This is a genomic window from Actinoplanes sp. NPDC049668, assembly GCF_044465445.1.
In the GTDB taxonomy this organism is placed as follows: Bacteria; Actinomycetota; Actinomycetes; order Mycobacteriales; family Micromonosporaceae; genus Actinoplanes.
Window position 1 is genome coordinate 1164538 of record NZ_JBITLR010000001.1, and the last position, 56973, is coordinate 1221510.

48 protein-coding genes, 1 tRNA gene, 1 pseudogene and 1 riboswitch (2 of these 51 cut by a window edge) are annotated in these 56973 nt (G+C 73.3%); of the genes and pseudogenes, 25 read left to right on the forward strand and 25 right to left on the reverse strand.

Annotation, left to right across the window (positions count from 1 at the left end; translation table 11 throughout):
• Both ACIBSW_RS05470 and ACIBSW_RS05475 read right to left on the reverse strand, forming a co-directional pair.
• Positions 1-375: pseudogene (locus ACIBSW_RS05470) on the reverse strand (PrsW family intramembrane metalloprotease) (its annotated part extends 1269 nt beyond the left edge of the window); the annotation flags it as partial.
• Between the two features lie 56 nt (positions 376-431).
• Entirely contained in the window at positions 432-1628 is a 1197-nt protein-coding gene (locus tag ACIBSW_RS05475; protein ID WP_354729391.1) for an FUSC family protein, read from the reverse strand.
• 38 nt (positions 1629-1666) lie between these two features.
• Between ACIBSW_RS05475 and ACIBSW_RS05480 the strand changes: the two genes are divergently transcribed.
• Positions 1667-2305, forward strand: a complete 639-nt coding sequence (locus tag ACIBSW_RS05480) for a metal-dependent phosphohydrolase (RefSeq protein ID WP_354729389.1) — start codon at positions 1667-1669, stop codon at positions 2303-2305.
• On the opposite strand, the gene ACIBSW_RS05485 is transcribed toward ACIBSW_RS05480, so the two are convergent.
• The 3 genes from ACIBSW_RS05485 to ACIBSW_RS05495 form a co-directional block, all read right to left on the reverse strand.
• A complete protein-coding gene (locus ACIBSW_RS05485) occupies positions 2289-2573 on the reverse strand; it encodes a DUF4031 domain-containing protein (RefSeq protein WP_354729387.1) in 285 nt (94 codons plus the stop codon). The genes ACIBSW_RS05480 and ACIBSW_RS05485 overlap by 17 nt on opposite strands.
• On the reverse strand, positions 2570-4369 hold the full coding sequence (locus ACIBSW_RS05490) for a glycerol-3-phosphate dehydrogenase/oxidase (RefSeq protein WP_354729385.1): 1800 nt from the start codon (positions 4367-4369) through the stop codon (positions 2570-2572). Before ACIBSW_RS05490 ends, ACIBSW_RS05485 begins: the two co-directional genes overlap by 4 nt.
• A gap of 69 nt (positions 4370-4438) precedes the next feature.
• Positions 4439-5275 (reverse strand): winged helix-turn-helix transcriptional regulator, encoded by an 837-nt coding sequence (locus ACIBSW_RS05495; RefSeq protein ID WP_354729383.1) that lies wholly within the window; start codon positions 5273-5275, stop codon positions 4439-4441.
• A 56-nt stretch (positions 5276-5331) separates the two neighbouring features.
• On the opposite strand from ACIBSW_RS05495, the gene ACIBSW_RS05500 reads away from it, so the two are divergent.
• Positions 5332-6564, forward strand: coding sequence for an MFS transporter (locus tag ACIBSW_RS05500; RefSeq protein ID WP_354729381.1), 1233 nt, complete (start codon positions 5332-5334; stop codon positions 6562-6564).
• 11 nt (positions 6565-6575) lie between these two features.
• A complete protein-coding gene (locus ACIBSW_RS05505) occupies positions 6576-7571 on the forward strand; it encodes a GNAT family N-acetyltransferase (RefSeq protein ID WP_354729379.1) in 996 nt (331 codons plus the stop codon).
• 57 nt (positions 7572-7628) lie between these two features.
• Here ACIBSW_RS05505 and groL read toward each other — a convergent pair whose 3' ends face one another.
• Complete coding sequence (groL, locus tag ACIBSW_RS05510; protein WP_404799226.1) at positions 7629-9254, reverse strand: chaperonin GroEL; 1626 nt, start codon at positions 9252-9254, stop codon at positions 7629-7631.
• Positions 9255-9606: 352 nt separating this feature from the next.
• On the opposite strand from groL, the gene ACIBSW_RS05515 reads away from it, so the two are divergent.
• Both ACIBSW_RS05515 and ACIBSW_RS05520 read left to right on the forward strand, forming a co-directional pair.
• Entirely contained in the window at positions 9607-10125 is a 519-nt protein-coding gene (locus ACIBSW_RS05515) for a GNAT family N-acetyltransferase (RefSeq protein WP_354718427.1), read from the forward strand.
• A gap of 13 nt (positions 10126-10138) precedes the next feature.
• Positions 10139-10573 (forward strand): hypothetical protein, encoded by a 435-nt coding sequence (locus tag ACIBSW_RS05520; protein ID WP_354718425.1) that lies wholly within the window; start codon positions 10139-10141, stop codon positions 10571-10573.
• Between the two features lie 208 nt (positions 10574-10781).
• Here ACIBSW_RS05520 and thrC read toward each other — a convergent pair whose 3' ends face one another.
• Positions 10782-12062 carry a threonine synthase gene (gene thrC, locus ACIBSW_RS05525; RefSeq protein WP_354718423.1) on the reverse strand — a complete coding sequence of 427 codons (1281 nt, stop codon included), beginning with the start codon at positions 12060-12062 and terminating at the stop codon, positions 10782-10784.
• Between the two features lie 12 nt (positions 12063-12074).
• Positions 12075-12212: riboswitch (SAM riboswitch) on the reverse strand.
• Positions 12213-12440: 228 nt separating this feature from the next.
• On the opposite strand from thrC, the gene ACIBSW_RS05530 reads away from it, so the two are divergent.
• The 6 genes from ACIBSW_RS05530 (at position 12441) to ACIBSW_RS05555 (ending at position 18102) form a co-directional block, all read left to right on the forward strand.
• The gene (locus ACIBSW_RS05530; RefSeq protein WP_354718422.1) at positions 12441-13043 is read left to right on the forward strand and encodes a DUF4956 domain-containing protein; all 603 of its coding nucleotides are present in this window, start codon (positions 12441-12443) and stop codon (positions 13041-13043) included.
• The gene (locus ACIBSW_RS05535) at positions 13040-13861 is read left to right on the forward strand and encodes a VTC domain-containing protein (protein ID WP_354718420.1); all 822 of its coding nucleotides are present in this window, start codon (positions 13040-13042) and stop codon (positions 13859-13861) included. Before ACIBSW_RS05530 ends, ACIBSW_RS05535 begins: the two co-directional genes overlap by 4 nt.
• 1 nt (position 13862) lies before the next feature.
• Positions 13863-15569, forward strand: a complete 1707-nt coding sequence (locus tag ACIBSW_RS05540; RefSeq protein ID WP_354718418.1) for a carbohydrate-binding domain-containing protein — start codon at positions 13863-13865, stop codon at positions 15567-15569.
• 126 nt (positions 15570-15695) lie between these two features.
• Positions 15696-16688: an ATP-binding cassette domain-containing protein gene (locus tag ACIBSW_RS05545; RefSeq protein ID WP_354718417.1), complete on the forward strand. Its 993-nt coding sequence runs from the start codon at positions 15696-15698 to the stop codon at positions 16686-16688.
• Positions 16685-17692 carry an ABC transporter permease subunit gene (locus ACIBSW_RS05550; protein WP_354718415.1) on the forward strand — a complete coding sequence of 336 codons (1008 nt, stop codon included), beginning with the start codon at positions 16685-16687 and terminating at the stop codon, positions 17690-17692. The genes ACIBSW_RS05545 and ACIBSW_RS05550 overlap by 4 nt, the downstream gene beginning before the upstream one ends.
• 41 nt (positions 17693-17733) lie before the next feature.
• Complete coding sequence (locus tag ACIBSW_RS05555) at positions 17734-18102, forward strand: DUF3263 domain-containing protein (RefSeq protein ID WP_354718444.1); 369 nt, start codon at positions 17734-17736, stop codon at positions 18100-18102.
• On the opposite strand, the gene ACIBSW_RS05560 is transcribed toward ACIBSW_RS05555, so the two are convergent.
• Positions 18099-20306, reverse strand: a complete 2208-nt coding sequence (locus tag ACIBSW_RS05560; protein WP_354718413.1) for an AAA family ATPase — start codon at positions 20304-20306, stop codon at positions 18099-18101. The two genes, ACIBSW_RS05555 and ACIBSW_RS05560, sit on opposite strands and share 4 nt — an antisense overlap.
• Before the next feature lie 78 nt (positions 20307-20384).
• Here ACIBSW_RS05560 and ACIBSW_RS05565 point away from each other — a divergent pair, with 78 nt between their 5' ends.
• The 3 genes from ACIBSW_RS05565 to ACIBSW_RS05575 are packed head-to-tail and all read left to right on the forward strand — an operon-like array spanning position 20385 to position 24680.
• Positions 20385-20993, forward strand: a complete 609-nt coding sequence (locus tag ACIBSW_RS05565) for a hypothetical protein (protein WP_404799227.1) — start codon at positions 20385-20387, stop codon at positions 20991-20993.
• A 55-nt stretch (positions 20994-21048) separates the two neighbouring features.
• Positions 21049-23829, forward strand: coding sequence for an alpha/beta fold hydrolase (locus ACIBSW_RS05570; protein WP_354718409.1), 2781 nt, complete (start codon positions 21049-21051; stop codon positions 23827-23829).
• A complete protein-coding gene (locus ACIBSW_RS05575; RefSeq protein ID WP_354718408.1) occupies positions 23826-24680 on the forward strand; it encodes an ABC transporter permease subunit in 855 nt (284 codons plus the stop codon). The genes ACIBSW_RS05570 and ACIBSW_RS05575 overlap by 4 nt, the downstream gene beginning before the upstream one ends.
• A gap of 39 nt (positions 24681-24719) precedes the next feature.
• On the opposite strand, the gene ACIBSW_RS05580 is transcribed toward ACIBSW_RS05575, so the two are convergent.
• The 4 genes from ACIBSW_RS05580 to ACIBSW_RS05595 form a co-directional block, all read right to left on the reverse strand.
• Positions 24720-25262, reverse strand: coding sequence for a DUF305 domain-containing protein (locus tag ACIBSW_RS05580; protein ID WP_354718442.1), 543 nt, complete (start codon positions 25260-25262; stop codon positions 24720-24722).
• A gap of 41 nt (positions 25263-25303) precedes the next feature.
• Entirely contained in the window at positions 25304-26095 is a 792-nt protein-coding gene (locus tag ACIBSW_RS05585) for a lytic polysaccharide monooxygenase (protein WP_354718406.1), read from the reverse strand.
• A gap of 85 nt (positions 26096-26180) precedes the next feature.
• Entirely contained in the window at positions 26181-27509 is a 1329-nt protein-coding gene (locus ACIBSW_RS05590) for a HAMP domain-containing sensor histidine kinase (protein WP_354718404.1), read from the reverse strand.
• Entirely contained in the window at positions 27506-28192 is a 687-nt protein-coding gene (locus tag ACIBSW_RS05595) for a response regulator transcription factor (protein ID WP_354718403.1), read from the reverse strand. The genes ACIBSW_RS05590 and ACIBSW_RS05595 overlap by 4 nt, the downstream gene beginning before the upstream one ends.
• A 36-nt stretch (positions 28193-28228) precedes the next feature.
• Between ACIBSW_RS05595 and ACIBSW_RS05600 the strand changes: the two genes are divergently transcribed.
• The 3 genes from ACIBSW_RS05600 (at position 28229) to ACIBSW_RS05610 (ending at position 31030) form a co-directional block, all read left to right on the forward strand.
• A complete protein-coding gene (locus ACIBSW_RS05600; RefSeq protein ID WP_354718401.1) occupies positions 28229-28834 on the forward strand; it encodes a DNA mismatch repair protein MutL in 606 nt (201 codons plus the stop codon).
• 77 nt (positions 28835-28911) lie between these two features.
• Entirely contained in the window at positions 28912-29871 is a 960-nt protein-coding gene (locus ACIBSW_RS05605) for a glycosyltransferase (RefSeq protein ID WP_354718399.1), read from the forward strand.
• A 28-nt stretch (positions 29872-29899) separates the two neighbouring features.
• A complete protein-coding gene (locus ACIBSW_RS05610) occupies positions 29900-31030 on the forward strand; it encodes a glycosyltransferase (protein WP_354718397.1) in 1131 nt (376 codons plus the stop codon).
• Here ACIBSW_RS05610 and ACIBSW_RS05615 read toward each other — a convergent pair.
• The 3 genes from ACIBSW_RS05615 to ACIBSW_RS05625 all read right to left on the reverse strand — a co-directional run bounded on the left by ACIBSW_RS05615 (position 30972) and on the right by ACIBSW_RS05625 (position 34015).
• A complete protein-coding gene (locus ACIBSW_RS05615; RefSeq protein WP_354718395.1) occupies positions 30972-32333 on the reverse strand; it encodes a hypothetical protein in 1362 nt (453 codons plus the stop codon). The two genes, ACIBSW_RS05610 and ACIBSW_RS05615, sit on opposite strands and share 59 nt — an antisense overlap.
• Complete coding sequence (locus tag ACIBSW_RS05620; protein ID WP_354718393.1) at positions 32330-33160, reverse strand: hypothetical protein; 831 nt, start codon at positions 33158-33160, stop codon at positions 32330-32332. The genes ACIBSW_RS05615 and ACIBSW_RS05620 overlap by 4 nt, the downstream gene beginning before the upstream one ends.
• Before the next feature lie 69 nt (positions 33161-33229).
• Positions 33230-34015 carry a DeoR/GlpR family DNA-binding transcription regulator gene (locus ACIBSW_RS05625; protein ID WP_354718392.1) on the reverse strand — a complete coding sequence of 262 codons (786 nt, stop codon included), beginning with the start codon at positions 34013-34015 and terminating at the stop codon, positions 33230-33232.
• A 187-nt stretch (positions 34016-34202) separates the two neighbouring features.
• Between ACIBSW_RS05625 and ACIBSW_RS05630 the strand changes: the two genes are divergently transcribed.
• Genes ACIBSW_RS05630 through nagA form a run of 3 tightly spaced genes read left to right on the forward strand, consistent with a single transcriptional unit; the run spans position 34203 to position 37160 of the window.
• Entirely contained in the window at positions 34203-35126 is a 924-nt protein-coding gene (locus ACIBSW_RS05630) for a sugar isomerase (protein ID WP_354718391.1), read from the forward strand.
• 10 nt (positions 35127-35136) lie between these two features.
• Positions 35137-36063 (forward strand): ROK family protein, encoded by a 927-nt coding sequence (locus ACIBSW_RS05635; RefSeq protein ID WP_354718389.1) that lies wholly within the window; start codon positions 35137-35139, stop codon positions 36061-36063.
• A gap of 59 nt (positions 36064-36122) precedes the next feature.
• Complete coding sequence (gene nagA, locus ACIBSW_RS05640; protein WP_404799256.1) at positions 36123-37160, forward strand: N-acetylglucosamine-6-phosphate deacetylase; 1038 nt, start codon at positions 36123-36125, stop codon at positions 37158-37160.
• On the opposite strand, the gene ACIBSW_RS05645 is transcribed toward nagA, so the two are convergent.
• Together ACIBSW_RS05645 and ACIBSW_RS05650 are read right to left on the reverse strand one after the other, a co-directional pair.
• Entirely contained in the window at positions 37126-37902 is a 777-nt protein-coding gene (locus ACIBSW_RS05645; protein ID WP_404799228.1) for a phosphatase PAP2 family protein, read from the reverse strand. The two genes, nagA and ACIBSW_RS05645, sit on opposite strands and share 35 nt — an antisense overlap.
• Before the next feature lie 15 nt (positions 37903-37917).
• Positions 37918-39303 (reverse strand): serine protease, encoded by a 1386-nt coding sequence (locus ACIBSW_RS05650; RefSeq protein WP_354718385.1) that lies wholly within the window; start codon positions 39301-39303, stop codon positions 37918-37920.
• Between the two features lie 104 nt (positions 39304-39407).
• Between ACIBSW_RS05650 and ACIBSW_RS05655 the strand changes: the two genes are divergently transcribed.
• Positions 39408-40613, forward strand: coding sequence for a DUF4032 domain-containing protein (locus ACIBSW_RS05655; protein ID WP_354718383.1), 1206 nt, complete (start codon positions 39408-39410; stop codon positions 40611-40613).
• Here ACIBSW_RS05655 and ACIBSW_RS05660 read toward each other — a convergent pair.
• Positions 40610-42391: an NAD-binding protein gene (locus ACIBSW_RS05660; protein WP_354718381.1), complete on the reverse strand. Its 1782-nt coding sequence runs from the start codon at positions 42389-42391 to the stop codon at positions 40610-40612. The genes ACIBSW_RS05655 and ACIBSW_RS05660 overlap by 4 nt on opposite strands.
• 123 nt (positions 42392-42514) lie before the next feature.
• On the opposite strand from ACIBSW_RS05660, the gene ACIBSW_RS05665 reads away from it, so the two are divergent.
• Entirely contained in the window at positions 42515-43453 is a 939-nt protein-coding gene (locus tag ACIBSW_RS05665) for a hypothetical protein (RefSeq protein ID WP_354718379.1), read from the forward strand.
• Positions 43454-43457: 4 nt separating this feature from the next.
• On the opposite strand, the gene ACIBSW_RS05670 is transcribed toward ACIBSW_RS05665, so the two are convergent.
• Positions 43458-43919: a GNAT family N-acetyltransferase gene (locus tag ACIBSW_RS05670; protein WP_354718377.1), complete on the reverse strand. Its 462-nt coding sequence runs from the start codon at positions 43917-43919 to the stop codon at positions 43458-43460.
• A 110-nt stretch (positions 43920-44029) separates the two neighbouring features.
• On the opposite strand from ACIBSW_RS05670, the gene ACIBSW_RS05675 reads away from it, so the two are divergent.
• Together ACIBSW_RS05675 and ACIBSW_RS05680 are read left to right on the forward strand one after the other, a co-directional pair.
• Positions 44030-45115: a calcium-binding protein gene (locus tag ACIBSW_RS05675; RefSeq protein ID WP_354718375.1), complete on the forward strand. Its 1086-nt coding sequence runs from the start codon at positions 44030-44032 to the stop codon at positions 45113-45115.
• A gap of 231 nt (positions 45116-45346) precedes the next feature.
• Entirely contained in the window at positions 45347-47224 is a 1878-nt protein-coding gene (locus ACIBSW_RS05680; RefSeq protein WP_354718374.1) for a PAS domain S-box protein, read from the forward strand.
• 20 nt (positions 47225-47244) lie between these two features.
• Here ACIBSW_RS05680 and ACIBSW_RS05685 read toward each other — a convergent pair.
• Positions 47245-47318: transfer RNA gene (locus ACIBSW_RS05685), tRNA-Thr, on the reverse strand.
• A 173-nt stretch (positions 47319-47491) separates the two neighbouring features.
• On the opposite strand from ACIBSW_RS05685, the gene ACIBSW_RS05690 reads away from it, so the two are divergent.
• Positions 47492-48577 carry a sn-glycerol-3-phosphate ABC transporter ATP-binding protein UgpC gene (locus ACIBSW_RS05690; RefSeq protein ID WP_354718372.1) on the forward strand — a complete coding sequence of 362 codons (1086 nt, stop codon included), beginning with the start codon at positions 47492-47494 and terminating at the stop codon, positions 48575-48577.
• A 65-nt stretch (positions 48578-48642) separates the two neighbouring features.
• On the opposite strand, the gene ACIBSW_RS05695 is transcribed toward ACIBSW_RS05690, so the two are convergent.
• From ACIBSW_RS05695 to ACIBSW_RS05715, 5 genes are all read right to left on the reverse strand, one after another.
• Positions 48643-51582, reverse strand: a complete 2940-nt coding sequence (locus ACIBSW_RS05695) for an Hsp70 family protein (protein WP_354718370.1) — start codon at positions 51580-51582, stop codon at positions 48643-48645.
• A gap of 58 nt (positions 51583-51640) precedes the next feature.
• Positions 51641-52759 carry a 23S rRNA (guanosine(2251)-2'-O)-methyltransferase RlmB gene (gene rlmB, locus ACIBSW_RS05700; RefSeq protein WP_354718368.1) on the reverse strand — a complete coding sequence of 373 codons (1119 nt, stop codon included), beginning with the start codon at positions 52757-52759 and terminating at the stop codon, positions 51641-51643.
• A complete protein-coding gene (gene cysS / locus ACIBSW_RS05705) occupies positions 52759-54174 on the reverse strand; it encodes a cysteine--tRNA ligase (protein WP_354718366.1) in 1416 nt (471 codons plus the stop codon). Before cysS ends, rlmB begins: the two co-directional genes overlap by 1 nt.
• Positions 54175-54264: 90 nt before the next feature.
• Positions 54265-55620, reverse strand: a complete 1356-nt coding sequence (locus ACIBSW_RS05710) for a class II fumarate hydratase (RefSeq protein WP_404799258.1) — start codon at positions 55618-55620, stop codon at positions 54265-54267.
• Positions 55621-55661: 41 nt separating this feature from the next.
• Positions 55662-56973, reverse strand: partial view of a BTAD domain-containing putative transcriptional regulator gene (locus tag ACIBSW_RS05715; RefSeq protein WP_354718362.1) — the final stretch only. Its footprint extends 1706 nt past the window's final position; only the last 1312 of its 3018 coding nucleotides appear in the window; its start codon lies off the right edge, out of view; its stop codon occupies positions 55662-55664.

Genomic DNA, 56973 nt, shown 5'->3' on the forward strand with positions numbered 1-56973 from the left:
CGCCTTGCCGACCACCGCGTAGTCGGGCACGCCGTCCGGTGCGACAGCGGGCTCGGCGTCCGAGGCCGGGATCAGGCCGACCGTCGGCGCGGCGCCGGCGAGCGACCCCGGCCCAGCGAGCGACTCCGGCACAGCGTCCGAGGCCGGGAACAGGCCGACCGTCGGCGCGGCACCGGCGGCGTCGGTGTCCGCGGGCGCGGGCGCGGGCGCGGGCGGCAGCATCGACGGGCCCGGCTCCGGAGCGAAGGCCGAGGGTGACGGCGCGGCGGGATCCGGCGCCGGCCAGGGCGGCGCGGCGGGATCCGGCGCCGGCGAGGCCGGAGCCGCGGGGACGGGTGCCGGGTCGGGCGACCCGCCGGGAGCTACGTCGGCCATCCCGTCAGCGTAGCCACCCCGCCGCGCCCCGGCGGTCCCGCGGCGGCGCAATCGGATCAAGGACGCGAAATCCAGCCCGGGCCGGGGAGCCCGGGGTGCTTCCGGGCGGCATGCGCCCGCCCGTGCCGCCCGAACGCCCGCCGTACCAGGCGCGGTGCCTCCTCGTACTCGACGCCGGTCGCCCGGAGCAGGTCGGAGACCGTGGTGCGGATCTGCGCGACGACGACCCCGCCGGAGAAGCCGACCCCCTCGTCGTACGCCCGGCCGGACTCGGCCACCGCCCGCAGCGCGCGCTCCCGGGTCGCGACCGGCTCGACGCCCTTTCTCCACTCCGCGCGGAGCAGGTCGACGGCGTCGGCGAGCAGCAGCATCGACGCGGCCAGCGACTCCGGCGTCGGCTCCTCGTCGTCCAGCCCGGTCAGCACGCGACGGGCCAGCACCCGGACGTTGCGCAGCGCGTACGTCACCTCGTCGGCGCCCTCCAGGTACCGGTTCAACCGGCTGCGGGAGCGCCACCGGGCCGGCGCGAAGGCCACGTTCTCGCTGGCGGCGGAGGCCGCCTGATCGAAGGCGGTGAAGTCGCGCTCCGCGGCCCGTAGCCGGTCGAGCGCCTCGCGCACCGGATCGGTCTGCCCGACCCGCAGCCCCTCGGCGATCGCCCGCAGGCCCTCGGCGAGCTCCTCCAGCGCGGGCTCGGCGGCGCGGCGCACCACCTTCACCGGGTTGAGCGGCAGCAGCGTCATGACGGTCAGGCCGACCGCGCCGCCGATGAGCGCGTCGAAGAACCGGCTGAACGGCTGGCCGGGGAGCGTGGCCAGCGTCACGACCAGCACCGCCGACGAGGCGGACTGCACGACCAGGGGCGCGGCGGCGCCGACCGCCGTCGGCACCACGATGGCCAGCACGACGACCAGGGCGATCTGCCACCCGCCGCTGCCGATCAGCAGGATGAGCGCGTCGCCGACGCCGATGCCGACGGCGACGCCGACCACCAGCTCACCCATGCGCCGCGCCCGTTTGCCGGCCGAGGAGGCGAGCGTGACGACGGCGGCGGTCGGCGCGAAGAACGGGCTCTGCCGGTCGAGGACGTCGTACGCGATGAACCAGGCGAGCCCGGCCGCCACCCCGGCCTGCAGGGCGAGCGGGAAGACCGCCCGTACCCGGGAATAGCCGAGACCGGCACCGGAGCGGGACCGGCCGGGCAGTCCGGCGAGTGCGGCCGCGAGCCGAGCGCGTGCGCCGGCGACCGTCATGTCTGCGACCCTAACCGCGCGCATGCCAGGATTGCGCCGTGACGACGCATGTTGACCGTTGGGTGCTGGCGGCGCGCGGTGCCGGCGCCAGCGCCGGCGACCCGGACCTGGCCGCGGCCGGCGAGTACCTGCTGACCCGCTGGTCAGAGCCGCAACGGCAGTACCACACCGTGGCGCACCTGACCGCCGTGCTCGATGTGATCGACCGGCACGCCGACCTGGCGACGGCCCCGGACCGGGTCCGGCTCGCCGCCTGGCTGCACGACGCGGTCTACGACCCGCGTGCGCTCGGCGACGCCAACGAGCGCGACAGCGCGGAGTTCGCCGAGGGGCTGCTCGCGACGCTCGGGGTGCCGGCCGAGACGGCGGCGGAGGTGGCCCGGCTGGTCGGCCTGACGGCGGGGCACGCGACGGGCGAGGACGACCGCGACGGCGAGCTGCTCTGCGACGCCGACCTGGCGATCCTGGCGAGCGACCCGGACGGCTACGCGGCGTACACGGCCGCGATCCGCCGGGAGTACGCGCACGTGCCGGACGACGCCTTCCGCGGCGGCCGGGCGCAGGTGCTGAAGGCGCTGCTGGAGCTGCCCTCGATCTACCGGCACCCGCCGCTGCGGGCGGCCTGGGAGGACTTGGCGCGGGCGAATCTCGAGGCCGAGCTCAAGACGCTGAGCTGAACGACTTCGGGCTGAGGTGCTTCGGGCGGCGCAGGCCGGCGGCGCGCAGGCGGGCGGAGAGATCGCGGGACCGGACCAGCGTGGCGCCGAGCCAGAGCGCCGCCTGGAAGCGGGCGGCCGGGATGTCGTAGTGGTCCCGGTCGAACGCGCGCCGGGGCACGCCCAGCATCTCGGCGAAGACGTGCAGCTCGGCGTAGGAGAGGTCGCTGACCAGGTGGGACCAGAGCCGCCCCCGGCCCGGCCAGCGCGGCTCGTCGACGAGTATCAAAGATCGACTTCGAGCAGCTCCGTGCCCCGGTCGGCCGCGTAGCCCCGCACGTCGGGCACCCCGAGGCGGGCCGCGTCGGCGGTGAGGTCGTCCGGCATCTTCTGCGACTGCCGCTCGGCCTCGACCCGGGCCAGGTAGTGCTCGATCTCCCGGTCCTGGACCGCCTTGTCCCAGCCGAGCGCCTCGCCCATCACCGCGGCCGCGTGCGCGGCGGTCTCGGCGCCGCGGTGCGGCGTCTCGATCGAGATCCTGGTGCGCCGGGTCAGCACGTCGTCGAGGTGCAGGGCGCCCTCGGCCTGCGCCGCGTAGGCGACCTCGGCCGCCAGGTACTCGGGTGCGCCGGCGAGCGGCGTGGCCAGCTCCGGCTTCGCGGCGATCATGGCGAGCAGGTGCACGGTGAGGGTGCCGTACCGCTCGAGGAGGTGCTCGACGACGCCGGCGGTGACGCCGTGCCGGCGGGCGATGTCCTGCCGGTCGCGCCAGGCGGCGGCGAAGCCGTCGGCGCCGAGCAGCGGGAGCTGATCGGTGCGCGAGGGCCGCGCGGGCCCGCCGAGCCGGCGCACGGCCCGGTCGATGACGTCGGCGGCCATGACCCGGTAGGTCGTGTACTTGCCGCCGGCGACGAGCAGCAGCCCGAGCATCGGCTCGACGACCGCGTGCTCGCGCGACAGCTTCGAGGTGGAGTCGGCCTCGCCGGAGAGCAGCGGCCGCAGCCCGGCGTAGACGCCCTCGATGTCGTCGGTGGTGAGCGGCCGGTCGAGCACGGTGTTGACCTGGTCGAGCAGGTAGCTGATGTCGCGCGCGGAGGCGGCCGGGTGCGACCGGTCCAGCTGCCAGTCGGTGTCGGTGGTCCCGATGATCCAGTGCCCGCCCCACGGAATGACGAACAGCACCGAGGTCGGCGTGCGCAGGATCAGCCCGGCCTCGCCGGTGATAGCCGAGCGGGGCACGACGAGGTGCACGCCCTTGGAGGCCCGGACCCGCAGGCCCGGCCGCACGCCGACGTCGCTGAGCATGCGCGACAGGTCGTCGCTCCACACGCCGGTCGCGGCGACGACAGTGCGCGCCCGCACCTCGATCTCGGGCGAGTCGGGCGCCTCGAGATCGCGGACCCGGACCCCGACGACCTCCCGCGCCTCGCGGACGAAGCCGGTGACTCGGGCGCTGGTGACGACGGCGGCGCCGAGGCTGGCGGCGGTCCGGGCCAGGTTGACCACGAGCCGGGCGTCGTCGACCTGGCCGTCGTAGTAGCGGATGGCCCCGACGATCTTGTCGGCCTGCAGGCTGGGGAAGAGGTGCCGGGCGCCGTCGCGGGTCAGGTGGCGGTGCAGCGGCATGCCGCGCCCGCTGCCGAACACCCCGGCGAACGCGTCGTACGCGGCGACGCCGAGCCCGTAGTACGCCCGCTGCCAGACCCGCGCGGGCGGCGAGGCCGGGGGCAGCGGAACGAGGATCGGCACCGGCCGTACGAGATGCGGCGCGAGGCGGCTGGTGAGCAGGCCGCGCTCGGTCAGCGCCTCGTGCACGAGGTGCAGCTCGAGCTGCTCGAGGTAGCGCAGGCCGCCGTGGATCAGCTTGCTGGATCGGCTGGACGTGCCGGCGGCCAGGTCGCGGGCCTCGACCAGGGCGACGCTCAGGCCGCGCGAGGCGGCATCCAGCGCGGCGCCGGCGCCGGTGACCCCGCCGCCGATGACGAGGACGTCGAACTGTTCGTCGCGCAGCCGTCGCAGATCGGTGACGCGGCGGATCGGAGAGAGCCGGCCGGCGGCGTATCGGGAGACCGAGGGTGAGCGCACAACCCCCACGTTAGCGCCGACTTGTATCACCCCGGCGGATGAATATCACGGGTGATCCCGCCGTATACATCAAGTGACCAGGGCGCGAACCTGATCGAGCATCTCCGTCACCGATGCCGCGGGGTCCGTCACCGGGAACTGGACCGCGCGGATCGTCGCGGTCGGGTCGGCCAGCAGGGTCACCCGCTTGAAGCGATCGACGCCCGCCACCCGGAACGTCGGCAGCCGCAGGCCGGCGGCCAGCCTGCCTCCTGCGTCGCAGACCAGCGGGAACGGCAGCCGAGCGTGCGCCGCGAACGCCGCCAGCTGGTCCGGCCGCTGGGTGCTGACGCCCCTGATCTCGGCGCCGGCCGCGGCGAAGTCGGCGGCCCGGGCCGCGTACGTCATCGACTCCAGGGTGCAGCCGGGCGCGCCCGGGATGTCGGCCCAGCCCGGCGGGTAGTCCGTTGCGCCCGGCGCGAACGCGCCCGGGAAGAAATACAGGACCGTCCAGCCCGAGATCTCCGCCGGCACCTGGCGGCCGACCAGGGCGTGCACGCGATGGTGCTCCGCGGACTCCGGCCGCGCCGACGCCGTCAGCGAGCCGTCGCCGAGCACGTGGCGGGTGCCCCAGTCCTGCAGCGCGACCAGGACCGGGAGCAGCCCCTCGCCCTTCGGGGTCAGCAGGTAGTCGTAGCGGGGCGGGTGCTCCGAGTACGCGACCCGCCGCAGCACGCCGTGCTCGACCAGCGCCGACAGGCGTTCGGTCAGCGCCCGGCGGCTCACGCCCAGGGTGCGCTGCAGCGCCTCGAACCTGGTCACCCCGCCGGCCACGTCCCGGATCACCAGGAAGGTCCACCAGTCGGTGAGCACGCCGAGGGCCTGCTCGATGCCGCAGTCGGCATCAATGAACTCGACCCTTCGCACGCCCTCAACTATAGTCCGTTCCAAAATGAAACTGACTGGAACGGGGGTCGAGGACCGTGAGCGTCTTCTGGCGGTGGTGGGCGGCCGGGACAACCAGCGATCTCGGCTCGGCGGTCGGCGGCGTCGCGCTGCCCCTGACCGCGCTCACGGTCCTCGATGCGACGCCGTTCGAGATGGGGATGATCGCCGCGTCCGGCTATCTCGCCTGGATCGTCATCGGCCTGCCGGCCGGGGTCATCGTGCAGCGGCTGCCGCTGCGCGGCACCCAGGTCGGCGCCGACCTGATCCGCGCCGTCGCCGTCGCCTCGATCCCGGTGGCGTGGTGGTTCGGCCTGCTGACGATCGCCCAGCTGGTCCTCGTCGCGCTCGTGCTCAGCTTCGCGCACGTCGTCTTCTTCGTCGCCAACACCACGTTCCTGCCGGAGATCGTCGGCCGCGACCAGCTGCAGTCCCGCAACAGCCTGACCTCCGGCACGCACGCGACCACCCAGCTCGCCGGGCCCTCGCTCGGCGGCCTCGCGGTCCAGCTCCTCGGCGCGGTGCCGACCCTGCTCGTCGACGCCTTCAGCTATCTCGTCTCCGCCGCCCTGCTCCGGACCCTGCCGGCCCGGCGCGGCCGCGGACCCGACGAGCCGACGCCGATGAGCGCGATGATCCGCGAGGGCTGGGCGTTCGTGACCCGGCACCCGATGATGGGGCCGGCGATGTGGTCCGCGACCGCGTCGAACTTCGTCAACGGGGCCTACCTGGCGCTCTTCCCGCTCTACCTGGTGCGGGACCTGCACGCACCCGCCGCCGTGGTCGGCATTCTGCTGGCGGTCGACGGCGTCGGCACCCTGATCGGTGCGGCGCTGACGACCCGGGTCACCAACGCGCTCGGCACGGCCCGCGGGCTGATCATCCTGGGCTTCGTCGAGGCGGCCGGCGCGTTCGTCATTCCTGCGGCCACCGGCTGGGCGGCGTACGTGACGTTCACCGTCGGGGTGCTGATCTTCGCGGGCACCGGCGTGGTCTTCAGCGTCACCACCCGCACCTACCGGCAGATCGCCAGCCCGCCGGAGCTGCTGTCCCGGGTGATGGCGACGGTCCGCTTCGTCTCCTGGGGCGCCATACCCCTCGGCGGCCTGGCGGCGGGCGCCCTCGCCGGGCCGCTCGGCGCCCGGGCCACCCTGCTGGTCTTCGCGGCGGCCGCGGTCCTCGCGCCGCTGGCGCTCTACTTCTCACCCGTACGGGGCCGGCGGGACCTGCTCGATCCGGCCGTTACCGAACCGGCGGTGCCGGCCCGGTAGGTTCGGCGGTTGTGGACAGCGAGTTCTGGATCTCCGAACTGACCGACGACGACGTGCCCGCCGTGGTGGCCCTCTGCCGGACCGCGCTGGACCTGCCCGAGGACGCCGCCGACGCCGCCGAGATCGTGCTGCGTCTGCGCGAGACCACCGGCACCGACGGCTGGTCCGACGCACCACGCCGGCTCGCGGGCTTCATCGCGGTCCGGTCGGCCGGCCCGGGTCCGGCCGCGGCCGGCGCCGCGCTGTCGGGCGAGCCGGTCTCCGTCGCCGGCGGCCGGGTCATCGGGGTGGTGCTCGGTTCGGTGTCGCACCGGGACCCCTCGATCGGGCACGTCGACCTGGTCGCCGTCGACCCGCAGGACCGCCGCCGGGGCGTGGCCCGGGCGCTGATGGCCCGGATCGAGGGCGCGCTGGCCGGCCTCGGCGCCGGCGACGTGGTCATCGCCGGCAACGCGCCGTACTACGCCTGGCCCGGCATCGACGTGCGGTACACCCCGGCGATCTGCGCCGCCATGGCGTTCGGCTTCGAGCAGGACCAGCCGGCCTGGAACATGACGGTGGACACCGCCGCCGCCGAGCCGACCGCCGACCACGAGGCGCGGCTGGCCGGCGAGGGCATCGTCGTGCGGCGGGCCGGCGCCGAGGACGTGGCGGCGCTGGTCGGCTTCGCGCTGGCGAACTTCGGCCAGGGCTGGGCCGGCGAGATCACCCACTCGGTCGGGCGAGACCGGGCGGGCTGCCACCTCGCCCTGGCCAAGGACGGATCCATCCTGGGCTTCGCCGCGTACGGGTCGTCGCGGCCGGGCTGGTTCGGGCCGATGGGCACCGCCACCGCCGCCCGCGGCCTGGGCATCGGCGCCCTGCTGCTGCGCCGGTGCCTCGCCGACCAGCGGGCGGCCGGGCACGACCGGGTGCAGATCGGCTGGGTCGGGCCGCTGCCGTTCTACTCCAAGGCCGTCGGCGCCCGCGTCGAGCGCGTCTTCCTGCTGTACCGCAAGCAGCTCTGACCGGGTACGCGAAAAGGGCGGGCCGCCGAAGCGACCCGCCCTCTCTACGAGCTGGACTCAGAAGTCCATGTCCCCGCCGCCACCGGGGCCACCGGCCGGGGCCGGGTTCTTCTCCGGCTTGTCCGCCACGACCGCCTCGGTCGTGAGGAACAGAGCGGCGATCGACGCGGCGTTCTGCAGCGCCGAGCGGGTGACCTTGGCCGGGTCGATGATGCCCGCGGCCAGCAGGTCGACGTACTCGCCGCTCGCGGCGTTCAGGCCCCAACCCGCTTCGAGGTTGCGGACCTTCTCCACCACGACGCCGCCCTCGAGGCCGGCGTTGACGGCGATCTGGCGCAGCGGGGAGTCCAGCGCGACCTTGACGATGTTCGCGCCGGTGGCCTCGTCGCCCACCAGGTCGAGCTTGTCGAACGCGGACTTGCCGGCCTGCACGAGCGCGACGCCACCACCGGGGACGATGCCCTCCTCGACGGCCGCCTTCGCGTTGCGAACGGCGTCCTCGATGCGGTGCTTGCGCTCCTTGAGCTCGACCTCGGTCGCCGCGCCGACCTTGATGACCGCAACGCCGCCGGCCAGCTTGGCCAGGCGCTCCTGCAGCTTCTCGCGGTCGTAGTCGGAGTCCGACTTCTCGATCTCGGCGCGGATCTGGTTGACCCGGCCCTGGATCTGCTCGGCGTTGCCGGCACCGTCGACGATGGTCGTCTCGTCCTTGGTGATGACCACCTTGCGGGCCTGGCCCAGCAGGCTCAGGTCGGCGGCGTCGAGCTTGAGGCCGACCTCCTCGCTGATGACCGTGCCACCGGTGAGGATGGCGATGTCGTCCAGCATGGCCTTGCGGCGGTCGCCGAAGCCCGGCGCCTTGACGGCGACGGACTTGAAGGTGCCGCGCACCTTGTTGACGACGAGCGTGGCCAGGGCCTCGCCCTCGACGTCCTCGGCGATGATGATCAGCGGCTTGCCGCCCTGCATGACCTTCTCGAGGACGGGGAGCAGGTCCTTGACCGCGGAGATCTTGCTGTTCGCGATGAGGATGTACGGGTCGTCGAAGACGGCCTCCATACGCTCCGCGTCGGTCATGAAGTAGGCCGAGATGTAGCCCTTGTCGAAGCGCATGCCCTCGGTGAGCTCGAGCTCGAGCCCGAAGGTGTTGCTCTCCTCGACGGTGATGACGCCTTCCTTGCCGACCTTGTCCATGGCCTCGGCGATGATCTCGCCGACCGTGGAGTCACCGGCGGAGATGGAGGCGGTGGAGGCGATCTGCTCCTTGGTCTCCACGTCCTTGGCGAGCTGCGAGAGGGCCTCGGAGACGGCCGAGACGGCAGCCTCGATGCCCCGCTTGAGCGCCATCGGGTTCGCGCCGGCCGCGACGTTGCGCAGGCCCTCACGGACCAGGGCCTGGGCCAGGACGGTCGCCGTCGTCGTGCCGTCGCCGGCTACGTCGTCGGTCTTCTTGGCGACCTCCTTGACCAGCTCGGCGCCGATCTTCTCGAAGGTGCCCTCGAGCTCGATCTCCTTGGCGATCGACACACCATCGTTGGTGATGGTGGGAGCGCCCCACTTCTTCTCGAGCACGACGTTGCGGCCCTTGGGGCCGAGCGTCACCTTGACGGCGTCGGCGAGCTGGTTCATGCCACTCTCGAGGCCGCGACGAGCTTCCTCGTCAAATGCGATGATCTTGGCCATTCGGCTGTGTCCTCCTGGACATTCGCGGCGCCGGGCCGGTCCGGCCCGTGTTCCGCACGTTGAGAACGCTGCGGACGTCACCACCTGGCGATGTGACGTCCTCAGGTCGAGCCGGAAAGCCCGCGACGACCGGTCCCGTGCCCCGGCACCGATGGCGGTGCCGCTGCCGTGACCCCACCGTCCCGACCTGCTGGCACTCACGTGGCGCGAGTGCCAATCACTTGTTTAGCACTCTGATGGGGCGAGTGCAAGCAGAACGATCGGGGCCCGGGGCGCCCGGTTCGTGCGCGCACGAGGTCGTTTATCCGCGTCCTACTTGCCCCGTGCCGAGTGACCGGGTAGCAAGGCAACCATGACCAGCACCCTGGCACCGCCCGTCACCGTGCACCGGGTCACGCCCGGCGACGCGGCCCGGATGCGGGCGCTGCGGCTGGAGATGCTGGCCGACAGCCCGCTCGCGTTCCTGGAGACGGTGGCGCAGGCGGCGGCCCGGCCGCACGCCGACTTCCGGCGGCGCATCGTCCAGGCCTCCTCCGGCAGCCAGCTGGCCCAGTTCGTCGCGGACCCGGGCGGGCGGCTGATCGGCCACGCCGGCGGCACGGTGCTGCCCGAGGAGCCGGACGCGACGGTGATCTTCGCGGTCTACGTCACACCGGCGCACCGCGGCAGCGGCATGCTCGCCGAGTTGATCGAGGCGGTCGCGCAGTGGTCGGCCTCGATCGGGCGGAACGAGCTGATGCTCGAGGTGGTGGTCGGCAACGACCGGGCCGTCCGGGCGTACGAGCGGCTCGGTTTCGTGGACGGCGGGAAGCGGGTGCCGCACCCGGTCATCCCGGCCCTGACCGAGCTGCAGATGCGCCGCCGGGCCTGAGGCCGGTGACGAGGTGGGCTGGGCAACGGTCCGGACCGCGCTCACCGCGGTGAACGGCACCACGCTGGTCGGCCTCGGGCTCGCCGTACTCTGCGGCACCAGGATCCGCCGCGGGCCGGGCGGGATCCTGATCGCGGAGGGCTACCGCCGAAAGATGCCGCCCGCGACCTGCTTCACGGTCGGCTCGGTGATCATCACCCGGCGCACGGCCGACTGGCTGCTGCACGAGAGCCGGGCCGGCCTGCTCGCGCACGAGACCCGGCACGCCGGGCAGTACGCCGTGTTCGGCCCGCTGTTCTGGCCCGCGTACTGGGCCTGCTGCGGCTACTCCTGGGCGATGACCGGAACGGCCGGCACGCGCAACGCGTTCGAGCGGCATGCCGGGCTGGCACTGGGCGGTTACCGCGAGGCGCCGCTGCGGCCGGGCCTACGGCGACTGAGGCGCTGAGGCGGGAGAATTTGGTCGGGAGGACGGACGCACAGCGCCTCCGGCACTGGGTCGTTGGGCCCCTAGGAGATTGTCGCCAAGCTCAAAGGTGGGGCCACGTACGGCGTCACGTCCTCCCGCGTAGAGCATCCTGCCGACCCTGGGATCCTTCCGCAAGTCCTCAGGGGAAGGAATTCTCAACGTTGGGCAGATGTTTGACTACTCTGAGTTATCCGAGGAGGCCGGCGTCGCGGGCGCCGCGCAGCGACGGCTTGATCCGGTGAGTGGGTCCGACCTGCCCGGCGACGGCGTCCAGAGTCTTCAGTCCCTCGCCGGTGTTGAAGACGACGGTCTCCTTGTCGGGGTCCAGCCGGCCGCTCGCGACGAGCTTGCGGAGCACCGCGACGGTGACCCCGCCGGCGGTCTCGGCGAAGACGCCGGTGGTGCGGGCGAGCAGCTGGATGGCGTCGCGGATCTCGTCGTCGCCGGCGTAGTCCATCCAGCCGCCGGTGCGGGTCACGGCCTCGATCGCGTACGCGCCGGCGGCCGGGTCGCCGATGTTGAGCGACTTCGCGATGCCGGTCGGCTTGACCGGGATGATCTGGTCGGTGCCGTTGTGCAGGGCCGTGGCGATGGGGTTGCAGCCGGCCGACTGTGCACCGAAGACGGTCCAGCCGCCCTCGGGCGCCTCGACCAGGCCGATCTCCACGAGCTCGGTGAAGGCCTTGTCAATCTTGGTGAGCAGCTCGCCGCTGGCCATCGGCACGACCACCTGTGCGGGGATGCGCCAGCCGAGCTGCTCGGCGACCTCGTAACCCAGAGTCTTCGAACCCTCGGCGTAGAACGGCCGCACGTTCACGTTGACGAAGGCGGTGTCCTCGAACTCGTCGGTCTCGACGAGCTCGCCGCAGAGCCGGTTGACGTCGTCATAGGAGCCGTCGATCGCGACCAGGTCGCCGCCGTAGACGGCGGTGGTGATGACCTTGCCCTGCTCGAGGTCGCCGGGGATGAAGACGATGGAGGGCACCCCGGCGCGGGCGGCGTGCGCGGCGACGGAGTTGGCCAGGTTGCCGGTCGAGGCGCAGGCGAACCGGGTGAAGCCCAGCTCGCGGGCGGCGGTGAGCGCGACGGAGACGACCCGGTCCTTGAAGGAGTGCGTCGGGTTGGCGGAGTCGTCCTTGACCCAGAGCGGCGCGCGCAGGCCGACCTCGGCGGCCAGGGCGGCGGCGGCGACCAGCGGGGTCAGGCCGGGGTCGAGGGTGACCCGGCCGGCGGGATCCTGCCCGGTGGGAAGCAGGGCGGCGTAGCGCCAGATGTTCTGCGGGCCGGCCTCGATCTGCTCGCGGGTGACCTTGGCGAGGGCGGCGGGGTCGTAGGCGACCTCGAGGGGGCCGAAACACTCGTAACAGGCGTGCTGCGCGACGAGCGGGAATTCGGCGCCGCAGCCGCGGCAGACGAGGGCGCGGGCGGGGCTGAGGGACTTGCTGGGGGCGTCGACGGCCGACGTCATAATGAGGCCTTCCTCTCATCTTTCCCCGGGCGTCGTGCGACGCACATGGGGACGGAATTAGCACCTGCCGCACGCGGCCTCGTCATCGAGACATGCGCGGTGGTTGCCGGGGCGTCATCGGGCCGTTCCCTCAGCCCCTCTGGATGAGGTATTCAGTTGTGTTTCCAACACCTTACGACGCGGGCGGCGAAATCGGAGCCGACCGTCCCGAGGTGTGAGCGACGTCCTTCCCTCGCGATAGATGCCGGTCGATTGATTCACAGCATTCTCTGAGGTTGGTTCCCGGGCCGGGACCCTAGTCTCCATTGAAAGTCATGGATCTGTTGCCGACCGTTCACCTGGTCGCCACTCGGAAAGCCTTGAGGGAAGGGCCCCGTCATGCCTCGGCTAGCTCTGTTCGCGATCGACCTCGTTGCGGTCTGTCTGCTCGTCTTCGGGCTCTACTTCCCACGGCACCGCCGCCGCGATCTCGTCGTCGCGTACCTCGGTGTCAACGTCGGGGTGCTGGCCGTCGCCGGCTCGCTCAGCTCGAGCACCGTCGGGGCCGGGCTCGGGCTCGGGCTCTTCGGCGTGCTCTCGATCATCCGGCTGCGCTCGACCGAGCTGGACCAGCACGAGGTCGCCTACTACTTCTCCGCGCTGGCCCTGGGCATCCTCGGCCCGCTCGGCGGAGGCTCGGCCTGGCTCGCGCCCGGGATGATGGCGCTGATCCTCGCCGTCATGTACCTCGGGGACCACCCGCGGCTGTTCCGCGGCTACCGGCGCCAGGTCCTCGTCCTCGACTCGGCGATCACCGACGAGGTGGCCCTGGTCGCGAAGCTCGAGCAGCTGCTCGGCGCGCGGGTGCACGCCGTCTCGGTCGAGCGGGTGGACCTGGTCAACGAGACCACGGCGGTCGAGGTCCGCTACTCCCGCACGCCCGGCGCGGCGCCCGCCGGCGCCACCGGCCGCGAGGCCGCGACGGCGGGAACGCACAGGTGACCACGACACCCGCCCGGACCGTCGGCGACCGGCTGGACGGGCTGGCGGGGCTGGGGCCGATCGGGCTCGACGAGCTCACCGCGCAGGCCGAGTTGCAGGTCAGGCGGGACCGCAAGTACGTGCTCGCGCTCGACGACCTGGCCCGGCTGCTGCCGGCCATCGGCCGAGACGCCCGGATCCTCGACATCGACGGCATCCGGCTCTTTCGCTACGGCTCCGTCTATTTCGACACCGCCGACCTGCTCTGCTTCCGGCTCACCGCGCTGCGCCGGCGCCGCCGGTTCAAGATCCGGACGCGGACCTACCTCGACTCCGGAGGGTGTTGGCTCGAGGTCAAGACCGAGGGCGTGCGCGGCGGCACGGTCAAGACCCGGCTGGCGTACGAGCAGCGGCAGCAGGGCGACCTCGCACCCGGCCGCTGGTTCGTCGAGGCCGTCCTCGCGGAGCTCGGCGGCATCGCCGGGCTGTCCTTCGGGCCGGTGCTGACCACCCACTACCTGCGCAGCACCCTCTATCTCCCGGCCTCGCAGAGCCGGGTGACCATCGACGTCGACCTGTCCTGGGCCGATGTCGGCCGGGCCGGGCTGAGCCTGCCCGCGCTGGCCGTCGTCGAGACCAAGACGCGGGCCGCGGCCTGCGAGGTCGACCGCCTGCTCTGGGCCCGGGGTCACCGCCCGGCGTCCATCTCCAAGTACGCGACCGGCCTCGCCGCCCTGCGACCCGGCCTGCCGTCCGCGCCGTGGCGCCGCCTGCTGCGCCGCCACTTCCATCCCGCAGCACCGGCCGGCTCCGCGCCGGCCGCCGACCGAAGGACGTGAGATGCACCGATCCCCCCTCCTGATCGCCGCCGTGGCCGGCACCCTGGCCGTCGCGCCGGCACCGTGCCGGGCCGCGCCCGCTGCGGCACAGGCCCTGGCCGCGGGCCCCGCTGCGGCGCAGGCGCTGGCCGCCAACGCGGTCGACCACGACGAGCCCGCCGACCACACCTGGAGCGAGCAGAGCGTCGCCGCGGTGACGCTGACCGGCTCCGGCGCCACGTCCAGCGCGAGCGGCGTCTCGATCAGCGGAAGCACCGTCACGGTCACCGCCGCGGGCACGTACCGGTTCACCGGGTCGCTCACCAACGGCAGGATCGTCGTGAACAGCGCCGGCACCGGGATCGTGCGCCTGATCCTCAACGGCGTGACCATCGCCAACACGACCACCGCGCCGCTGTCGGTGACCGCCGCCGACGAGGTGATGGTGGTGCTGGCCGACGGGACGACCAACCGGCTCACCGATCCGGCGACCTACACGACCGCGGTGAACCCGGCCGCGGCGCTGTCCAGCGCCGCCGACCTGACCATCACCGGCAACGGCTCGCTGGCCGTGACGGGCAACGCCGCGGACGGCATCGCCAGCGACGACGGGCTGGTCATCGACGCGGGCACGATCACGGTCACGGCCAAGGACGACGGCGTACGCGGCCAGGACTACATCCTGCACACCGGCGGGACCCTGGGCGTCACGGCCGGCGGCGACGCCCTGAAGTCCGACGAGGACGCCGTCGCCACCGAGGGCTACATCTATCTGGCCGGCGGCGCCCGTACGCTCACGGCGCCCGGCGGCGACGGGGTCAGCGCGACCACCGACGTGATCGTCGCGGGCGGCAGCCTGACCGCGACCACCGGCGGCGGCAGCACGACGACGCCGGGCACGACCTCGACCAAAGGGCTCAAGGCCGACGTCAGCGTGGTGATCAGCGACGGTCAGGTCAGCCTCAACGCGTCCGACGACGGGATCAACTCCAACAACCTGGTCACCGTCGACGGCGGCACGCTGACGGCGGCCAGCGGCGACGACGCGGTGCACGCCGACACCGCCCTGACGATCTCCGCCGGCACGGTGACCGTGACCAGGTCGTACGAGGGTCTTGAGGCCATGCGGACCACCCTGGCCGGCGGCACGATCAACGTGACGGCGACCGACGACGCGGTGAACGCCGCGGAGGAAGGCGTCGACGAGAGGCAGGTCGCGCCGAACGCCTTTATCAAGGTCACCGGCGGGACGGTCACCGTCAACGGCGGCACCGACGGGCTGGACTCCAACGGCACCCTGGCCGTCTCCGGCGGCACGGTGATCGCCAACGGCTCGCCGACCCGCGGCGGCGGCGAGGGCGGTCTGGACTCCAACGGCGCGCTCACGATGACCGGCGGCTCGATCCTGGCGACCGGCATCACGGCGTCGACGAGCACGCTGCCGACCAGCGGCCAGGCCTGGGTCGCGTACTCGTTCAGCGCGAACCAGCCGGCCGGCACGGTCGTGCACCTGGCGACCGCGTCGGGCACGCAGCTGGCGTCGTTCCAGAGCACCCGGGTGCTCAAGGGCGTGATCTTCGATCTGAGCTCGCTGACCCGGGGCACCTCGTACCGGATCTACACGGGCGGCTCGGTGTCGGGCACGGCGGCCGGCGGCGGGCTCTACACCGGGGGAACCCTCTCCGGCAGTCAGGTCGGCACGGTGACGGCCGGTAGCGGCCGCGCCTGACCCCCGGATCGGCCGTGACCCCGCTTCCGCCGGGGTCACGGCCCCCGACGGTGGAACGACCTGGACTTGTGGCGGCGTGTGCGTAGGGTGACCGAGTTCAGTTCACCCAACGCGGGGAGGCTCGGCTTGAGCGCCGTCCTGGAGATTCAGGGTCTGGAGAAGACCTATCGCAGTCGGAAGGGGGTGCGGAAGGCCCTCGACGGCTTCGACATGGTCGTCGAGGCGGGGCAGGTGCACGGCTTCCTCGGGCCCAACGGCTCGGGCAAGACCACTACGCTGCGTACCCTGCTCGGGCTGATCAAGCCGAACGGTGGCCGGATGTCGATCCTCGGTCGCGAGGTGCCGCAGGCCCTGCCCGAGGTGATCGGCGCGATCGGCGCGATCGTGGAGAGCCCGCAGTTCTTCGCCAACTTCACCGCGCAGGACACCCTCTCCCTGCTGGCCGACGCGGGCGGCGTCAACCAGGCCCGGGTCACCGAGGTGTTCGAGCTGGTCGGGCTGCGGGACCGGGCGACGGACCGCGTCAAGACCTTCTCGCTGGGCATGAAGCAGCGCCTGGCCGTGGCGTCCGCCCTGCTCAAGAGCCCGACGCTGCTGATTCTCGACGAGCCGGCCAACGGCCTCGACCCGGGCGGCATCAGGGAGATGCGCACGCTGATGCGCAATCTCGCCGACAGCGGCATGACGGTGGTGGTCTCCAGCCACATCCTCGGCGAGATCCAGCTCATCTGCGACTCGGTCACGATCATCTCGGCCGGGCGCCGGGTGGCCGCCGGCACCGTCGCCGACGTGCTCGCCCAGCACCAGGCCGCAGCGGTACGCGTACGGGTCGAGTCGCCCGGCGACCTCGCCTCCTCCGCGGACGCGTTGCGGGAGATCGGCGCCCAGGTCGTCGTCGAGGCCGATCACCTCATGGTCAGCGGCGTCGCCCAGCCGGGCGCGATCACCCGTGCGCTCGCCGCCGGCGGCGTCTTCGTCAGCGAGCTGGCACCGGTCACCGTCGACCTGGAGAGCGTCTTCCTCGAGCTCACCGGCACCACGCCGGTCGAGGGCGTGTACCGCCAGATCGACGAGTCCGCGACGGCCCCGGCAACACAGAACGGCGGGTGGGGACAGTGAACCTCTTTCTGGCGGAGACGCGGCGGCTCGCCAAGCGCCGCTTCGCCCGGTTCCTGGTCATCGGCACGCTGCTCGTGCTGGCCGCGATCCTGGCCGGCACGTTCGTCACCAATCACTCGACCTCGGCCGAGGCACTCGCGGCAGCCCAGGCCGAGGCCGACCGGGACTACCGGCTCGCGCTGACGTCGGCCGCCGACGAGCTGCGGAACTGCCTGGCCGCCCGGGGTACGGCGGCCGCGGCGAACCACCCGCCCAGCTGCGACATCTACCAGCCGTCGCGGCGGGACTATCTCACCGAGTACTACCTGGAGGAGACGTTCAACTTCCGGGGCGAGTTCGGCGACATGATCATCACGCTGGCGGCCATGCTGGCGGTGATGGCCTTCCTGGTCGGCGCGACCTTCGTCGGTGCCGAGTGGAGCAGCGGCGGCATGATGAATCTGCTGCTCTGGCGCCCGCAGCGGCTCCAGGTACTCGGCACCAAGCTCGGCGCCCTGCTGGTGTGCCTGACCGCGCTGACCGTGCCGATATCGGCCGCCTGGACCGGGCTCTTCGTGGGGCTCGCGACCCTGCGCGGGACGATGTACTCGATGACGGCCGGTGCGTGGCAGTCGTTCGTGCTCATGGAGTTGCGCGGGCTGGTACTGGTGCTGGTCGCGGGCGCGATCGGCTTCGCTCTCGCCTCGATCGGCCGGCAGACGGCGATGGCGCTCGGCGCGGCGATCGGCGCCGTCATCGTGCTCCAGGTCGGCCTCTACGCCTTGCTGAGCCTGTCAGGTGCGCCGTTCGCCGATGCGTACCTCGCGCCGGTCTGGATCGGGGCCTGGATGGACAAGACCATCGAGTTGACCGACTGGGAGACCTGCGTCTACTCGAGCACGACAGGCTGCGTGAACGACACGTTCACGATCACCTGGCCGATGGCGGGCGGGGCGCTGGCGGCCCTGGCCGTTCTCGTTGTAGGGGCGGCCATGTGGACTATGCGTAGCAGGGATATTACGTAAGGTAGTTTCGGCTGGGTCAGGCACACACTCGGACGGCGGGGATCGGCGGCTGCCACTATGCTGGCGATCCCCTTCGTACATCTGTGCGTGCTCTCCCACCGCCCAGGAGCGCCATGCAGCCCGACGCCGAACTCAACCAGCAGGTCCCGGTGCCCCGCGAGGCCGAGGCCGCGCCGTCGCCCGCGCTCACCGACCGCGAGGTGGAGATCCTCGCGTTCGAGAGCAAGTGGTGGAAGCACGCCGGCGCCAAGGAGCAGGCGATCCGCGACGCGTTCGGCCTGTCCTCCACGCGCTACTACCAGCTGCTCAACGCCCTGCTGGACAACCCGGCGGCGCTGGAGCACGACCCGGTCCTCATCGGCCGGCTGCGCCGCCTGCGCTCGACCCGGGCACGCACCCGGCGGCGCTAGCCGGGCACGTGCGTCGAGGCGTACGCCTCCAGCCAGGCGACCTGCACCGGGTCCAGCGAGGCACGCACCCGGCCGCGGGCGACGCCGACGTGCGCCGCGGTCACCGTCGAGGCGTCCAGCGACTCGCGCATCGCGGCGAGCGCGGCCTCGCGGATCAGCGCGGCGCAGTCCGCGGCCGAGTAGCCCTCCAGCGCGGCGCCGAGCTCGTCGAGGTCCACCGCGCCGTCGAGCGGCACCGACCGGGCCGACGCCCGCAGGATCGCGGCGCGCGCAGCGGCGTCCGGCGGCGGCACGAAGACCAGGCGCTCCAGCCGGCCCGGGCGCAGCAACGCCGGGTCGATCAGGTCGGGCCGGTTCGTCGCGCCGATCACCACCACGTTGCGCAGCGACTCGACGCCGTCCAGCTCGGTCAGCAGCGCGGCGACCACCCGGTCGGTGGTGCCGCCGTCGGTGGCCTGGCCGCGGGTCGGCGCGAGCGCGTCGACCTCGTCCAGGAAGACCAGCGTCGGCGCGGCCTCCCGGGCCCGCCGGAACAGCTCCCGGACGGCCCGCTCGCTGTCGCCGACCCACTTGCTGAGCAGCTCGGCGCCCTTGACCGAGAGCACGTTCGCCTTACCGGTCCCGGCGATGGCCTTGACCAGGTACGTCTTGCCGCAGCCGGGCGGGCCGTACAGCAGGACGCCGCGCGGCGGCTGCACGCCGAGCCGGGCGAAGGTGTCCGGATAGGTCAGCGGCCACAGCACCGACTCGGTGAGGGTCTGCTTCACCTCGGCCATGTCGCCGACGTCGTCCAGGGTCACCTGCGCCACCTCGAGGGTCGACTCGGCCATCGAGGTCGGCCGGACCACGTCGAGCGCGGCCTCGAAGTCGGCCATCGCCACGGTCGGCGACTCGGCGTCCTTCTGGCGCAGGGCCGCGCGGACCCCGGCCTCGCGGGCCAGGGCACCCAGGTCGGCGGCGACGAACCCGGGCGTACGCCCGGAGACGTCGTCCAGCCGCACGTCCTCCGCGAGCGGCATGCCGCGGGTCAGCACCCGCAGCTGCTCGAGCCGCATCGCCGCGTCCGGCAGCGGCACCGCCAGCTGGACCGCGAGCAGGTCCGGCGCGCGCAGCCCGGGATCGACCGCCTCGGGCCGGCTCGTCGTGCACACCACCGCGCCGCCGGACTTCAGCAGCTCCGCGAGGATCTGCCGGAAGACGGTCGCCAGCGGGCCCGGGTCGTCACGGGGCGCGAGCGCCTCGACGTCGGCGACCAGCAGCACGGCCGGGCCGGCCGAGCGCACGTCGCGAGCCAGGCCGCGCAGCCGGGTCGCCGCGGAGTCGTTGGTCAGCGCGGCCAGCTCCGGCCCCCAGACCGACCGCACGCTCGCGCCGACCTCGGCGGCGACCGCGCGGACCAGCGCCGACTTGCCCGAGCCGGCCGGCCCGCTGACCAGCACGCCGAGCGAGACGGTGGTGCCGAGCCGGCCGAGCACCTCGCGGTGATGGAAGCCGAGGTCGAGCAGCTCGACGAGCTCCTGCGCCTGGGCCCGCAGGCCGGGCAGGTCGCCCAGGCTGGGCGGGGGCGTGTCCGGGTCGGTGGACGCCGGCCGGCCCGCCGCCGCGGGCGCGGCCTGATCGCGTACGGAGGAGAACTGCCCGTCCTGCCAGCCGACCACCGTGTCCATCGTGACCAGCGCGGACTCGCCGCCCTCGAGCGCGACCACGGTGAGCAGCGTGCTGGTCCAGGCGTAGCCGACCCGGTTCGCGAGGCTGCGCCGGGCGGCCTCGACCAGCGGCCGGTGGCCGGCGTCGGGCAGCACGTCCTGCGGCAGCAGCGAGACGTCGTCGCCCGCGGTGACCACCTTGCCGAGCAGGGCCAGGCGCAGCATCTCCGGCGAGACCACCGCGACGATCTCGGCCGGCCCGGCGAGGGTGACCCGCCGCGCCTCGACCACCGGAACGGGCGTGACCGTCACCTGGCCGCCGTCACGCAGGCCCAGGTTGCCGAGCACCAGGTCGTCGGCGTAGAGCAGGGCCCGGCTCGCCGTCGGCTCGGCCCGCGCGGCGATGCCGGCGGTGGTCCGGCGGCCGGCCAGCCGCAGCGGGTCGCCCGGGTTGACCGCGAGCGCCGCCATCACCTCGGGGTGCAGCCGGACGATGCCGCGGCGCGCGTCGAGCGCCGCGGGCCGCTGGGTGACGGTCAGCGTGAGGTCGTCTGGCACCGCTGGGGCCTCCGTATTGACGAGGGGACTAAGTTGACACGCTAGCCGCCGTTCGCTCCCCGGAAAGGCATCACCACGATGAGGTTCCGCCACGCCACTTTGGCCGTTGCCATGCTGACCGTGCTCGGCGTCGCCGGGTGCGGCGACGACTCGGACGACCGCGCCCTCGGCGCGTTCACCGACGGCGCGCCGGGCGGGCCGAGCGCGGCGGCGGATCCCGGCGCGCAGGTGGAGAGCACGTCCCAGGCGAAGCCCCTCGGCCCGCCGGACGTGCTGACGGCCGCCGGCATCGGGCCGTACGCGATCGGGTCGGCGCAGGGCGACCTGAAGAAGGCCGGCCTGTTCGGCAAGGTCAACACGAAGGCGACCTGCGCCACCACCAAGGGCCTCGGCAAGTACAACACCCCCGCGTTGGCGTTCACCGGCGGCAAGTTGGAGCGGCTGACGGTGACCAGCACGAAGGTCGCCACCCCGACGGGCGCGAAGGTCGGCACGAGCTACGCCGACCTCAAGGGCATGTACCCGAGCGGCAAGCAGCTCGACGACTGGGTCGGCGCGAGCGCCTGGTACGCCCTCGACGGCGGCAACGCCCTGCTCTTCCGGATCAAGAACGACAAGGTGGCCTCCATCGACGCCGGCGCGGGCCAGTCGGTGCGGTTCTTCTACACCGACAAGCAGGGCTGCTAGCGCCCGCGGCCACCTTCACAGCTCCTGCTCAGCAGGCCGCGGCTAGCGTGGGCGCATGCCTGCCCTGCCTGCCCGGCTACGCCGCGTCCTGCCCATAGCGACACGGCGCCGGGTGGTGTCCGGTTCGGTGGTCCTCGTCCTGGTCGCCGCCCTGGTCGGCTGGGCCGCCCTGCCCGAGCGCAAGTCCTGGACCGCCGTCGACCAGCGCCTGACCGTGCTCTCCGGGCCGACGGGCACCGAGCCGGTCGAGCTCGACACCCGCTTCTACCTGCCGTCCGGCGGCGACGCGAAGGTGCCGGCGGTGCTCCTGGCGCACGGCTTCGGCGGCACCAAGAACTCCGTGCGCGACGACGCGGAGTCGCTGGCCGACCGCGGCTACGCGGTGCTGACCTGGACCGCGCGGGGCTTCGGCACCAGCGGCGGGGAGATCCACCTGGACAGCCCCGACTACGAGGTCAAGGACGCCGCTCGGCTGCTGGACTGGCTGGCCGCGCAGCCGCGAGTGCTGACCGACGCGGCCGGCGACCCCCGGGTCGGCGTGGTCGGCGGCTCGTACGGCGGCGCGCTGGCGCTGCTGCTCGCCGCGCAGGACCAGCGGGTCGACGCGATCGTGCCGTTGATCACCTGGAACGACCTGGGCCGGGCGTTCTTCCCGCAGTCGGCCGCCGCGGTGCCCACGCCGGGCGTGTTCAAGAAGAGCTGGGCCGGCCTGTTCTTCGGCAGCGGCTCGTCGCCGGCCGGCGAATTCACCGGCGGTCCCGCCGCGGCGGCGCCGCCGCCGGCCGGCGCGGATCCCGCCTGCGGGCGCTTCGCCGCCGACGTCTGCGCCGCCTACCTGAAGATGGCCACGACCGGCACGCCGGACGACGCGACGAACGCGCTGCTGCGGCGCTCCAGCCCGGCCTCGGTCATCGACCGGATCAAGGCGCCGGCGCTGCTCATCCAGGGCGCGGTCGACACGCTGTTCCCGCTGTCGGAGGCGGACGCCAACGCCCGCGGCATCGCGGCGAACGGCACCCCGGTCCGGGTCGCCTGGTTCACCGGCGGCCACGACGGCGGCAGCGGACCGCAGACCGACCAGGACCGCACCAAGTTCCTGACCGTGCAGTGGCTCGACCACTACGTGCGCAAGAGCGGCGAGGCGCCGGCCAACAGCTTCACCTACTCGCGGGTGGCCGGCTTCAGCGCGCTGGACCGGGGCCTGGTCACCAACGGCTACTCCGACCCGACGTACCCCGGGCTGACCGGGACGGGCCGCGCGGACGTCGCCGTCGGCGGCCAAGCGCAGCGGATCGCCAACCCACCGAACGGCAACCCGGGCGCGCTCTCCTCGCTGCCCGGCATCGGCGGCCAGGTCAGCTCGCTGCTCGGCAGCGTGGCCGGCGACCTGCCCGGCCAGCACGCCGAGTTCGACTCGGCGCCGGTGCCGAGCGCGATCGAGGTGGTCGGCGCGCCGACCGTCCGGCTCCGGGTCGCCTCCCCGACCGGCTCGGCGACGGTGTTCGTGAAGCTCTTCGACGTCGACCCGAACGGCACGGCGACGCTCAGCGGCGGGCTCATCGCCCCGGTCCGGCTGACCGGCCTGCCCGCCGACGTCGCGACCGCGCCCGCGGTCACGGTGACGCTGCCGGCGATCGTGCGCCGGATCGACGCGGGCCACCTGGTCCGGGTCACGGTGGCGACCTCGGACCAGGCGTTCCTGACCCCGGCGGACCCGGTGACGTACACCGTCGCGGTCGAGCCGGCGGTCACCCTGCCGACGGTGGTGGGCACGCCGATCGCGAACCCGCAGGTGATCTGGCGGTACGTGCTGGCCGGCCTGATCGCGGTCATCGTGGCCGGGCTCGTCGTGGTCCTTGCGGTGCGCCGCCGCCGGCTGCGCCGCCAGGAGGCACCCACGATCGACGAGTACGCGGAGACGCCGCTGGTCGTCCGGGGGCTGCGCAAGGCGTACGGCGACGGGTTCGTCGCGGTGGAACGGGTGGACTTCACGGTCGAGCGTGGCCAGGTCGTCGGCCTGCTCGGCCCGAACGGCGCCGGCAAGACGACGACGCTGCGGGTGCTGATGGGCCTGACGATGCCGACCGAGGGCGACGCGCTGGTCTTCGGGCACCGCCTCGAGCCGGGCTCGCCGGTGCTGTCCCGGGTCGGCGCGCTGGTCGAGGGCCCCGGCTTCCTGCCGCACCTGACCGGCATGGAGAACCTGCGGGCGTACTGGCAGGCGACCGGGCGGCCGGACGAGGACGCCCGCTTCGACGAGGCCCTGGAGATCGCCGGGCTCGGCGACTCGGTGAACCGGCGTACCAAGAACTACAGCCACGGCATGCGGCAGCGGCTGGCGATCGCGCAGGCGATGCTCGGCCTGCCGGAGCTGCTGGTGCTCGACGAGCCGACGGACGGGCTCGACCCGCCGCAGATCGCGGAGATGCGGCAGGTGCTGCGCCGCTACGCGACGGACGGCCGGGCGGTGCTGGTCTCCAGCCACCTGCTCGCGGAGGTCGAGCAGACCTGCACGCACGCGGTGGTGGTCAACAAGGGCCGGATCGTGGCGTCCGGCCCGGTCGACGACATCGTCGGCGACTCGCCGTCGGTGCAGCTCGAGGTCTCCGATGTGGACGCCGCCGCGGCGGTGCTAGCCGGCCTCAACGTCCGCTCGGTGACGCCGGACGGCTCGTCCGGCCTGATCATCGACATGAACGGCACGCCGCGCGCGGAGGTGGTGGCCTCGCTGGTGCACGCCGGAGTGGGGGTGGACCGGGTGGTGCCACGCCGTCGGCTGGAGGACGCGTTCCTGGCCCTGGTCGGCGACAACTCACGAGGAAGTGGAGACCGATGAGCGCGGCCGCTACCGGCTACCGAGCGACGAAGACCCTGCCCCTGATGGCCGAGGTGCGCCGGCAGGCCTCACGCCGGCGTACCCAGCTGGCCCTGGGCTTCATGGTGCTGTTGCCGATCATCATCCTGCTGGCGTTCGAGTTCGGCGGGGACGGCGACGACGACAACGGCCGCGGCGCGTTCTCCAGCCTGGTCGAGCTGGCCACCTCCGGCGGCCTGAACTTCACCCTGTTCTGCATCGCCGTCTCGGCGGGCTTCCTGCTCGTCGTGGTGGTGGCCCTGTTCTGCGGCGACACGGTGGCGAGCGAGGCGAGCTGGGGCAGCCTGCGCTACCTGCTGGCGATCCCGGTGCCCCGGGCCCGGCTGCTCGGCGTGAAGCTGATCGTGGCGCTGGGCTACTCCCTGGTGGCGCTGCTCACGCTGGCCGGCACCGCCCTGCTGATCGGCACGCTGCGGTACGGCTGGCACCCGCTGGGCAGCACGGTCGCCGCGGAGATCCCGTCCGGCGAGGGTGTGCTGCGCCTGCTGGCCATCCTTGGGTACCTGGCGGTGGTGCTGCTGGTGGTCGCCGGCCTGGCCTTCCTGCTGTCGGTGCTGACCGACGCGGCGCTCGGCGCGGTGGGCGGCGCGGTCCTGCTGTGGATCCTGTCGAGCATCCTGGACCAGATCACCGCGCTCGGCTCGATCAGGAACTTCCTGCCGACGCACTTCAGCGACGCGTGGCTGGGCATGCTGTCGACGCCGATGCAGACGGACGACGTGGTGAAGGGCGCGATCTCGGCGATCTGTTACGCGACCGTCTTCTGGTCGCTGGCGTTCTACCGCTTCACCCGCAAGGACATCACCTCGTAGCCGCCGTGCGGCCCGCCGGTCGGCGGGCCGCACGCGCGGTCAGCTGTTCATGAGCGTGAGCATCTGCTGGATCTGGTCCGTGCGCGACAGCCGGACCCGCTCCGCGAGCGCCTTCGCCTCGGCGTTGCTGCCCTGGGTGGTCTCCAGCTTCGCCATCTCGACCGCGTTGTGCTGATGCGCGACGAACAGGCTCAGGAACGTCGTCTCGAACTTCGCACCCTTCGCCTTGCGCAGCGCCGCGATCTCCTCCGGCCCGGTGGCCGGCAGGCCGCCGTGGTCGGCGTGCGCGCTCGGCGCGTGGTCGACGGTGGTCGGCTTGGACCACTCGCCCAGCCAGCCGGTCATCAGCTTGAGCTCGTCGGACTGGGTCACGTCGATCGCCTTGGCCAGGGTGCGGAGCTCGGCGCGCGAGGCGCCCTTCTCGGCCAGGCGCACCATCTCCAGGCCCTGCTCGTGGTGCGCCACCATCATCTGGAGGTACATCACGTCGGTGTCGTTGTGCGCCCCGCCGGCCTGGAGCGCGGCCTCGGTGGCGACGGCCGTCGCCGGCGCGGTCGCGGGCGCCGTGCCGCAGCCCCCCAGCAGCAGGGCGGCGGCGATCGCGACCGCCGCGTGGCGCGGCCTCACAGCGGGAGCCAGAGGGCGAGGGTGAAGATCGACGGCTCCCAGCTGCGGATCGACGAGTGTCCCTGGCGGCACTTGTACCGCACGCCCTCGTAGGTGACCTCGTCGCCGGTGCGGTACGCGACGCCGGGCGCCCACGCCTTGCCGTCCCCGGCCGGCGCGGGCGCGTCCGTGATGGGCGCGGAGGTCGGTGCGGTGGTGGCCGGGGCGGTGGTCGCGGGCGCGGTCGGCGCGGGCGCGGTGGTGGGCGGCGTGGTGGCGCCGGAACCCGCGCCGCCGCCGACGTTGAGGTCGACGCAGCTGTAGAACGCGTTCGCGGTGTCACCGATGTTCCAGACCGCCAGGACCTTCTGCCGGCCGGGGAACGCGCCCAGGTCGATGTCGTGCGTGACCACCGCGTCCGGCTGGGCGTTGCCGCCGTCGACCGTGGCGACCTTCTTGCCGCCGATGAAGTACTCCCAGTTGCTGGTGCGATGGCGCGCCGTCATCACCCAGGTGAACGTCACCGTCCGGCCGACCGCCTTGGCCGGCCAGTTGCGGCCCTCGTCGGCGAGCACGGAGAAGCCGGCCACGCCGCCGTCGCAGGACTTGAGGCCCTTGGGGCCCTCGACGCTCTGCGGCTCGAACTGGATCTGGCCGCAGTTCGCCACCGCGCCCGACGCGCAGAGCGCCTGGCGGCTCGGCGGCGAGGAGACGTAGCCGTGCGCGAGGGCGGGCGCGGCGACGAACAGCGTCGAGCCGACCGCCCCGAGCGCCACCAGTGGATATGCGATCGACCTGCGCATCGTCATGGCTCCCAACGTGTCGTAAAGACTGTTTACGACGGGGACCGTAACGACGCGTTCCATAAAGCAGCCTTAACGGCTCCAGAAGGGATCATGAAGGTCCGCGGCGCCGCCGGCCGGCCACCCGCGGGCCCTGCTGCGCGGGACCCGTCTGCGGTACGCCGAGCAGCATCGCGATCCGCGCGCCGCCGAGCGGGCTGCGCTCGATGGTCAGCCTGCCGCCCGCCGCCTCGGCCACCCGGCGCACGATGTCGAGCCCGAGGCCGGAGGAGCCGGCCCCGCTGACCCCGCGCTGCACCGCGTTCGCCGGATCGCTGATGCCCGGGCCGGCGTCGTCGACGAGCAGGCCGGCCTCGGAGACGGTCACCCGGAACGCGACGCCCTCCGGCGTGTGCGCGAAGACGTTGCCGAGCAGGGCGTCGACGGCCAGGATCAGCTCGGTGCGCGGCAGCGGCACGGCCACCGGCCGGTCGCCGCCGACCACCTTCCACGGCCGCGCCTGGTCCTCGGCCAGCGCCGACCAGAACGCGAGCCGCTCGGCCAGCACCTCCACCAGGTCGGAGCGCTGCGCGCCGCGGGCCTCCACGCCGAGCCGGGCGCCCGCGATGATCGCCTCGAGCTCCTCGTCGAGCATGTCGCAGGCCTGCCGCATCCGGTCCGCGATCAGGCCCGGCGGCATGGTGTCCGCGTCGAGCCGCAGGGCGGTCAGCGGCGTGCGGAGCCGGTGCGACAGGTCCGCCGCCAACTCTCGCTCGGCGTCGAGCAGCCGGCGCAGGTCGCCGGCCATCGCGTTGAAGGCCAGCGCGGCGTCGCGCAGCTCCGGCGGCCCGGACGGCTGCACCCGGACGGCGAGCTCGCCGGCGCCGAGCCGGCGGCTGGAGGCGGCCAGCTCCCGGGTCGCGCGGACCAGGCGGGCGCCGAGCCGGTCCGCCACCAGCACCGACCCGCCGACCAGCACGACGGCGAGGCCGCCCAGCGCGAGCCAGGCCGGCCAGACCCCGCGGGTCATCTCGTCGTCGGGGACGAAGACCTCGATGACCACCGCGCGCCCGTCGCTGAGCACGCTCGGCTGCAGGTAGGCGATCCCGCCGGCCGCCGTGGCGGTCACCGGCCTGCGGTAGCGGTTGGCCGACGCGACGTCGGCGTCGGTGACGTGCGTCGCGCCGACCGGCGCGATGCCCGGCAGGTGCACGGCGAGCCGGCCCGCGCCGCCGGCGACGGTGCTGGCGACCGCGCTGGTCAGCAGCTGCGGGTCGGCGTCGACGGCGAGGGCCGCGACCATGGCCGCGGCCTGCTGGCGTGCGTCGCCGATGGCCCGGTCATGCGCGATCTGCCGGGTCGCGAACGTCAGCGGCACCAGGAAGGCCAGCGCGACCATCGACGTGATGGCCAGCGCCAGCCGGTTCAGCTCCCATCTCACTTCGGTTCGGCCATCATCACGCCGACACCGCGCACGGTGTGCAGGTAGCGCGGCGCCGCCGCCGTCTCGCCGAGCTTGCGGCGCAGCCAGGAGATGTGCACGTCGATCGTCTGCTCCTCGCCGATCCGCGCCTGGTTCCACACCTCGGCCAGCAGTTCGCGGCGGCTGATCACCTGCCCGGCCCGCTCGGCCAGGTAGGTCAGCACGTCGAACTCCCGCCGGGTCAGCTGCAGCGGCCGCCCGCCCAGCGCGGCCCGCCGCTGCCGGGGCTGGATGACCAGCTCACCCACCGTGATGGTGTTCGGCGCCATGTCGGCCGTCACCCGGGTGCGGCGCAGCACCGCCGCGATCCGGGCCAGGATGTGCCCCGCGGAGAACGGCTTGGTCACGTAGTCGTCGGCACCGGCGCTGAGCAGGGTGATGATGTCGGCCTCGGCGCGCCGCGCGGTCGCGACGATGACCGGCACCTCGGAGACCGAGCGCATCATCCGCAGGGCGTCGGCGCCGTCGATGTCGGGCAGGCCCAGGTCGAGGATGACCAGGTCCGGCCGCTCCTCGGTGAGGATCCTGAGCGCCTCGGCCGCCTGCGCGACCGGGCGCACGACGTGGCCGGCGTCGGTCAGCGCCCGGGTCAGGGCGGCCGAGATGTTCCGGTCGTCCTCGACAAGCAGAATCAGCGCCATGGGACAACAGTAGGGGGAAGTGCGATCATGGCCCACGTGCGATCTCCCCGAAGCCTGGTCCCGGTGCTCGGCTGGTGCGCCGCGACCCTGACCAGCGTCGCGCTGGCCTGGGTGGCGATGCTGCCGGTGCTGCGCGCCGCCACGCCGGACGAGAGCGCCGTGGTCTCCGTCGATCAGCTGCGCGATGCCGGCGTGGTGGAGCCGTCACCGCTGCCGGTCAGCCCGCCGCCGCCGGCGGAGGCGACCAGGCCGGACCCGACCACCGCCCCGCCGCGGACCGGCAGCGCCAAGCCCGGCGCCACCCCGGCCCGCACCTCGGCGAAGCCGACGGCGCGGGCCACGACCCCGGCCGCGCAGACCACGACCACCACCCAGGACGGCTGGACGGTGACCACGGACGGCGCGGGCGAGAAGACCTTTGTCCGCTCGTTCCGGGTCGAGGGCGGCACGGCGGTGATCCGGGTGACCGAGGGCGACGTGCGGGTGGTCACCGCGACGCCAAGCGACGGCTACTCGGTGGCGACCGTGCAGAACAGCCCGGACAACCTCGCGGTCTACTTCAACGAGGTCAACCACAGCTTCGTGATCCACGTGGTGTGGAACGTCGACCGGCCCTTCGCGGAGGTCAGCGAGATCGGGTGACAGCCGTCGGCGGGCCGTCGCCTCGATGACCGGCGGGATTCACCTGGGCGCCGCCTCGCCTGTCTAGCGTCCGGCCGATGACCTACGCGCCAGAGGTGAGCGTCGTCATCCCCACCCGCTCACGACCCGACCTGGTAACCCGCGCCGTCTCCGGCGTGCTGGCACAGACCATGGACGACCTGGAGGTCATCGTCGTCGTCGACGGTCCCGACGAGGGCACCGTCACCGCCCTCGCGGCGATACCCGACCGCCGCCTGCGGGTGCTGGTCCAGCCGTCGAAGGGCGGGGCGCCGCACGCCCGCAACACCGGCGCCCGGGCCGCGCGCGGGCGCTGGACGGCGATGCTGGACGACGACGACGAGTGGCTGCCCGCCAAGCTCGAGGTGCAGCTCAAGCTCGCGTACTCGGCCCGGGCGGCGACGCCGATCGTCGCGAGCCGGCTGCTCAACCGCACCCCGCGGGCCGAGTCGGTGATGCCGCGCCGGCTGCCCGGCCCGGACGAGCCGGTCAGCGAGTACCTGACCGTGCGCCGCGGCCTGTTCTACGGCGACGGCTTCATCCAGACCTCCACGATCCTGGCGCCGGCCGAGCTGTTCCACCGGGTCCCGTTCACCGTCGGGCTGCGCCGCCAGCAGGAGCTCGACTGGACCCTGCGGGCGGTACGCCACGACGACGTCGAGCTGATCGTCGCGCCGGACCCGCTGGTGATCTGGCACCAGGACGAGGACCGGGACCGCATCAGCCTCGAGATGCCGTGGCGGCAGCAGCTCGAGTGGCTGCGGCATAGCCGCGACCTGTTCACCCCGCGGGCGTACGCGGCGTTCACGATGAGCGTGCTGAGCTCGATGGCGGCGCCGACCCGCAGCCCGAAGGTCTTCGGCGAGCTGCTCCGCGAGGCCCGTACGCACGGCCGGCCCGGCGCGATCGACTACCTGACGTTCCTGCAGATCTGGGGCCTCCCGCCGGAGGTCCGGCACCGGCTGCGCGACAGGGTTCTCGGCCGCGGCCGGGCCACCCGGGCCGATGCCGCACGCTAGGGGTTATCCGCCGCCGCCAGGTCGGGTCGTGATCTGGCGCAGCGCCATGCTCTCCGGTTCCGAGACGTTCGTCCGCAACCACGGCCAGGCCCTGACCCGGTGGCGATCGGTGTATCTCGGCGCCACCAAGCAGGAATCGGCGCTGTCCGAGGAGTCGGACCTGGTCGTCTACCCGGACAGCGCGGCCGGGCGGCGCGCCTTCCTGCGGCTGCGGTTGACCGGCTCCTCGCCGCGGCTGACGCGGCTGCTCGGCCGGCTGCGGCCGGACCTGGTGCACGCGCACTTCGGCGGCGACGGCTGGCTGGTGAGCCACGCCGCGGCGCAGGCCGGCGCGCCGCTGCTCGTCACCGTGCACGGCCACGACGTGACCCGGCAGCCGGATTCCTCCGGTGTCCTCGGTGGACGGTACCGCCGCAACCTGCGCACGATGTTCGACCGGGCCGCCGTCGTGCTGGCCGTCTCGGAGCACATCCGCGGCAAGGCGATCGCGCTCGGCGCGGACCCGGAGAAGGTCCTGGTGCACCACACCGGCGTGCCGATCACCCCGGCGTGGGCGATGCCGAAGAGGTGGGACGTCGTCTTCGTCGGCCGGTTCGTCGAGAAGAAGGGCGTCGACGACCTCATCGACGCCCTCGGCGCGCTGCCGACGCCGCGACCGCGGGCGCTGCTGATCGGCGACGGGCCGCTGCGGGACAGGATGCGGGCGCGCGCGGCCGGGCTCGGGCTGGACGCCACCTTCCTCGGCGCGCAGACACCCGCGCAGGTGACCCGCCACCTGGCCGAGTCCCGCCTGCTCGCCGCGCCGTCCAAGACCGCCGCGGACGGCGACTCGGAGGGGCTGCCGACCACGATCCTGGAGGCGGCCGTGCAGGGCGTGCCCACCGTGTCGACCCGGCACAGCGGCATTCCCGAGGCGGTGGCGCACGGCGAGACGGGCCTGCTCGGCGCCGAGGGCGACAGCACGGCGATCGCGCACCACATCCAGAAGCTGCTCGGCAACCCGGGCCTGCGGGAGAGGCTCGGCCGCCAGGCCCGCGAGCGCGTCGAGACCCGGTTCGACCTGCTGCGGCAGTCCGACCGGCTCGAGCGGCTCTACGACGCTATCCGCGCGGACGCAGCACCCGGCGAGCGGTCCGCCGCGCCGCCCGGGCGCCGCTGAGCAGCGCCCGCGCGGGTGCCGTCGCGCCGAGCACCAGGTTGATCCGCTGCACGCGTTTCAGCTCCGCCTCGCGGTCGACGAGCATCCGCTCGTACCAGAGCTGCTTGGCCCTGGCCTGCGCCAGCTGGTCCGCCAGCCGGGACCGGGCGACCAGCAGCTCCCGGACGTCCGGGGCGGGCCGGCCCGGCGGCTCGGGCGGGTCGATCTCCCTGCCGGTCATCGCGGCCAGCGTGACGGCCAGCTCGGCCGGGCCCTCCGGCGCCGGCCACGGGTGCGGGTAGCCGCCGTCGATCAGGTCCGCGGCGAGACGCGCCAGCGCCGCGGCGGGGTCCTGCGCCGGGGCGAGCGCGGTGAACTCCCCGGCGGGGCCGACGACGACCTGGTCGGCCGGCACCCCGGCGGCCGGGCCGTCCAGCCAGGCGCCGAGCAGCTCACGCACGGCGGGCAGGTCCCGCTCGAGCGCGGCCCGCAACAAAAGATCATGGAGGGTACGCCCGGACGGCAGCTCCCGGCGCAGGTCGACGCCGGCACCGGCGGCCAGGATCCAGGCCGGCGCCAGTGCCGCCGCGGCGCCGTGCCGCAGCGCGCTGACCGCCAGCCGGCGCGGATCCGTCAACACCTGGTCGAGGGGCTCGACGGCCCGGGCCAGCAGCGCCGACAGCGCACCGCCGACCTCCTCGCGGTCCAGCTCGGCGGCCTCGAGTACCAGGGTCGGCGCGAGCGGGTCCGGGTAGGCCGCGTAGGCGACCGCCGCCCGGCCCAGGCGGTCACGCGCCCGGCCGAGCCCCGCCGGCCGGCTCGGGTCGTGCTCCCCGGCGACGGTCCAGTCCGCGTCGGCCGGCCGGCCCGGCGGCGCGACCAGCCGGTGCAGGCCGAGGTGGTTCTCGACGGTGAGCAGCAGGGTGCCGCCGGGCCGGAGCAGCTCGAGCAGCAGGTCGAGGGAGTCGCCCCAGGACGTCTCGACGCCCTCGGCCGAGGCGAGCGCCTCCAGGCCGGCCAGCGCGATCACCGTGTCGAACGGTGCCTCCGCGCCGAACTTGGCGAGGCCGCCGACGCAGACGGCGGCCGCGGGGAAGCGGGCCGCGAGCACCTCGCCGTCGGCGACGCCCCGGACCAGCAGCGTCAGGTCGTCGGCCGGGGCCAGGTCGATCAGCGCCGGGTCGTGCGGACCGGCGATGAGTGTCCGGCCGCGCGCCACGGCCAGCAGCCCAGCGAGCGCGGCGCCCCGCGCCGGCCCGGGGCCGTGCGCGCCGTCGAGGTCCGACCAGCGCAGCATCTCGTCGCCGAGCAGCCGCGGGTTCATCGGGCGCCACCGTTCGCCGTCTGCCAGCCGAGGATGCGGGTCAGCTCGGCCGGCGGGAGCAGGCGGTCGGCGCCGAGCTCGGCGACGGCGGTCTCCCGCGCCGCGACCGGGTCGACGAACGGACCGTGCAGCTCCGGCCACTGCCGCCGGATCCGCTCCGGCCCGCCGAACGCGAAGTCCTCGCCGTCGAGCTGCATCGGGTCGCCGTACACCGCCGGCTCGCAGCCGGCCAGGGCGCCGTAGAGGACCGCGCTGCACAGACGGTTGGACGCGACCCGGCGGTGCCGGCGCAGCTCGGCGGCCTGGCGCCGGAGGAACCGCGGGTCCAGGCGCTCCCACCGGCCGCCGCGGTAGCCGTGGCAGATGACCCGGAAGCCGGCGCGCTCGTAGCGCCGCCGCACGCTCGCGGTGCGGTACTCCTGCCAGTACAGGCAGACGGTGACCGGGCCGGGCTCGGTGTCCCGGATCTCGTCGATCAGCCGGGCGTGGTCACCGAGGACGTGCTGGCCCTCCCACCCGTGGAACGGGTACCAGATCGTGCCCTCGCGCCGTACGCCCGGATCCGGCTCCATCCGCAGCAGGTACGCCAGGGGCGAGCCGACGACGTAGGTCTCCCGCCGGCCGAGTGACCAGGCGCGCCGCCGGGTCCGCTCCGACCAGAGCAGCACCGGGGTGCCGGCCACGAACTCGTGGTCGGCGGCGAGGCCGTCACCGATGTTCCAGCCGTGCTGTAGGTAGCCGTGCATGCGCGGCGGGTCGGCGTCGTCCAGGCCGCAGTAGCCGGCCAGCACGTACGAATGCCCGTAGTAGTGGTTGGCGTGGTGCACGCCCCATCGCACACCGCGCGGGCGTCCGGTACGACAACGCCGGTCGTCCGCCAGGTGTCCGGCAGCCGATCAGGCGCAGACGACCTGCACGCCCGCGTCGCGGAAGCTCTCGATCAGCTCCGGCGGCGCCCCCGAGTCGGTGACCAGGGTCTCCACCTTGCTGATCGGGCAGATCCGGGCGAACGCGTGCCCGCCGAGCTTCGACGAGTCGGCGATCACCACGACGCGCTTGGCCCGGGCGACCATCAGGCTGTTCATCGCGGCCTCGCCCTCGTGGTGCGCCGCGGCGCCGAGCTCCACGTCGAGCGCGTCGACGCCGAGCAACACGATGTCGAGGGTCACCTCCTTGAGCAGCGCCCCGCCCAGCGGGCCGACCAGCTCGAACGACTGCGGGCGCACCACGCCGCCGGCCACCACGATCTTCATCCGCGAGCGGACCAGCAGCTCGTTGGCGATGTTGAGCGCGTTCGTGACGACGGTGAGCTGGGCGCCCTCGCCGCTGGTGTTGAGGTCGGGCCGCACCGCGAGGGCCCGGGCCACCTCGGTCATGGTCGTGCCGCCGTTGAGGCCGACGACCGTGCCGGGCACGACCAGGTTCGCCGCCGCCTCGCCGATGCGCTGCTTCTCCGCCGAGTGCTTGGCGCTCTTGTAGCGCAGCGGCAGGTCGTAGGAGACGCCGTTGGCGACCGCGCCGCCCCGGGTCCTGGTGATCATCTGCTGCTGGCCGAGCTGGTCGAAGTCCCGGCGGATGGTCGCCTGCGAGACGTCGAGCTTCTCGGCCGCGTCCTCGACGCTGACCCGGCCGCTCTCGGCGAGCAGCTCGAGCAGGGCATTCCACCGCGCGTACCGGTCCACCCGAGCTCCCTGCTGCACGTTTCGTGATAAGAGTGTGCACATTAGTGCGCGAAACCTCGCGAAGCAAAGAGAGTGCCTGCGCGAACACGCTACGGTGGTTGCGGACGCGGCGAGCTTCCAAGCAGAATAGCGCTCGAAATAGCGGTGAACCGAGCGCATCTGCGCAGGCGATTGAGGGAAAACTGCCATGAGTCACGTCAAGGTGGAAATCGCCAGCCAGCCCGAATGCTGGCTCCAGGCGGCCAAGCTGGCCGGCTCGCCCGGCCTGCCCGCGGCGGGTGAGCGGGTGGCGGTCGCCGGCTGCGGCACCTCCTGGTTCATGGCCAAGGCCTACGCCGCCCTGCGCGAGCAGGCCGGCCTCGGCGAGACCGACGCGTTCCAGGCGTCCGAGTTCCCGTTGGGCCGCGAATACGACCGGGTCGTCACGATCACCCGTTCCGGCACCACGACCGAGGTCATCGACCTGCTCGACGCCCTCGACGGCCGGACGCCGACCACGGTGATCACCGCCGCCGGCGAGGAGCCGGCCGCCGCGGTCGCCCGGGACGCGATCGTCCTCGACTTCGCCGACGAGCTCTCGGTGGTGCAGACCCGCTTCGCCACCAGCGCGCTCGCCCTGCTCCGGGCGCACCTCGGCACCGACATCGACCCGATCGCCGCGGACGCCGAGGTCGCGGTCCGGCTGCCGATGCCCGTGCACCCTTCGCTGGCACAGCAGATCACCTTCCTCGGCCGCGGCTGGACCATCGGTCTCGCCGAGGAGGCGGCGCTCAAGTGCCGCGAGTCCGCGATGTGGTGGGCCGAGGCGTACCCGGCGATGGACTACCGGCACGGCCCGATCTCCATCGCCGGCCCGGGCCGCGTGGTCTGGGCGTTCGGCGACATCCCGGCCAACCTGGCCGACGACGTCGAGGCGACCGGCGCGGCGTTCGTGCACAGCCGTTACAACGGCGGCTACGCCGCCCTCGGCAACTGGCGCGGCGGCCGGGCCCCGCTCGACCCGATGGCCGACCTGGTCGTCGCGCAGCGCGTCGCCGTGCTGCTCGCCACCAGCCAGGGGCTCGACCCCGACCACCCCCGCAACCTCACCCGCTCGGTCGTCCTGCCGTGACCGCACGACCGTGAGCGACGACGTCGTGGTGGCGCTGGATGTCGGCGGCACCGGAATGAAGTGCGCCCTGGTACGGCCCGGCGGCGCGGTGCACCACGCCGAGCGGCACCCGACGCTGGCCGCCCGCGGGCCGGAGGCGGTCACCGCGAACATCCTCGACGTCGCCGCCGGCCTGGCCGACCGGGCCCGCGCGGACGGGCTGCGGCCGGTCGCCGCCGGGGTCGCGGTGCCCGGCGTGGTGGACGAGGAGACCGGCACCGCCGTCTGGTCCAGCAACGTCGGCTTCCGCGACGTGCCGCTGCGCGACCTGGTCTCCGCCCGGCTGGGCCTGCCTGCGGCGCTCGGCCACGACGTCCGCGTCGGCGGGATGGCCGAGGCCCGCCTCGGCGCCGGCCGCGACGAGCGGCACGTGCTGTTCATCGCGATCGGCACCGGCATCGCCGCCGCGCACGTCATCGACGGCACCGCGCTCGGCGGCGCACACGGCGCGGCCGGCGAGGTCGGGCACGTCATCGTCCGGCCCGGCGGGCCGTCCTGCGGCTGCGGCGCCCGCGGCTGCCTCGAGGCGGTCGCCTCGGCCTCGGCGGTCGGCCGGCGCTACGTGGAGCTCTCCGGCATACCGGAGATCACCGCGTTCGACGTCGCCACCCGCGCCGCCGCCGGCGAGGAGCTGGCGAACTCCGTCTGGACCGAGGCGGTCGAGGCCTTCGCAGACGGGCTGCTCACCGCGCAGGCCCTCTACGACGCCGGGATCGTGGTGCTCGGCGGCGGGCTGGCCGAGGCCGGTGAGGCGTTGCTCGCGCCGCTGCGGATCGCGCTGGACGCCCGGATCACGTTCCACCGGATGCCGCGGATCGTGCGCGCGGCGCTCGGCGACACCGCGGGCTGCCTCGGCGCGGCCCTGCTCGCGCTCGACAGCCTGGGAGCACCCTCTTGACGGAGAAGATCAGCGGCCGCGTCGTCCGGCCCGGCGCCGTCGTGCCCGGGTACGTCGAGGTGGACGGGCCGGCGATCCTGTCCGTCATGGCGCGCGACGACGTGGGCGACGACATCATCGTCCCGGGCTTCGTGGACCTGCACTGTCACGGCGGCGGCGGGCACACCTTCACCCTGGGCGACCCGGCCGCCGCGCGCGCGGCGGCCGCGTTCCACCTGCGGCACGGCACCACGACGCTGCTCGCCAGCCTGGTCAGCTCCCCGTACCAGCTGATGCGCGACGCGACGGCGGCCTACCTGCCGCTGGTCGCCGACGGCGCGATCGCCGGCCTGCACTTCGAGGGGCCGTACCTGTCGCACGCGCGCTGCGGCGCACAGAACCCGGAGTACCTCCGCGAGCCGTCGCTGGAGGAGCTGACCGCCCTGGTCAAGCTCGGCGACGGCGCGGTCCGGATGGTCACCATCGCGCCGGAACTGCCCGGCGCCCTGGCCGCCGTCGAGTTCCTGGCCGGCAGCGGGGTGGTGGCGGCGCTGGGGCACACCGACGCGACGTACGAGCAGACCCTGGCCGGGGTGGCGGCCGGCGCGACCGTCGGCACCCACCTCTTCAACGGCATGCGCCCGGCGCACCACCGCGAGCCGGGCCCGGTCGTCGCGCTGCTGAACTCCCCCTCGATCGTCTGCGAGCTGGTCGCCGACGGCATCCACCTGCACGACGGGATGCTGCGCCTCGCGGCACACGCGGCCGGGCCGGACCGGGCGGCGCTGATCACGGACGCCATGGACGCGGCCGGCATGCCCGACGGCGAGTACGAGCTGGGCGGCCAGGCCGTCGCGGTGGCCGACCGGGTGGCGCGGCTGGTCCGGGACGGCTCGATCGCGGGCAGCACGCTGACGATGGACGAGGCGTTCCGGCGCGCGGTCGGCGCGGGCCTCGACCTGCCGACCGCGTCCGCGATGGCCGCCACGACGCCGGCCCGCGCGCTGGGTCTGGCGGATCAGGTGGGCGCGCTGGAGGCCGGCCTCCGCGCGGACCTGGTGGTGCTCGGCCCGGACCTGACGGTCAGGCGCGTGATGCGCGCAGGCGCCTGGGTCTGACCGCCCACTCGCCCGGGGCCGCCGGGCGGTCGAGGCCGGCGGGCCGGTCGATGCCGTTCGGCAGGTGCGGCAGCGGGATGGCGTCCCACGGAATCCGGGTCAGCACGCGGGCCAGGATCAGGCCGAGCAGCAGCCCGGCCACCGAGTCGGTGATCCAGTGGAAGGCCAGGTAGGTCGTGGTGACGAACACGATCGCCGGCGGCAGCACCCGCAGGGCCGCGTAGGCGCGCGGCGAGAGCGGCGGCCGGTCGAACGAGCGCAGCAGCGCGCTGAGCAGCAGCGCGATGACGGCGTACCAGGCCAGCGCGTTGGCGACGTGCCCGGACGGATAGCTCATCGCCAGCGGGCCGTCGGCGGCCGGATTGAACAGGATCTCCCGGTCCGGGCCGGCGAAGTGCGGTGCCGCGCGGTCCAGCCAGACCTTGAGCGGGCCGATCGTCACGAACGTCACCACGAATGCGACCACGATCACCAGCACCGGCCGCACCGATCGCCGCCGCCAGGCCACCAGGGCCGCCAGCAGGATCGAGGTCGACATCAGCACCTGGCCGCCCTGGCCCAGGTAGTTGAGCACCCGCAGGGTCCAGTACAGCGGCGCCGGACGGTTGGCGTCGACCCAGTCGGCCACCTGCACGTCGAGCGCGAGCAGGTGGCCGCGGGCGAGCGCCACGGTCAGTGCGACGAGGCCGCCGAGCAGGGCGGCGTCGAACCACCAGCCCCGGGGCCGTACGGGCATGAGCATGGCGCACACGGTACGTCAGAGATACGACCTGATCCTGCTGTTGAGCAGGTCGGCGCGGACGCCCGAGTTCGGGCAGCCGCCGAAGTGGTGCAGCGCGACCACCTTGTTGGTCTTGCGGGAGAGCACCGGGCTGCCGCTCGATCCGCCCTCGGTGTCGCAGTAGTAGGACACGTCAGAGTTCTGCGCGTACCCGTTGAAGGTCGGGTCGACCACCGCGCAGGTGCCCGCCGGCTCGCCGCGGCGCCCGGCGATCCGGGTCGGCTCGCCGGCCGGGTGCTGCGGCACGTAGAGCTCCTGGCCCCGGGCCGGCGGGACGGTGTCCAGGTTGAGGTAACCGAACTTCTGCACCGTGGCGAAGTTGCCCACGGTGAAGAGCGTGTAGTCCAGGACGTGCTCGGTGGCGAGCACCTTGTCGCCCCAGACCTTGGTCGGCTTGAAGACGTCGTAGCCGCCGCACTGCGCGCACTGGTAGTTGAACCAGACCTCGGTCTCGTACGCGGCCGCCGAGTTGTCGAAGCAGTGGTTGTTCGTCAGCATCCGGTTCTTGGTGCCGACCCGCCAGCCGGTGCAGAGCTCGGTGCCGTTGATCAGCAGCCGGGCGATCGCCTTCGACCGGGTGTAGGCCACCGGGTCGGCGGAGCGGTAGCAGACCGCGTCGGAGCTGGTGTCGGCGCCGCAGACGGACTCCTCCGCGCCGGTACGCCCCGGCCTGGTGAGGCTCTCCGACGGAATCCGGGCCTGCTCCTTGCGGGAGTAGCCGCGGGCGACCTGGTCCACGTTCACGCCGAGCCCGCCGAGCAGCGAGCCGACCAGATCACCGCCGCCGCGGTGCATCTCGACCACCGCGGTGTCGCCGGTGATCGACATGGCCCACCGGCTGGTGTCGGTGACGCCGTCGAGCAGCTTCGGCGCGTCGTAGCGGTAGGACTCCTCGCCCTCCGGGTCTGAAACCGTTACATAGTCCCCCGGAAGCATCGTCATGCGACCGAAGTGGACCTTGACGTACGACGCGGACGGGTAGTGCAGAACCTCGCGCTTCGGCGCGCCGTACCCGAGCAGCTTGTCGATCCGCAGCAGCTCGCCGACCTTCTGCCGGCCGTCGCCGCCCGCGAAGGCCGCGGACTCCCGCACCACCGGGCCGGACTCGCCCGGCGCGGGCGACGAGGACTTCGCCCCGGGCTTCGCGGACGACGGCCCGGGCGCCGGCGCACCGGCCGTCGAGCCGTTACCGCCGGTCGCGGCCGCGGGCTGCCGCGCTGCGGCGGGGTCGGCGGACGGGCCCGCACCCTCCTGCCAGGAACCGACCGGGCGAGCCCCCTCCGCCGAGAACCTCCATGCCGCCGCACTGGCCGTGCCGGCCAGCGCCAGGGCAGCACCCGCCCCGACGACGATGCTCACCACACGTCGCAAAATTCACTCCCGCCACTCTGGTCCGGCTGTCTCGCTTCTGTGTAACGAACCACGTGCGGCAGCGACGCGCGGCCCGCAACGTGCACACTTGCTGGGTGCGAATCACGTCCGCCCTTGTCGACCCGGCTCTGCTGGACCTGCCGTGGGGCGTGCCGCTCGAGGAGTGGCCCGCGTCTCACCTGGTCGCGCTGCCGCAGGGCATCTCGCGGCACGTCGTGCGGTTCGTCAAGCTCAACGACACCGTCTACGCGCTCAAGGAGACCCGCGAACGGATTGCCGAACGGGAGTACGACCTGCTCCGCGCCCTCGAGCGGATCGACTTCCCGGCCGTCGAGGCGGTCGCCGTCGTCACCGACCGGGTGGACGACGCGGGCGAGCCACTCGAGACGGTGCTGATCACGCGGCACCTGCAGTTCTCGCTGCCGTACCGGGCGCTCTTCTCGCACACGCTGCGGCCCGAGACGATGAACAGGCTGCTCGACGCGCTCGCCGCGCTGATCGTCCGGATGCACCTGACCGGCTTCTCCTGGGGCGACTGCTCGCTGTCCAACACGCTGTTCCGCCGCGACGCGGGCGCGTTCGCGGCCTACCTGGTCGACGCCGAGACCGGCAACCTGCACCCCCGGCTCTCCGAGGGCCAGCGCAGCGAGGACATCGAGATCCTGCGGCTGAACATCTTCGGCGAGTGCCTGGACCTGGAGGCCGCGGAGCTGCTGCACGAGGCGATCGACCCGGAGGCGGTGGTCGACGACATCGTGGCGCGCTACGAGCGGCTGTGGCACGAGGTGACCTACGAGCAGGAGGTCTCCCGCGACGCCCGGCACGACATCGAGGGGCGCATCCGGCGCCTCAACGACCTGGGCTTCGACGTCGCCGAGGTGGCGATGTCCACCGTGGACGGCGGCTACCGGGTCCGGCCGAAGGTGGTCGACGCCGGTTACCACACCCGGCGGCTGCTCCGCCTGACCGGCCTGGACGCCGAGGAGAACCAGGCCCGGCAGCTGCTCAACGACCTGGACACCTACCGCGCCGAGTCGGACCTGACCGAGGAGCAGCAGGCGGCGCACCGCTGGCTCACCGAGGTCTTCGAGCCGGTGGTCCGGGCGGTGCCGACACACCTGCGCCGCAAGCTCGAGCCGCAGGAGATCTTCTCGCAGATCATCCAGCACAAGTGGCTGCTGTCCGAGCAGTCCGGCCGCGACGTCGGCATGGCGCCCGCGGTCCAGTCGTACCTGACCGACGTGCTGGCACACAAGCCGGACGAGCAGGCCGTGCTGGGCCTGGAGGTCAGCGCCCTCTAGGCCGGCGCCTCGGCCGGGCCGGTCAGGCCCGGTGGCGGGCTGGCCTGCTCCACCAGGGCACGCAGGCCCGCGCGGCGGGCCACGATCATGATGCGGTCACCCGCCGCAAGCACCCGCCCGTGGTCCGGCGACCAGTCCACCCACTCCGAGCCGGCCGCCGACAGGCCGATCACGCGGGCGCTCAGCGGCCGGTCGGCCTGGCTCAGCGGCCGCCCGTCGAGCGGGGAGCCGGCGAAGACCCGCACCGCGGCGACCAGCAGCGCGTGCCGGTCGACCGGGATGGTGGCGAGCACCTCGCGCTCCAACATCGCCGCCGCGAAGGTCGGCGCCGCCAGCCGGGACACGCTGCGCGAGATGTCGATGTTGAAGGCCGTCTGCACCCGCTGTGCGAAGTCGTCGTCGAAGAGGCGCAGCACGACGCGGAGATCCGGGCGGACCGCGCGGGCGTTCAGCGCGGCCTGCAGGTTGGTGACGTCGTCGGTGGAGACGACCACCAGCGCCCGGCTCGTGGCGATCGACGCCGAGCGCAGCGTGTCCTCCCGCGCCGCGTCGCCGACGATGAACGGCACGCCCAGCTGCTGCGCGGCCTTCGAGCCGCGGGCGTCGGCCCGGCGGTCGATCGCCACCACGTCGACGCCGAGGTCGTTGAGCTGGCGCAGCACCCGGGTGCCGACGCTGCCGAGGCCGACGACCACGACGTGGTCCTCGTACTGCGCGGCGACCCGGCCGCTGTTGAGCTCGAGCCGGGCGTTCACCATGCCCTCGACCACCGCGGCGGTGACCAGCGGCAGCAGCGCGAGCCCGGCGATGGTCAGCACCAGCTGGGCGGCCTGCGCGACCGAGTTGCGCTGCACCTCCACATCGGACGATCCGACGACGGTCAGCAGCGTCACGTAGATCGACTGCCAGAACCCGTCGACCGGGTCGGCGTGCACCAGCACCGCGCCCGACACCACGGTGATGATCAGAGTGACCAGCACCGCAACGCCCAGCTTGCGGCTCAGCGCGGCCCGCAGCGCCCGGCCCATCACCCGCACCGGCCGGCGGCGCCGGCGTGCCCGGATCCGGCGCTGCGCGTCGACGACCGGCGCGGGACGGCCGGAGGCCTCGGCGAGCACCAGGTCCGTCGGCTGTCGCGCCTCCGGCGGCGGTTCCGCGGGCAGGACGTCGATGCGCCCGGCGCCGTCCGCGGCGGTCAGCGCGCAGACCAGCCGGTCCGGGCTCACCTCGCCGCGGCGCGCCACGTACAGGGTGCGGCCGGCGACGCGGAGGTGGGTCGGCGCCACCTCGCCCAGCGAGGCGGCCACGAACGCCGGCGCGGCCATCGCCGCGTCGGAGAGGACCGCGCAGTCGGCGAAGAGCCGGCGCACGCCGTACCCGAGACCGCTGTTGAACATCCGGATGACCAGGCGCAGGTCCGGCTCGACGGCCTGCGCGCAGAGCGCGGCGTGCAGGTTGACCACGTCGTCGGGCATCACCAGGCCGAGGGCGGCCGCGCCGGCGAGCCCCGCGTTGCGGAACGTGCGCTCGTCGAGCCGGTCGGCCCGGACGATCCGCACGCCGCGCAGGTTGGCCAGGTCGGGAACGTCGCCGCGCAGCGTGGTCGGCACGACCACGGTGAGCCGGATCCGGTGCCCGGCGTTCGCCAGCTCCTCGGCGACGGTGTAGACGAGCGAGTCGGCGCCGCAGATCACGAAGTGCGGCCGGCCGTCGGCGTTGCGCCGCAGGCGGGACACGAACGCGCGTCCGGTGGGTTCGCGATTGGGGTCGGCGGCCATGGTCCGCATCGTGCCAGGCGATCATCACCGGCGCTTGAACCCGTCGGCCCCCGAACCCTCCACGGAGGCCGGTCGTTGCCCTTTCCGAACGATTCGTCCCGAGTTTCGGCAGGAGAAAGATCAATGCGCAAGTGGTTCTACGCCGGGGCGGTGGTCGGCGGCGTCCTGCTGCTCGGCGCGGCACCCGCGCAGGCTGACGTGGTCCCCATTCAGACCGACGGGTTGCTGCAGGCGACCAACGGCCGGGGTGTCGGACTGGATCCGGCCGGCGGCCTCAACCTGGAGAGCCCGCTGGGCGGCGCCTCCCAGCTCCTGAGCTTCAGGCCGGGCCAGAACGCCGCCGACCTGCAGACCTCCGGATCGTCCCTTTCGGACATGCTGCCGCAGGACGGCCTCCTGCCGCAGGATGGTCTCCTGCCCCAGGACGGTCTCGCGCAGAACGAGGGCGGTAGGCCGACCGGTCGGTCGCAGGGCGCCGGCCTGGTTCCCGCGGGCTGGTCGGTGTCCGGCAGCGGCGCGAGCGTCGGCGGGCTGGCCGGGCGCCGGGTGGCCGGCAAGGCCGGCCAGGTCGGCCGGGTCGGCGGCGGCCTGCCGACCGGCAACCTGACCAGCATCATCCCGACCGGGCTGCTCGGCGGGAGCCTGCTCGGCGGCGGTCTGCTCGGCGGCGGTGGCGGCCTGCCGGCGGTCGGTTCGCGCAGCGAGTCGGCGCTGTTCGACGGCGGCCTGCCGCTGCTCGGCGGCCTCGGCGGCCTGATGCCGGTTAACGAGACGCCGGACAAGAAGAAGGCCGCCGACGACGGCGACGGCGACAAGGGCGGCGACGCGAACACCGGCACGGACACCGGCACGGACACCGACCGGGACGCCGACGACGTCGTCACCAGCATGCCGGCCGGCGGAACCGTGGTCGACCCGGCGACCGTCGACCCGGCCATCGACGAGCCCGTCCGGGACCCGCGGGTGCACGAGGAGCCGATCGACGACGAGGCAGGCGGCGACAGGCGGGCCTTCTCCAGCGGCGGCCGGCCGATCGCGGGCGAGGACGCGGACTTCAAGTAGGGCGTTACGACGTCGAGCCCGCCCCGGGCGTACCCGGGGCGGGCTCGACGCTTTCCGCGACCAGGTCCCAGTTGAGCAGCACGAACGGGGTCTCCTCGGTGGCGCCGGCCCGGCGGTAGGTGGCCTGGGCGGCCTCGTTGTCGGTCTCGGTGCCGACCCACATGCCGTAGCAGCCACGCTCGCGGGCGACGTCGGCCAGCGCCCGGACGAGGGCGGCGCCGATGCCCTGCAGCCGGGCGGCGGGCGCGACGCCGAGCTCGTAGACGAACATCTCCGTGCCCTTGTCCGGATGGGTCATCTCGACCCCGGAGATCATGCCGACCGCGCGGTCGTCGTCGTAGGCGAACAGCAGATGGTGGCCCGGGTGCGCGAGGAACTTCTCGGTCGCCGCCGCCAGCGGCGGCTCGTCGAAAAGGTCGGCGGCCCGGTGCACGGCCGCGGCGTCCTCGACCCGCTCGATGCGCATAGCGACACCCTAGGCGGGTTCGCGACCCGAGCATGGATCGGGACGGTCTTCCTTGGCTGGTGATGAAACGGTACCGTTCCATCGTCAATCAAGATCTTGGAAGGACCACCATGCCCCGAATCGCCTGGCCGGCGGCCGCCTGTGTCGCCCTGTCCACCATGGCCGCGGTCGGGACGGTCGCCTCTCCCGCGCTGGCGGCCGGCAGCGGGGTGGCCTCGGTGACCTCCGCCACGAAGGTCCAGTACAACGCGGCGAGCGGCAAGCAGAACAAGGTGGTGATCACGCGCTCCGGCAACACGATCACGATCGACGACAAGGTCGCGGTCAGCGCCGGCAAGGGCTGCAAGAAGGTCAAGGGCGACAAGACCAAGGTCAGGTGCACCACGAAGAAGGCACCCACCCGGGTCACGATCTACACCTACGGCCGCAACGACGTGATCGTCAACAACTCAAACGTGCGGATGAGCGCGTACAGCGGAACCGGCAATGACACCGTCACCGGCGGCTCCCTGGGCGACAAGATCCAGACCGGCAGCGGAAACGACAAGGCCGACGGCCGGGGCGGCAAGGACACCCTGTGGGGCATGACCGGCAATGACACCCTGCGCGGCGGCACCGGCGACGACAATCTGTGGGGCGCCGAGGGCAACGACAAGCTCTACGGCGACGCAGGCGGGGACATCCTCAGCGGCGAACTGGGCCGGGACCGCCTCGACGGCGGCGCGGACACCGACTGGCTCTACGGCGACGATCCCGAGCTCGGGATCGCCGCGGACGTCCTGCTCGGTGGGCCCGGCACCGACGTGGCCGGCTACACCGGCTACACCAAGGCGGTCGTCATCGACGCCGACGGCGTCAAGGGCGACGACGGGCAGGCCGGTGAGCACGACACCATCGGCGCCGACGTCGAGTCCCTCTTCGGCGGCTCCGGGAACGACCGGATCACCGGGGGCGCCGGGGACGGCTCGTTCATGGGCGGGGACGGCAACGACGTGATCCACGGCGGCGTCGGCAACGACTGGATCGTCGGCGGCGAGGGCAAGGACAAGATCTACGGCGATGCCGGCGACGACTCCCTGGACGGCGGCGACTACGACAAGCACGTCGTCGACCTGCTGAACGGTGGCAGCAACACCGAATACGGCGACCACTGCGAGAAGGCGAAGAAGGACACCCTGGTCGGCTGCGAAAACTGACGGCGGCCCCGACGCCCAAATCCGCGGACCTGGGTGGCTCCCCGGTCGGGGCATGCGATCCTGAGACAACAGGCCTGCCGCACGCGGTGAGTCGCGACCAGCTCGGCGGCCGCCGAGTTGCCGGGCCGAGGCTGGACGCGTGTCACCACTGGGATCAGCGGTTCGTGGGGGGCCGGTGGGACTCCTGACCGACAGCTGCCCGGCGTTCGGCCGCTGCTCCAGGGGGCCGCGATGAAGAAGGGTCATTGGTGGAGCGCCCGCGCTCACCGGTGGCGGGCGTGGGTTGTCGCGTCCGCAGTGCTGATGATCATCGTCGGCGGTGTCGCGGACCTCATGACATCACCGCAGGTCGTGCTGTTCGGGATTGTCGCGATGGCGCCGGTCCTGGCCGCGGTGGCGGCGCGCCCCTGGGTGGTGGCCGCCGTCGGGGCGTTCGCTCTGCTGGTGGCGTGGACCGTGTCGTCATGGCAGGGGTTGTCCGGGACCGCCGACCAGGTGCTTAGGCTCTGGATGATCGCCGGGACAACCGTGCTCAGCATGGCCGTCGCCCGCCATCAGCAGGTCCTGGAGCAGCGCGGCTACCAGGCGGCCGAGAACAAGTCGGCGCACGCCGCCATCGTGGAATCCTCGGAGGACGGGATCTTCACCATCGACCTCGAGGGCACGATCACCACCTGGAACGACAGCGCGGCGCGAATCTCCGGCCTGACGGCATCGGAGGTGCTCGGACGCGACGTCACCATGCTGGTCATGCCGGAGCTGGCGAAGATCGTGCCGAGCCTCCTGGCCCGGCTGGCCGCCGGCGAGCGCGTGAGCGTGCTGGATACCCGACGGGTCCGCAAGGACGGCACCTTCTACGACGTGTCGACGAGCGTGTCGCCGGTGCGTGGCCAGGATGGCGCCGTGGTGGGCTCCGCCATCATCTCGCGCGACATCACCGCCCAGAAACACCTCCTCGAACGCTCCGCCGGCGCGGAACGGCTGGAGAGCCTCGGCCAGCTCGCCGGCGGCATCGCACACGACTTCAACAACCTGCTCGCGATCATCCTCAACTACGTCGACTTCGCCCTGGAGCATGCCACCGACCCGGACCTGCGAAACGACCTCCTCCGCGCCCGCGACGGCGGCGAGCGCGCCCGCAACCTGACCCGGCAACTGCTCCTCTTCGCCCGCCAGGAATCCGCCAACGCGGAACTCATCGACCTCAACGCCGTGATCGGTGAGACCCGCGCGCTGCTCGAGCGCACCATCGGCGCACACATCGACCTGCTCGCCCACACGGCCGAGCGGCCCCTCACCGTCCGGGCCGACCGAAGCCGCCTGGAACAGATCCTGCTCAACCTCGTGATCAACGCCCGCGACGCGATGCCCGGCGGCGGCATGATCGTCATGGCGGCCGGCGCGGTCGACCTTCCCGACGACCCGGACCGGCGACCACCGCTGGCCGCCGGCTCCTACGCCCAGCTCCAGGTGACCGACACCGGCAGCGGTATGTCCCCGGAGATCGCCGCGCGCATCTTCGAGCCCTTCTTCAGCACCAAGGCCAAGCAGCACGGCACCGGCCTCGGGCTGGCCACCGTGTACGGCATCGTCACCGAGGCCGGCGGCACCGTCACCGTCACCTCCGAACCCGGCGCCGGCACCACGTTCCACATCCTGCTGCCCCTGGCCGACACGGAAGAACCGGCCCCGGCCGGCACCTCGGCGCCGCTACCCCGCGGTGACGGCCGGCACATCCTGCTGGCCGAGGACGACATCGAGGTACGCCGGGTCGCCAGCCGCATCCTCGAACGCCACGGCTACCGGGTCGCCACCGCCGGGCATGGCCGGGCCGCCCTCGACCAGCTCGGCCGGGCGCCGTTCGACCTGCTGATCACCGACGTCATCATGCCCGAGATGTCCGGCCTGGAGCTCATCGACGAGGTCCGCCGGTGGTACCCGGCGATGCCGGTACTGCTGGTCTCCGGCTACGCCGAGGACATCGCCAAGGTGCACCGCCTGCGCGCCGAGGGGGTCCCGATGATCCACAAACCGTTCACCGCCCGGGAACTGCTCCACGCCGTCCACCAGGCGGCCACCGACGCCAGATCGACGCCTGCCCACCCTTGACGCACCGTGCGTGCTCGCGGAGCCCCCGGTCGGAATCGAACCGACGACATCCTGTTTACAAGACAGGTGCTCTGGCCAACTGAGCTACAGGGGCGCGCGAACAGCATACCGGCTGACGATCGGGCAGGCTGAGCACCCTTTGCCGGGCGCGACCTTGGCAGTTGCGAAAAAAAGCCTTACGGTGGCGGTCGTGTGGCCTGGCCACACAGTTCCTCCCACTCGGATCGTCCGGCACGTTCCTGCCGGTGGAAAGGAAGTCGATTCACCATGGCTACGGTCACCTACGAGAAGGCCTCCCGGATCTATCCCGGGCAGGAGCGCCCCGCGGTCAACGAGCTGGACCTCGAGATCGGCGACGGCGAGTTCCTGGTCCTCGTCGGCCCCTCCGGTTGCGGCAAGTCCACCAGCCTGCGCATGCTCGCCGGCCTGGAGGACGTGGACCGGGGACGCATCCTCATCCAGGGCAAGGACGTCACGAACCTCCCCCCGAAGTCCCGCGACATCGCGATGGTCTTCCAGAACTACGCGCTGTACCCGCACATGTCGGTGTACGAGAACATGGCGTTCGCCCTGAAGCTGCGCAAGACCCCGAAGGCGGAGATCGACCGCCGGGTCAAGGAGGCCGCCCAGCTGCTGCAGCTGGACGAGTACCTGAGCCGCAAGCCGAAGGCGCTCTCCGGCGGTCAGCGCCAGCGCGTCGCGATGGGCCGCGCGATCGTGCGTGAGCCGCAGGTCTTCCTCATGGACGAGCCGCTGTCGAACCTCGACGCCAAGCTGCGCGTACAGACCCGTTCGCAGATCGCGACGCTGCAGGCCAAGCTGGGCATCACCACCGTCTACGTGACCCACGACCAGGTCGAGGCCATGACGATGGGCCACCGGGTGGCGGTCATGCTCGACGGCGTGCTGCAGCAGTGCGACACCCCCCGGGTGCTGTACGACAACCCGGGCAACGTCTTCGTCGCCGGCTTCATCGGCTCCCCGGCCATGAACCTCAAGACCGTCCCGCTGACCGAGTCGGGTGCGGCGTTCGCCGAGCTCGCCGTGCCGCTGACCCGCGAGCAGGTCGCGGCCGCCAAGGACGAGGGCGGCAAGGTGACCATCGGCTTCCGGCCCGAGGCGACCGACCTGGTCTCCCCGACCGAGGGTGGCCTGCCGATCGTCGTCGACCTGGTCGAGGACCTCGGCTCGGACGCCAACGTCTACGGCCACGCGGCCCTCGACGGCGGCCAGGAGCGGTTCGTGGTCCGCACCGACCGGCGCTCGATGCCGACCATGGGCGAGACCGTGTTCATCAAGCCCGAGGCCAACCACGTGCACGTGTTCCACGCCGGCACCGGCCAGCGGATCTGATCCGAGGCAAGCGTCAGTAGAAGGGCGGTTCCCCACCTGGGGGCCGCCCTTCTCCGCGTCCGGCGTCAGCCGGCGAAGCGCTGGATGACGAAGTCCTCGGCGGCGACGCAGGCCAGATGGCTCGTGTCCCACGAGCAGGTCGACGACCGGATCCCGTCGAGCGAGCCGAGCGGCACGGGGTCGTCGCCGAGGTGCTCGCCGGCGAGCCCCGGGTCGTCGGCCGAGGTGGAGAGCGCCTTCGAGAACTGCAGCAGGTTGCCGCCGTCGAGCCGGCCGACGACCCCGCCCCGGGTCCACGCCACGCGGCCGTCGGCGTCGAGCAGGCTGGTCTGCTCCGGCGACGTGTTCCGGGTGGCGAGCACGGCCTCGCCGACGGGTACGAGCCCGTTGACGTCGGCGACCGTCCGGCGCCACGCGGTGCCCTTCCCGGTGGCGTCGACCGCCACCACCCGCGCGGTCTTGGCGTCGGACCCCGTCGTCTCGACCACGCAGATCCGGTCGGCGCCGCAGGCGGTCAGGTGGTCGAACCGGGTGTTCGCGTTCGGCGCCGTGTAGAGCACCGTCGGCTCGTCCAGCTTCGCCAGGTCGTAGGCGACCAGCCGGTGCGAGTCGCCGGACTCGGACACGACGAGCCGGCCGTTGTGCGCGACCACCTCGTCGTCCGGGTCGGCCACGCTCTGCCGCGGCCCGGCCGACACGTCGCCGGTCGACACGTCGATGACGCGGGCGGACCGGTCGGCGCCGATCTGCACGATCCGCTCGTCGTCGTCGAGCGGCTCGGCGAACGGCACCCCGGCGACGGTCGCGGGCCCGGCGAGGTCGGCCTCGGTGGTCGCCGCGATGACCTTGGTGGTCGTCGTGCCGTACTCGGATCTGGGGGTCTTCAGCTCCCAGCCGACCTTGCCCTGGTCGCCGACCTTCAGCCCGACGAGCCTGTTCTCCGTCCGGTCGACGAGCACCACCTTGTCGCCGGCGAAGACCAGGCCGTCGTCGCGGCCGACGGAGCGGTCCCACAGCTTGCCGCCCTTGCCGGGGTCGAGCAGCACCATGCGCCGCGTGCTGGTGACCGAGTCGGTGTCGGTGATCGCGACCACCGCGTCCGGCAGCGTGAAGAAGTGCTCCCAGCGGGCGGCGGTGCCGGCCTCGACGCTGCTCCAGGCCTTCTCGCCGCTGTCGGTGACGGCCGCGACGACGCCGAGCGTCCCCTTGTCGTCGGCGCTGGCGAAGTAGGCCCGCCCGCCGCGCAGGGCCGTCGCGTTGAACGCCGAGGTGACGGGCGCGACGGGCTTGATCCGGTGCTCGTCGGTGAGCGGGCGATAGTCCAGCGCGGGATAGCCGGGCCAGAGCCGCACGACGGCGGTCGCGGCGATCCCGAGCACCGCGACGGTCACCGCCGCGACGATCCAAAGGCCCTTCCTCCGGTACGCGGGGAGCTTCGGCGCGGGCTCGGGTTGCGTGGAGGCGAGCCAGGTACCGCCCGGGGGCGACACCGGGCCGGCGGGGGCGGGCGAATGCGGTGCGCCGGAGACCGGGTGGACGACCGGCCCGCCCGCGTTGCCGAACGCGGCCGCCTCCCCGGTGGCCCACGGGTCGACGGGCTCGGCGTAGTTCGGCTCATCCCCACCGGGCCGGGCCGCCGACGGAGGCGCGCCGTTGCCGCTCGCGGGCGACTGCCGGGGCTGTGGCGGGGCCGAGACCGGCGGGGCCGAAGCGGGCGGGGCCGAAGCGGGCGGGGCCGAAGCGGGCGGGGCCGAAGCGGGCGCCTCGGACGGACCGGTCGGGCCGCCGGATGCCATCGTGTCCGTCGCCGGGGGAACCGCGGCCGCCCGCATCGGCTCGGCCGGCGTCCGCGCCGCGTCCGCGCCGACCGCAGGGGCCGCGGCGGCCGGCGTCGCGCTCGCGGCCTGCCCGGACAGGGCACCGGCCGCGATGATGGCGCCCTCGGCGACCGGCAGCTCGGGCTGCTCCAGCACCGTCGGCGCGATGCCCAGCTCGCTGTGCAGCAGCCGGGCCACCAGCGGCACCCGGGACGAGCCGCCGACCAGGAACAACCCGGCCAGGTCGGCCGGGTTCAGGCCCGCGGCGCGCAGCACCGAGCCCGCCTCGGCCACCCCGCGGCGCAGCAGCGGCCCGGCGGCCGTCTCGAACTCCTCGCGGGTCAGCCGCACCGCCTGCTCGACCCCCGGCACCGGCACCGGGGCGAGGGCCGTGCGGGACAGCATCTCCTTGGCACCGCGTACGTCTTCCCAGAACTGCCGCCGGGCCCGCCACTGCGCGAGCGTGACCGGCTCGGTCAGCGCGGCCCAGGCCGCGGGCTCGTCCTTCTCCAGCGTCGCGCCCAGGTGCGCGACCAGGGCCGCGTCGAGGTCGAGACCGCCCAGGTCGTCGACGCCGCCGGACGCGGCGACCGCGAAGCGCGGCTGGCCCTGCGGCGTGACGCCCTCGTTGCGGACGACGGCGATGTCCAGCGTGCCGCCGCCGAAGTCGAAGACCGCGAGCGCCGACCCGACCGGCACCGGGCGGCGCAGGACGTCCGCGAAGTAGCGGGCCGCCGCGATCGGCTCGGCCACCAGCCGGGTCGCCGGCGGCCAGCCCGCGCGGGCCAGGGCGGTGGTCAGCACCGCCCGGCGGCGCGAGCCCCACGCCGCCGGATAGGTCAGCACCGCGGGCGGCAGGAAGCCCGTCGCGGCGACGGCCTCCCGGGCCACCGCGGCCAGCAGCGCCGCCAGCAGGTCGGCCGTCGGCACCTCGGCGCCGCCGAGCAGCACCGTCTCGGCGTCGACGTGCCGCTTCGGGTTCGGCTCGAGGCGGCCCGGCTCGGCCTGGCCGAGGCGGACCGCGTCACGGCCGACGTGCAGCCGGCCCGTCGTGTCGAGATAGCCGGCCGAGGGCAGCAGCGGCTGGCCGTCGAAGAGCAGCGGCCGGGTACGGCCGTCCGGCCAGCGCAGCATCGCGACCGTGTGCGACGTGCCCAGGTCGACGCCGAGCACAAAGCCGTCGGTCATTGCCCCCTGCACCTCCGCCACCGGTTACCCGGCCCGTCACGTTACAGGCAGTGCGCGCCTACCCGTATACGCGGCGGCGGGCGACCTCGGCCAGGGTGACCGCGGCGGCGACGCTGGCGTTCAGCGACTCCACTTCGGACATCATCGGAATGCTCACCCGCAGGTCGCAGGTCTCGCCGACCAGGCGGGACAGGCCGCGCCCCTCGGAGCCGACCACGACGAGCAGCGGGCCGACCGCGGCCTCGAGCTGGTAGAGGTCCGTCTCGCCGTCGGCGTCCAGCCCGATCGCGGTGAAACCGGCCTGCTGGGCGGCCTTGATCGCCCGGGTCAGGTTGACCACCTGCGACACCGGCACCCGCGCGGCCGCGCCGGCGCTGGTGCGCCAGGCGGTCGCGGTGATGCCGGCCGCCCGGCGCTCGGTCATGAAGACGCCGTGCGCGCCGAACGCGGCAACCGAACGGATCACGGCACCCAGGTTGCGCGGGTCCGTCACCCCGTCGAGGGCGACCAGCAGCGGCGCGGTCTGCTCCATCGCCGCGGCCACGAGGTCGTCGAAGTTCTCGTACGCGAACGGCGGCACCTGGAGGCCGACGCCCTGGTGCAGGACGCCGCCGGTCATCCGGTCGAGCTCGAGCCGGCTGATCTCCAGGATCGGGATGCCCCGGTCACCGGCCGTCCGGACGATCTCGGAGACCCGGTCGTCGATGTCGATGCCGTGCGCCACGTAGAGGGCCGTCGCCGGAATCGCCGCGCGCAGCGCCTCGGTCACCGGGTTGCGGCCGAGCAGCAGCTCCGGGCCCTCCTTGGTCGGGTTCGACCGGCGTCCGGGCGCGACCCTCGGCCCGCTGCGGCCCTGCACCCGGCCGCCGCGCTGCGGAGCCGGCCGGCCGGTGGCGCGGCCGCCACCCCGGCCCCAGGTGGTGTCCTTGCTGCCCGGGATGCCGACCTTGGGCGCCCGGCCCTCGGCGGCGGCGGCGCGCCGCTCCTTGTCCTGCTTGCGGGCGGTCTTGTCGGGGAGCTTCTCGGTGCCCGAGTAGCCCTTGTGCCACGGACGCTCGTCGGCGGGCAGCGTCTTGCCCCGGCCCTTCAGGCCCGCCCGGTTCTTGCCGCCGGACCCGGCCGACGCACCCTTCTTGGAGGTGACGCGCTTGCTCGCGTTGAAGGAATTTCCCGGCATCAGTGCTGCTCTCCTACCGTCCAGCGCGGCCCGGCCGGAGTGTCCTCCACCTGAACTCCCGCGTTCTTGAGCTGGTCGCGGACCGAATCGGCCGCCGCCCAGTCCTTGCGTGCCCGCGCCTGCGCGCGTTGATCGAGTGCGAGGGCCACCAGCGAGTCGACGACCGGCTTGAGGTCGCCGCCGCCCTCGCCCTCGTGCCACGCGGCGTCGAGCGGGTCGAGGCCGAGGACGCCGAGCATGGCACGCACCGCGGTCAGCGCGGCGCGCACGCCCGTCTCGTCGTTCGCGGCCAGCGCGGTGTTGCCCTCGCGGATCGTGTCGTGCACGACGGCCAGCGCCGCCGACGTGTTGAGGTCGTCGTTCATCGCCGCGGCGAACTCCGGCGGCACCTCTTTCGGGCGGCCGGCGCCGACGACCTCGACGGCCCGGTGCACGAAGCCCTCGATCCTCCGGTACGCCGTCGCGGCCTCGCGCAGCGCGTCGTCGGAGTAGTCGATGCGCGAGCGGTAGTGCGGCACGCCGAGGTAGTAGCGCAGCTCGACCGGCCGGATGCCCATCTCCAGCACGGCCCGCACGTCGATGACGTTGCCCAGCGACTTGCTCATCTTGGCCTCGCCGAGGTTGAGCAGCGCGTGGTGCACCCAGTAGCGGGCGAACGGCAGCCCGCCCGAGCGGGACTGGGCGATCTCGTTCTCGTGGTGCGGGAAGGTCAGGTCGAGCCCGCCGCCGTGGATGTCGAACTCGGCGCCGAGGTAGCGCCGGGCCATCGCGGAGCACTCGATGTGCCAGCCGGGCCGGCCGCGGCCCCACGGCGAGGCCCAGGAGGCGTCGCCGGGCTCGTCGGCCTTGACGCCCTTCCACAGGGCGAAGTCGGCCGGGTGCCGCTTGCCCCGCTCGGGCGTGCCGCCGGCGGACAGCATGTCCTCCGGCCGCTGGCCGGAGAGCGAGCCGTACTCCTTGAAGCTGGGCACGTCGAAGTAGACGTCGCCGTTGCCCTCGGCCGACTCGTAGGCGTGGCCGCGCTCGATCAGCTCGCGGATCAGCTCGTGCATCTCGGTGATGTGCGCGGTGGCGAGCGGCTCGTAGGTCGGCGGCAGCACGTTGAGCGAGCTGTAGTCGGCGTCGAGGACGAGCTTGTTCGCGTACGCGATCGCCCAGAAGGGCCGGCCCGACTCCAGCGACTTCGTGAGGATCTTGTCGTCGACGTCGGTGATGTTGCGGATGAAGGTGACCTCGAAGCCGATGTGCAGCAACCAGCGGCGCAACACGTCGTAGTTGACGGCGGAGCGCAGGTGCCCGATGTGCGGTATCGACTGCACGGTGAGGCCGCACAGGTAGATACCGACCTGACCGGGCGTCATCGGGACGAAGTCCCGGACGGATCGGGTCGCGGTGTCATGTAGGCGGAGCGTCACCGTACAAGGGTACCGACCGTCGCGAGCGGGCGACGTCCCGCCCGAGAGCGGGTTATCCACAGGGTCATCCACAGGCCCCGCGGGGGTGGGTCAGGGCCGGGTCATCCGCAGCACGTCCAGCGTCGCGTCCAGCTCCTCCTCGGTCAGCACCCCGCTGGCGACGTGGCCCCGCTCGATCACCACCGCCCGGATGGTCTTGTTCTCCTTCAGCGCCTGCTTCGCGATCGCGGCCGCCTCGTCGTAGCCGAGGTACCGGTTCAGCGGCGTGACGATCGACGGCGAACCCTCGGCGTACCCGCGCACCACGTCGTGGTTGACCTCGAGGCCCGCGATGCAGCGGTCCGCGAGCATCCGCGCCGCGGCGGCCAGCAGCTTGATCGACTCGAGCAGGTTGCGGGCCATCACCGGGAGCATGACGTTGAGCTCGAAGTCGCCCTGGCTGCCGGCGAACGCCACGGCCGCGTCGTTGCCGATGACCTGCGCCGCCACCTGGCGCACCGACTCGGGCACCACCGGGTTCACCTTGCCCGGCATGATCGACGAACCCGGCTGTAGGTCGGGCAGGCGCAGCTCGCGCAGGCCGGCGCGCGGGCCGGATCCCATCCAGCGGATGTCGTTGACGATCTTGTAGAGGCTGACCGCGACGACCCGCAGCTGCCCGGACGTCTCGACCAGCGCGTCCCGGGCGCCCTGTGCCTCGAAGTGGTTGCGCGCCTCGCTCAGCGGCAGCCCGGTCACCTTCTTGAGCAGCAGGATGACGGCGGGCGCGAAGCCCGGCGGCGTGTTGACCCCGGTGCCGACCGCGGTGCCGCCCAGCGGCAGCTCGGCGAGCCGCGGCAGCGCGTCGGTCAGCCGGTCGATGCCGTTCTGCACCTGCGCCGCGTACCCGGAGAACTCCTGGCCCAGGGTGACCGGCGTCGCGTCCATCAGGTGCGTCCGGCCCGCCTTGACCACCTCCGACCAGTCGTTCGCCTTCGCGGCCAAGGCGACCACCAGGTGGTCCAGGGCCGGGATCAGGCTGCTGGTGACGGCCTCGGCGGCGGCCAGGTGGATCGACGACGGGAAGACGTCGTTGCTGGACTGCGAGGCGTTGACGTGGTCGTTCGGGTGCACCGCCCGGCCCAGCTCGCGCGACGCGAGCGTCGCGATGACCTCGTTGGCGTTCATGTTCGACGACGTGCCCGAGCCGGTCTGGAACACATCGATCGGGAACTGGTCGTCGAAACCACCGTGCGCGACGTGCGCCGCGGCCTTCATGATCGCCGTCGCGACATCCCCATCCAGTACGCCCAGAGCGGCGTTGACCTGCGCCGCCGCGCCCTTGATCTGGGCCAGGGCCCGGATGTGCGAGGACTCGATCCCACGCCCGGAGATCGGGAAGTTCTCCACCGCCCGCTGGGTCTGCGCCCGCCACAGGGCGTCGGCCGGCACGCGGACCTCGCCCATCGTGTCGCGCTCGATCCGGTAACCGCTCTCGTCAGTCGTCGTCACGATTCCATCCTGCCCCCGTCGCCCGGGGACCGCAGTCGATCCGTGCCACTCTCCAGCGCCGCCAGCCGCCTCCCGACGTCGAGCCGCTCCGGCACCCCCATCCGGGTGAAGAGCTCCAGCGCCTGCCCCCAGTAGATCCGGGCGGCGGCGGGATCGTCCTGCGCCGCGCAGAGGGATCCCAGCCCGGCCAGCGCCGTCGCCCGCTCGAACGGGAACCGGTTGTCCATCAGCTTCAGCGCCCGCTCGTAGCTCTCCCGGGCACTCCTGGCCTCACCCGACGCCAGCAGCACCTCGCCCTGGTAGCTGCGGCACAGCCCCTCGTGGCGGCGGTTCTCGATGCGCTCGGCGATGGCGAGGGCCTGCCGGAGCAGGTCGAGCGCCGCCTCGGTCCGACCCTCCGCGTGGTAGACCAGCGCCATCTCGGCCAGCGCCTCCGACTCGCCGCTCGCGTAACCCTCCGCGCGGTAGAGCCGAAGCGCCGCCGTCAGCATGCGCCGCGTGACCTCGACGCGCGCACCGAGCTTCCGCTTGACCATCGCAAGGTGCAGGAAGACGGTGGCGACGCCGACGGTCTCCCGCATCTCGATCGCCAGCTGGAGGCGGAGCCGGAAGAACCGCTGCGCCTGCTCCAGCTCGCCGAGCCGCAAATGGCCGAGGCCGGCGCAGTTGTAGCGCAGCGCGACGTTCATCCGGTCGTCGCGGTAGGCCTTGACCCGCAGGCCCCGCTGCGTGTCGCTGATCTCGATCATCTCGGCGAAGCGGCCCTGCGTGTCGTAGACGGCGCCGAGATTGCCCAGCACCGTGGACAGGCCAAGGTCGTCGCCCAGTCCGCGCCGCAGCCGGGCGGCCTCCTCCAGGAGCGTGCGGGCCTCGTCCTGGCGACCGCGCCGATGGGCGCAGGACGCGAGATAGTTGGCGGACGTCGCCACCGCGGCCTGGTCGCCGAGGTCCCGCGCCACCGTCAGCCCGCGACCCAGCAGCAGCTCGAGCTCGCTCATGTAGCCCCGCACGTACAGGTGCCGCCAGGCCGCCCGGGGCAGCCGCCAGGCGAAGTCCGGCCGGTCGATGGCCAGGCCCGCGTCGACGAACGCGGGCAGGTAAGGCCGCTCCCGCTCGATGTGCCGGCTGGGGTCCGCGAGCGCGGCCAGCAGGTCGGGCCGGTCCGGCCGATCGAGCCGCAGGTCGCGGTCGAGGTGTTCGCGGCGGGGCAGCGGGTTCGTGGCCGCGATCGCGTGCAGGTGGAAGTCGAGCAGGGCGGCGACGGCGGCGCGGCGCTCGGCGGCCGGAATCTCCCCGGCCAGGGCCGCG

Coding starts and splice junctions, on each gene's coding strand:
- ACIBSW_RS05615 (WP_354718395.1), bottom strand. CDS start 32,333: ATGAACCCGCGGCTGCTCGGCGACGAGATGCTGCGCTGGTCGGACCTC.
- ACIBSW_RS05690 (WP_354718372.1), top strand. CDS start 47,492: ATGGCTACGGTCACCTACGAGAAGGCCTCCCGGATCTATCCCGGGCAG.
- thrC (WP_354718423.1), bottom strand. CDS start 12,062: ATGACGTCGGCCGTCGACGCCCCCAGCAAGTCCCTCAGCCCCGCCCGC.
- ACIBSW_RS05675 (WP_354718375.1), top strand. CDS start 44,030: ATGCCCCGAATCGCCTGGCCGGCGGCCGCCTGTGTCGCCCTGTCCACC.
- ACIBSW_RS05660 (WP_354718381.1), bottom strand. CDS start 42,391: ATGGCCGCCGACCCCAATCGCGAACCCACCGGACGCGCGTTCGTGTCC.
- ACIBSW_RS05605 (WP_354718399.1), top strand. CDS start 28,912: ATGACCTACGCGCCAGAGGTGAGCGTCGTCATCCCCACCCGCTCACGA.
- ACIBSW_RS05680 (WP_354718374.1), top strand. CDS start 45,347: ATGAAGAAGGGTCATTGGTGGAGCGCCCGCGCTCACCGGTGGCGGGCG.
- ACIBSW_RS05585 (WP_354718406.1), bottom strand. CDS start 26,095: ATGACGATGCGCAGGTCGATCGCATATCCACTGGTGGCGCTCGGGGCG.
- ACIBSW_RS05710 (WP_404799258.1), bottom strand. CDS start 55,620: ATGGGCGAGGTCCGCGTGCCGGCCGACGCCCTGTGGCGGGCGCAGACC.
- ACIBSW_RS05630 (WP_354718391.1), top strand. CDS start 34,203: ATGAGTCACGTCAAGGTGGAAATCGCCAGCCAGCCCGAATGCTGGCTC.
- ACIBSW_RS05670 (WP_354718377.1), bottom strand. CDS start 43,919: ATGCGCATCGAGCGGGTCGAGGACGCCGCGGCCGTGCACCGGGCCGCC.
- ACIBSW_RS05570 (WP_354718409.1), top strand. CDS start 21,049: ATGCCTGCCCTGCCTGCCCGGCTACGCCGCGTCCTGCCCATAGCGACA.
- ACIBSW_RS05575 (WP_354718408.1), top strand. CDS start 23,826: ATGAGCGCGGCCGCTACCGGCTACCGAGCGACGAAGACCCTGCCCCTG.
- groL (WP_404799226.1), bottom strand. CDS start 9,254: ATGGCCAAGATCATCGCATTTGACGAGGAAGCTCGTCGCGGCCTCGAG.
- rlmB (WP_354718368.1), bottom strand. CDS start 52,759: ATGCCGGGAAATTCCTTCAACGCGAGCAAGCGCGTCACCTCCAAGAAG.
- ACIBSW_RS05530 (WP_354718422.1), top strand. CDS start 12,441: ATGCCTCGGCTAGCTCTGTTCGCGATCGACCTCGTTGCGGTCTGTCTG.
- ACIBSW_RS05515 (WP_354718427.1), top strand. CDS start 9,607: ATGACCAGCACCCTGGCACCGCCCGTCACCGTGCACCGGGTCACGCCC.
- ACIBSW_RS05665 (WP_354718379.1), top strand. CDS start 42,515: ATGCGCAAGTGGTTCTACGCCGGGGCGGTGGTCGGCGGCGTCCTGCTG.
- ACIBSW_RS05595 (WP_354718403.1), bottom strand. CDS start 28,192: ATGGCGCTGATTCTGCTTGTCGAGGACGACCGGAACATCTCGGCCGCC.
- ACIBSW_RS05695 (WP_354718370.1), bottom strand. CDS start 51,582: ATGACCGACGGCTTTGTGCTCGGCGTCGACCTGGGCACGTCGCACACG.
- ACIBSW_RS05540 (WP_354718418.1), top strand. CDS start 13,863: ATGCACCGATCCCCCCTCCTGATCGCCGCCGTGGCCGGCACCCTGGCC.
- ACIBSW_RS05475 (WP_354729391.1), bottom strand. CDS start 1,628: ATGACGGTCGCCGGCGCACGCGCTCGGCTCGCGGCCGCACTCGCCGGA.
- ACIBSW_RS05565 (WP_404799227.1), top strand. CDS start 20,385: ATGAGGTTCCGCCACGCCACTTTGGCCGTTGCCATGCTGACCGTGCTC.
- ACIBSW_RS05645 (WP_404799228.1), bottom strand. CDS start 37,902: ATGCTCATGCCCGTACGGCCCCGGGGCTGGTGGTTCGACGCCGCCCTG.